The sequence below is a fragment of the Cryobacterium sp. TMT2-42-4 genome (assembly GCF_004402645.1).
Classification (GTDB): domain Bacteria; phylum Actinomycetota; class Actinomycetes; order Actinomycetales; family Microbacteriaceae; genus Cryobacterium; species Cryobacterium sandaracinum.
Genome location: NZ_SOFT01000002.1, coordinates 1 through 43,594, shown reverse-complemented (window position 1 = coordinate 43,594; position 43,594 = coordinate 1). Strand labels below are relative to the sequence as shown.

The following is a 43,594-nucleotide window of genomic DNA, read 5'->3' as shown; positions in this document are numbered from 1 at the left end:
CGGTCACCCCGGCCCAGGCGGCCCAGCCGGCAGCCCCGGCAGCCCCTGCGGCTCCGGCCCCAGCTGCCCCGGCAGCTCCTGCGGCTCCGGCCCCCGCGGCCCCTGCGGCTCCGGCCCCCGCGGCCCCGGCCCCGATAGCCGGAGCGGTCGACACGGCGCTGTCATTCGCCACCCAGCAGCTCGGCGACCGCTACGTGCTCGGCGGCTCCGGGCCGAACGTCTGGGACTGCTCGGGGCTGACCAAGGCCGCCTACGCGGCGGCGGGCATTTACATTGGCTCGCACTCGGCCACGAACCAGTACCGCACCATGGCCAACGAGGGTCGTCTGGTTCCCTTCAGTCAAGCTCAGCGCGGCGACCTCGTATTCTGGGGTGGGGGCGGCGACTACTACCATGTGGCTATCTACGTGGGCGGCGGCAAGATCCTCGAGGCCCCGAACCCGTCCTCGCCCGTGCGCATCCATGGCATCTGGTCTGCCGGCGACGTGGCTCCCTACGTGGGCCGACCCGGCTGACCGGCGAAACGATCACCGGGTTGTCTGGTGCGTGGGCATCTCGGGCGTGTCTGCGAATTCGTGCCACCACACCACGATCGCGCTCAGGACAGCTCCGTCCCGGTAGGTGAGGGCGGGTTTGTCATCGCACCATTCTGGGGCTGCCAGTGCGTGATTTCGTGGTGTCCGGATCTGGTGAGTGCACCGGCCGCAGCCTTGGATATCGGCTGCGATGGCCTGGGTTGGCGATCCGCAGAAGGTGCAGGGCAGGCCGTGTTCGACGTGGACGTGGCCAAACCCGGGCGCCCGGCAGGCCGGACACTCGGTTGAGAGACGCTGGGCCATTTTTTCTCACAGTGCCCGGATGGCTGCGGCGCGGGATGGTGCCTTGTGGGCGCGGTAGTCCGGACGTATCACAACGGATTGGTGCTGTTTCAGAAGGGCATCAGCGGTGTCGCCGAGGATCTCGAATTAGGTGATGTCTTTGTGGGTGACCGTGTCGTTCTTCTGTGTGCCGTGCAGGATCACGCCTTGGTCCGGGAAGCCGATAGCAGACGCGAACGTGATGGCTTCGCCGGCGCTGACGATGTGTCGTCTTCCGACAACTGGCGAGGTGCTGACGCAGCATGAGGAGCCCGAATTCGGAGGTGAAGGTGCCTTCGGAGGCGAGGCCGAGGGTGGTTCCGGCGATCTGCATGCCGAGTCGGGCTTTCGCACGGGCAGCGTCGCGCGGGCTGAGGGGTCGGGGGATGTCGCCGGCGAACGTTCCGAACTGGTCGGTGTCGAGGCCCTCCGCCGCGGTGACTGTCGCGCCAAGGGCGTTCTGGAACGCGTCGTGGGCGAGCAATGCTTTGCCGTACATCGTGGCGAAGGAAATCGGGCGTCCGGTGTAGGTCGTGCGGGGAAGAGTCATTGAAAGTAGTCGGGCCGGGAGACGTAGGTGTCGGAAACGAACATGACGCCACTGGATGCGCTGAGAAGTTCCTGGACGGCGTCGATCAACTCGTTGGCGTTGTCTCACTGCCGAGATCTCTTCTCGGTTGACTCGACTGCCACCGATCGATCGGGCAATGTGTTCGGCCCGGTGCACAAGGGTCGTCTGCGCCTCCTCGGCAAAGACGGGCCCGCGCGGCGCCGGGAGGGGTGTCACGTCGAGGACGGCTTGGAGGGTCAATCTCACGCCCAGGTAGGAGAGCAGGTCGATGTCACCGATCTTCTCGGCCCTCCACTTGATATGACCGACCCAGCCCGGTAGGAATTGGAGCTCGGTTCGAAGTGTCTCCGTGCGGGCCGTTCGGTGGAGTGACGGGTCCCGGCGGGCCAGAGTTCGCCACACCTGGTAGAAACCGTGCTGCCTGTGGGGCATCGCCCAGAGCGGGTCCGGGTTCAGGTAGGACGACACCCAGGTGGCCAGGTACTCGTCCAGCCAGGGTGCCGATGGCCGCGTTGCGACGGGAGAATTCCACTGCGCGATCTTCATGTCCCGGACCGCCACGCCCACCACGGACACGCTCTTCCCCGCGATCGTGAGCTGTTCGGCGAGTTCGGGAACACGGTGGGCGAGGGCGGCTTCGAGGTCGGCAGTGACGATGCGGCCGCGGTCGGCGTCGTTGAGGTAGGCGTCGCGGGATCGGGTGAGCGTCACGCCCGGGGTGGTGGTGGCGGTCTCGAATGGGCGGGGTTCGTGGCCCGCGAGAGGATTCACGGCGATGAAAGACTCCACAGGCCAGGACGGCACGATGTCATGGGCCGCCGTGGCCACCTGGACGCGCAGAATCAAATTCATGACAATACTCCTGAGGTCACTGGCGGGCGGGGGACAGCGGGCTGGCGGGGGAGGGTGGTCGTCACGGTCCTGGTGTAAATGAGATCACCGAGGTGGAGTAGCCGGTGTGGGTTACGGGAGAGCAGTTGGACCGCGATGAGGCCGAAGGCGGGCAGGGCCATAGCCAGGCGGGGGCGGCGTTGATGGTTGTCACGGGATCCAATGCCGCTGTAAACATCTGCAGGAGGACCACGTATCCGAAGGCCAGCACCACTATTGACGCGGCACCGGTGAGAAGCGTTCGAAGCGTGAAGTCGGTGCTCAAGGCTGTGCCCAAAGTGACGCTGGCGGTCACGGCAACGAACACGAGCAGAGCGGCACTGGCCGTTGACACGGTGGGGGAGAACACCCATTCGGCTGCAGTCAACGCCGCCAACGGCACCAGCACCGACAGCGTCATGGCTGCGGCGAGTGCGAAGGGCGACTGGATCTGTCGGGGTGGGAGGTCCCGGTCGACGGCGTGGTGGCGCACACCCATGCCGGCCCCGAGGGAGAGGGTGGATTTGAATAGGGAGTGGGCGACCAGGTGGAAGATTGCTGCCGCGAACACTCCCAAACCGCAGGCCATGATCATGAACCCCATCTGCGCCATCGTTGAGAACACCAACCGGCCCTTCACATCCGGCCGGACCAGGCGGACCGCCGATGCGTAGACCAGCGTCACGGCGCCGGCCACGAACACCCCGATCATGACGCTCTGGTGCGGCGCGATGGCCGGGGCGAATCGGATCAGCAGGATGGCGCCGGCGTTGACCACACCGGAGTGGGGGCCGCCAGCGTGAACGGTAACCAGCCCTGGAACGGAATCTGGCTTGAGCGGGCTAACGCCGAGACCACGAGCAGCGCAGCACAGCTCAGTTGGAGCGGCACCGGTAACGACTCCGTGACCACACCAAGATGATCCAGGGGAATGTCGCCTCCGGCGGTGACCAGCAGGATGGCGACAGGAACCAGGAAGGCAGCATCGGCGATCAGGAACCGGGATCCGGTGCGCCGGACGCCGTCCCGGGCCTGCGCAATCGGCCGATAGGTCGTCAGGAGAACAACGAGGGCCGCCCCGGCTCCGATCCAGGCCACGGTGAACAGGGCCACCGACCCGGCGCACACCATCAACACGGTGAACCCGGTGAGCAGATTGGCGGCGACGACAAACCAGACCTGTCGAAGGTCACCGCGCAGGTATCGAATCGCGAAGACCTGGATCAGTGCGCTGAGTCCCAGCACCAGCATCGACAAAATCAACGCCAGGGCATCCAGGTGCACGGAGGTAGACCCGAACACCACCTGCGCACTTTGGTGTGGTGCGGCAACGGATGCGATAGCGACCGCGACAGTCACAAGGAACCCGAACCCGACCACAGTCGCTGCAAGGCGGGCCACCCTGTCCCCGCTCACCCCCGGCCAGCCGAGGAGCGCAGCGCTCAGCCCCGCGATCCACGGCGTCAGGGTCACACCACCCACTACAAGCCAATCAACCATCGGCGCCTCTCAAAAGCACGCCTTACAAAACCGGAAAAACATAGCACATGTTGAGTGTCGGGATTTGAGTGTGTCAAGAGGCTCGTCGGGTGGGAGATAATCGAGAGATGTCGACCTGGACGTTTTTGACCAATCACGCCCACGTGTTGTTGTGCGTGGCGGATAACCCGAACGTACGGCTACGCGACGTCGCCGTTCAGGTCGGCATCACCGAGCGAGCGGCGCAACGAATCGTCACCGAGCTGGAGGAAGCTGGCTACCTGGACCGCGAACGCGAAGGTCGCCGCAACACCTACCGGCTCAACACGGCGATGCCGCTTCGGCACCCTCTGGATCGCGATCATCGCATCGGGGAGCTGCTTGCTACCTTCGCCAACACCCGTGACCAGTAACAGGTCCGCGGTCTATCTAGGATCGAGAGTGGGGTGTGTGTATCTCGTGAGCCGTGCGGGCTTGGCCACCACCACACCTGCCTTCATCGACATCCCTGCCAATTGAGGGCATGGTGTGGCGGGACATCGGCGGGATGATCTCCGGTCTGCGCGTGATCTAGGCCCGGGACGAGTCCCGGCGGCCCGCACTCACGCCCGCCCGCCCGCACGGCACCACGGGGCACGGGTCGAGTCTGCCGAAAACCCTCACCGGACTACAGGTGACGCGTCTTAGTGGCCCTCTTCCGCCAGTTTCGTGAGGCCGTCGCGCACGATCTGGTCGGCCTCCGCGGCGTCGCCCCAGCCCTCGGTCTTGACCCATTTGCCGGGTTCGAGGTCTTTGTAGTGCTCGAAAAAGTGCTCGATCTCCTTGCGGGTGTACTCCGGGATGTCGGTGACGTCCTGGATATAGTCCCAGCGCGGGTCGTCGGCGGGAACCGCGATGACCTTCGCGTCTGAGCCGCCATCATCCGTCATATTGAACACGCCGACCGGGCGAACCGACAGGCCGACCCCTGGGAACAGCGGAAACTCGATCAGGACCAGGACGTCGACCGGGTCGCCGTCGAGTCCCAGGGTGTTCTCGAAGAAGCCGTAGTCGGTCGGGTACACGAAGCTCGTGTAGAGAACCCGGTCCAGGTACACCCGCCCGGTCTCGTGATCGACTTCGTATTTGTTGCGGCTCCCGCGAGGGATTTCGATTACTGCGTCGTATGCGGCCATGGCCTGGTCTCTCCCTTGTTCACAGTCTGTCGATAACGTTACTGGATGGAGTCCCCACGCCGCCCGAGGCTCACCCCGGCGATCGCCGATGTGCGCCGCCATGTTCGCACCCTGCTCATCGAGGCCGGGCCGGCCCGCGGCGGCGGCCTGGTGCTGGTCGGCCTCAGCGGGGGAGCCGACTCGCTCGCCCTGGCCGCAGCCACGGCTTTCGAGGCGCCGCGCGCGGGCCTGCGCGCCGGGGCGGTCATCGTCGACCACGCACTGCAGGACGGTTCGGCCGGCGTCGCGGCGGCCGCGGCGGGGCAGGCGCGGGAACTCGGCCTCGACCCGGTTCTCGTTCTTCGGGTCACGGTCGACCACGGCACGGATGCCGGCGGTCCGGAGGCCTCCGCCCGCACCGCTCGGTACGCGGCCTTCGACCAGGCGCGGCGGGAGACCGGCGCGAGCCACATCCTCCTCGGGCACACTCTCGACGATCAGGCCGAGACCGTGCTACTCGGCCTTGCCCGGGGATCGGGCCCCACAAGCCTGCAGGGAATGAAGCCGGTCGGCGGGCCGATTCTGCGGCCGCTGCTGGGCATCCGTCGCGCCCGGACCCGGCAATTCTGCGTGGATGCCGGCCTGCACCCCTGGCAGGACCCGCACAACGACGACCCCCGCTTCCAGCGGGTGCGGGTACGCCAGACCGTGCTGCCCGTACTCGAGCGGGAGCTGGGGCCCGGCGTGGCCGAAGCGCTCGTGCGCACGGCCGGGCAGCTGCGCGAGGACTCGAGCGCGCTCGACGACCTGGCCCGTGGTCTCAGCGAGCAGCTGAGCGAACCGCTCAGCGACCCTGCCGACGGCGCCGGAATCCGGCTGGACGCGAGCCGGCTGGAGGCGAATCTGCCCGCGGTGCGCCAGCGGATCATCCGGTTCTCGGTCGAACGGGAGTTCGGGGTGTCCCTGGAACGCGTGCACACGCTGGCCGTGCTGCGCCTGGTCACCGACTGGCACGGGCAGAAGCCGCTAGACCTGCCAGGCATTAGAGTTATACGGCAGGACGGTTGGCTGATTTTCACCGCGCCTGGACACGCCCCGAGCAAAGGACCCTCCCGCTCCCATGGAACCCCGCGACATTGAAGGCGACCTCACCGAGATTCTGATCGAGGAGGAGCAGATCCGCACCCGGCTCGCAGAGCTGTGCCGCCTGATCGAGGCGGACTATGCCGGCAAAGATCTGTTGCTGGTCGGCGTGCTCAAGGGAGCGGTCATGGTCATGGCCGATCTGGCGCGCGAACTCGTGCACCCGATCACGATGGACTGGATGGCGGTCAGCTCCTACGGGTCCGGCACGCAGTCCAGCGGCGTCGTGCGCATCCTGAAGGACCTCGACACCGACCTGCACGGCCGCAACGTGCTCATCGTCGAGGACATCATCGACTCCGGTCTGACGCTCTCGTGGCTGCTGTCCAACCTGAAGTCTCGCGGTCCGGAATCCGTTGAAATCTGCGCCCTGCTACGTAAGCCGGATGCCGCTCGCGTCGACATCGACGTGAAATACCTCGGTTTCGACATCCCGAACCAGTTCGTCGTGGGCTACGGTCTCGACTTCGACGAACGCTACCGCAACCTGCGCTCGGTGGGCGTTCTCGCTCCGCACATTTACAGCTGAGCCTGGTAGCGCTTTGGGCGAACACACGGTCTTCGTCCAGCGCGGTCACGGTAGCCTGTGACCACGATGAACGTCAAGAAGCTACTGCGCGGGCCGCTCCTCTACATTCTCCTGGCGATTGTTGCTGTGTGGGTAGGGTCGAGTCTCATTACCATGTCGGGATTCAAAGAGATTCCGACCCAACAGGGACTGGAGTTCCTGAAAGACGGGAAGGTCTCCGAGGCCACGATCGTCGACGGTGAGCAGCGCGTCGATCTCACCCTGACCAAGGCGGATAAGGACCTCGGTAGCGAGGTCCAGTTCTACTACGTCGCCCCGCGCGGCGAAGAGGTCATCACGGCCGTCACCACTGCCAATCCGGCCGACGGCTTCACCGACGAGGTGCCGAAGTCCAGCTGGTTCCTGTCGCTGCTCGGCATCATGCTGCCCCTGCTCCTGATCGGCGCGTTCTTCTGGTTCATGCTCGCCGGCATGCAGGGCGGCGGCAACAAGGTGATGCAGTTCGGCAAGTCGAAGGCCAAGCTGGTATCCAAGGAGAGCCCCCAGGTGACGTTCGCGGATGTCGCGGGCGCCGACGAGGCCATCGAGGAGCTCGAGGAGATCAAGGAGTTCCTCAAGGAGCCGGCGAAGTTCCAGGCCGTCGGGGCACGCATCCCCAAGGGCGTTCTGCTCTACGGCCCTCCCGGAACCGGAAAGACGCTCCTCGCCCGGGCCGTCGCTGGCGAGGCCAGCGTGCCGTTCTACGCGATCTCGGGCTCCGACTTCGTGGAAATGTTCGTCGGCGTCGGCGCCAGCCGCGTGCGCGACCTGTTCCAGCAGGCCAAGGAAAACGCCCCGGCCATCATCTTCATCGATGAGATCGACGCCGTCGGCCGTCACCGCGGAGCCGGTATGGGCGGCGGGCACGACGAGCGCGAGCAGACCCTTAACCAGCTGCTGGTCGAGATGGACGGCTTCGACGTCAAGGCGAACGTCATTCTCATCGCGGCCACCAACCGGCCCGACATCCTCGACCCGGCGCTGCTGCGCCCCGGCCGCTTCGACCGTCAAATCGGCGTGGACGCGCCCGACATGCTCGGTCGTAAGCGCATCCTGGAGGTGCACTCCAAGGGCAAGCCGATGGCTCCCGGCGTCGACCTCGAGGTGCTGGCGCGCAAGACGCCCGGCTTCACCGGCGCCGATCTGGCCAACGTTCTCAACGAGGCCGCGCTGCTCACCGCGCGTTCCAACGCGCAGCTGATCGACAATCGCGCCCTCGACGAGGCCGTCGACCGCGTGATGGCCGGCCCGCAGCGCCGCAGCCGTGTCATGCGAGACAAAGAGAAGCTGATCACCGCGTACCACGAGGGCGGCCACGCGCTCGTGGCGACCGCGATGCGCAACACCGACCCGGTCACCAAGATCACGATCCTGCCCCGTGGCCGCGCCCTCGGCTACACGATGGTGATGCCGGTCGAAGACCGCTACTCCGTCACCCGCAACGAACTGCTCGACCAGCTCGCCTACGCCATGGGCGGGCGGGTGGCCGAGGAGATCATCTTCCACGACCCGACCACCGGCGCCTCGAACGACATTGAGAAGGCCACTTCCACCGCGCGCAAGATGGTCACCGAGTTCGGCATGAGTTCGGCCGTCGGCCCGCTCAAGCTCGGGCAGGGTTCCGGTGAGGTCTTCCTCGGCCGCGACATGGGCCACCAGCGGGACTACTCCGAGCGGGTCGCCGAAAGCGTCGACGCCGAAGTGCGCCAGCTGCTTGAAGACGCGCATGACGAGGCCTACCAGGTGCTGATCACGAACCGGGCCATCCTCGACGAACTGGCCGCCGAGCTGCTCGAGCACGAGACGCTCGACCAGCACGCGCTGGCCGCGCTCTTCACGGGCGTCGTCAAGCTGCCCCCGCGTCCGCAGTGGCTGTCCAGTGACAAGCGTCCGGTCTCCGACCTGCCGCCCATCGCGATGCCGACTCCCAAAGCCCTCATCGAGAGCGGTGTCGCCGATGGCAGTGCCGCTGGCGAGACCGCCGCGAGCACTCCGGCCCGCACTCCGGCCCGTACCCCTCGCCCCGCCACCGCGTAGGCCCCCGGGTGGCAGTGGACAGGGTGCGGATCGAAGCCGCGGTCGCCGAGATCCTCGCCGCAATCGGCGAAGATCCCGCCCGTCCGGGCCTCAGGGCGACCCCTCGCCGAGTGGCCGAGTCCTACGGTGAGTTCTTCGCCGGGATGGCGGTGGACCCGGTCGACCACTTGCGCGACACGATCCCGGTGGGCCCGCACACGGGTGAACTGGTGCTCCTGCGCGACATCGCCTTCCGCTCCGTCTGCGAACATCACCTGTTGCCCTTCCTCGGCATCGCCCACCTTGCCTACGTGCCGAACGAACGGGTCGTGGGTCTGGGCAAGCTGCCGGCCGTCGTCGACACGATCGCCGCCCGGCCCCAGATGCAGGAACGCCTGACCGAGGAGATCGCCGAGGCGCTCCAAATCGGGCTCGCACCGCTCGGCGTACTGGTCGTGCTCGACGCCGTGCACGGCTGCGTGACCGCACGCGGTTCGCGCCAGACCGCCAGCTCGACCGTCACGATGGCCAGCCGCGGGTCCCTCGCCGAACCCGTGAAACGCGCCGAGATCATGGCCCTGATCGGCTCCGGCCGGTGACCCGGCCGCGCACCCTGATCATGGGGGTGCTCAACGTCACACCGGATTCCTTCAGCGACGGCGGCCGGTGGGCGTCGACGGATGCCGCGATCATCCACGCCCTCGACCTGCAGTCCCAGGGAGCCGACCTGATCGACGTGGGCGGCGAGTCCACGCGCCCCGGCGCCGGCCGGGTCGCGCCCGCCGAGGAGCAGTCCCGGGTGCTCCCGGTGATCAGCGAACTCGCCCGGCAGGGGCTCTCGATCAGTGTCGACACTCTCAATTCGAGCACCGCGGCCGCCGCGGCCGCCGCCGGGGCGCAGATCATTAACGACGTCTCCGGCGGCCTGGCGGACCCGCTGATGGCATCCATCGCCGCACGCAGCGGGCTGACCTACGTCGCCATGCACTGGCGGGCGCACGCTCCGACGATGGACGACCTCGCTGTCTATGGCGACGTCGTAGCCGAGGTGCGGGCCGAGCTGGTCGCGCGGGTCGACGTGCTCACCGCGGCTGGCCTGCCGCCGGAGAAGATCGTTCTTGACCCGGGGCTCGGCTTCTCGAAGCTGCCCGAGCACAACTGGCGTTTGCTGGCCCACCTGGACGTCTTCGCCGACCTGGGGTTCCCGGTCATGGTCGGTGCCTCTCGCAAGCGGTTCCTCGCCGGGGTGCTCCCGGCCGACGCGGGCGTGCTGGAACGCGATCTGCCGACCGCCGTGGTCAGCGTGCTGGCCGCGCAGGCCGGCGCCTGGGCGGTGCGCGTACACGACGTCGCGGCGACGCGAACGGCGCTGAATGTGCTGGCACTGGCGGATTCCGCCAGAATGGGACAATGAGAAGCGACTCCATCACGCTCACCGGCCTGCGGGTCAACGCGCACCACGGCGTCTACGACTTCGAGCGGGAGAACGGACAGGACTTCGTCATCGACGTGACGGTTTGGCTCGACCTGCGGCGTGCCGCCGCGAGCGACGATGTGACGCAGACCATCCACTACGGCGAGCTCGCCGTGGAGGTGACGGATGCTGCCCGGCACAACCCGGTCGACCTGATCGAAACCGTCGCCGAGCGCATCGCCGCCGCGGTGCTGGCGCACGACGCCGCCGACACGGTGCAGGTGACGGTGCACAAACCACAGGCACCGATCGCCGTACCGTTCACGGATGTCGCGGTGCAGATCCTGCGGACGCGCGCATGACAGACGGGACCCCGGCGCTGCTCGCCCTGGGCAGCAATCTCGGCGACCGCATGGCCACCCTCACCGCGGCGATCGACGCGCTGGAGCGGGAGCCCGGGCTCGAGCTGACCGGCGTTTCCCCGGTCTACGAGTCCGCCGCGGTGAAGGTCGGCGGCGTCGACGACGAGGCACCGCGCTATCTGAACCTGGTGGTCGGCATCCGTTACACCGGGCACCCGCACACCCTGCTCGACGCAGTGAACGCCATCGAGAAGGACCACGGTCGGGTGCGGGTCGAACGTTGGGGCGACCGCACCCTCGACATCGACATCATCGTCTTCGGAACGGCCTCGCTGCACGACGAGCGCCTGACCATCCCGCACCAGCGGGCCGCCGAGCGCGACTTCGTGCTGGCCCCGTGGTTGGACCTCGACCCGGCCGCAGTGCTGCCGGGCCGCGGCCCGGTGCGCGCGCTGCTCGGCGCGATCAACACCACCGTGCAGCGGTACCCCGCACTGCCGTCCGCGGGCGGCAACCGGTGAAACGTACGCAGCCGTCGGCGCTGATCGCCCTGGGTCTGGCCGGCCTGGTCGTCGTGTTCCTGCTCGAGCTGGCCGCCGCGTCCGGCGGCTCGGCGATGTTCCTGCCCCCGGCCACCCTGCCGATCGCGCTGATCGCGATCGGGATCGGCGTCCTGGCGCTGGCCTGGCCGATCCGTCAGGCCATTCGCGGCTCGGTGCGGAAACACGTCAACCCGTTCCTGGCCATCCGGGTGGCACTGCTGGCGAAGGCGTCGGCGCTGAGCGGGGCGCTGCTTCTCGGCGGCGGACTGGGAATCGTGCTCTACATCCTGACCCGCTCGGTCGTGCCGGCGGTAACATCGTTATGGCCTGCAATCGGGACGGCGGTAGGCGCCGGGATCCTCCTGACCCTGGGGCTGGTGGCCGAGCACTTCTGCACGCTTCCCCCCGATGACGACGATCAAGAGCAGGGAGAAGTGCGTGCCTGACGCGGCTGTAGGACTGGACCTCCCCGACGTGGAGGAGTGGAAGCGCGTCTCCCCGCGTTATGTGGTGGTGGAGACGGTCGGCACGATCGTCTTCGGGCTGGTGCTCACGGCCATGGCCGCGGCGGTGTGGCTGCTCCTCGACGTGCAGTGGGCGCTCTACGTGATCGGCGCGATCGTGTTGATCACCGGGGCCAGTGTCGCCTTCGAACCGCGCCGGGTGCGGGCCATCGGCTATCAGCTGCGACGCGACGACCTGCTCTTCCGCCGGGGCATCATGTTCACCCGGTTCGTGTCCGTTCCTTACGGGCGGATGCAGCTGGTCGATATCACGCGCGGCCCGATCGCGCGCTGGCTGGGTCTGGCCGACCTCAAATTCGTGACCGCGGCGGCCTCGTCGGGGGTGCTCATCCCGGGGCTCGCCGAGGCTGACGCGGAGAGCCTGCGCGACCGGCTCGTGGAGCTGGCCGAGAGTCGCCGGGCCGGGCTGTGACCACGCTCGCCGACGGGGAATGGCACCGGCTGCATCCGGCCAGCCCACTGCTGCGCGGCGGCATCTTCATCGTCGCCGTTCTCGGCTTCATCATCGCCAACCTCCGCGAGCGGCTGATCGACGTCTTCTTCGGGGTGCCGAGATACGGCGGGGACCCGATTGACGCGATCCTCGAGCGCGGCGTCGTCGGCTGGGCGCTGATCGCGGTCGCGGTCGTGCTTGTGCTGATCCTGGTGGTCTTCTACCTGTCCTGGCGCATGCACACGTTCCGGGTCACCGGGGAGGTTGTCGAGGTGCGCAGCGGGATGCTCTTCCGCAGCAACCGCCGGGCCCGCCTCGACAGAATCCAGGGCGTCAACATCGTGCGCCCGTTCATCCCTCGCCTGATCGGCGCCGCGAAGCTCGAAGTCAGCGTGGCCGGTCAGGACGCCAATGTGCAACTGGCCTACCTGGGTTCGACCCTGGCGGACCAGCTGCGACGGGACATCCTTCGCCTCGCGTCCGGACTGCGGCAGCAGCCCATTTCCGCCCCGGATGCCGCACTGGCCCAGGCCTCCCGTCCCGGTCTCGCTCCCGCGTCACCCCACTCTCCCGCGACCGCCGTCGCCGACCGGGCCCGGGACCTCTTCGCGCCCGAGCTGGACCCCGACGCCGCCCCGCCGGAATCGGTGGTGCGGATTCCGCCCGGGCGGCTGATCGGATCCGTCGTGTTCAGCGGCTTCACGGTCTTCGTCGTGCTCTCCGGAATCGCCCTGATCGTCAGCGTGACCGCCGGCGGCAGCGACTGGCTGCTCGTAGCCTTCATCCCTACCCTGATCGGCAGCGTCAGCTTCTATTTCACCCGGGTCACCAAGTCGCTGCGCTACAGCATCGCCGGCACCCCCGACGGCGTGCGGGTCGGCTTCGGGCTGCTCACCACGAGCAACGAGACCCTGCCGCCGGGCCGGATCCACGCGATCGGTGTCTCGCAGCCGTTGCTCTGGCGCCCGTTCGGCTGGTGGCAGGTGCGCATCAACACGGCCGGTCACTCCAGCACCCAGGGTGCCGCCGGCGAGGCCAACACCACAACCCTCCCGGTGGGCACGCTCGCCGACGTCGCCCGGGTGCTCGAATTGATCCTGCCCGGGTTCGACTCGGCGGAGCAGCAGGCCCTGATCGAACGGGGCCTCCGCTCGAAGGGCGGTGACGACGGCTTCACGAACGCGCCGCGCCGGGCGGCCTGGCTGCATCCGTTCTCGTGGCGCCGCACCGGCTACACCGTCGTGGGCGGCATCGCCCTGCTCCGGCGCGGCGTGATCTCGCGGGAGCTGGTGTTGGTGCCGCTGGCCCGGTTGCAGAGCGTCGCCATCTCGCAGGGCCCTGTGACCCGGATGCTGCGCCTCGCCTCCGCCCGGCTGCACACCGTCGCCGGGCCGGTGTCCGCCTACCTCGGAGTGGTGGCCGCCGCAGAGGCCCTGGTTTTCTTCGACCGGATCGCCTCCGGGGCCATCGTGTCGGCCCAGTCCGACACCAGCCACCACTGGAACCAGCCGATCCAGGGCCAGCCGATCCAGGGCCAGCCGATCCAGGGCGAGCCGATCCACGGCCAGCCGACCGCGGCCCAACCCACCTGGAAAAAACCGAACGGAGTCACCGAATGACGCCGCGTCCCGGACGGCTCGGAATCGGCATCATCGGTGCTGGCCGGGTCGGCCCCATCCTCGGCGCCGCCCTCGCCGGCGCGGGCCACGCGATCGTCGGGATCTCCGCCATCTCGCAGTCCAGCCGCGACCGGGCCGAGGCGATTCTTCCGGGCGCGCCCATCCTCACCGTTCCCGAGATCGTCGAGCGCAGCGAACTGGTCATCATCGCCGTCCCCGACGCCCAGCTCGAGAGCCTCATCAGCGGGCTCGCGGCCACCGGAACCTGGCAGGCCGGCCAGCTTGTGTTGCACACCTCGGCCCGGTTCGGCACCGCGGTGCTGGCCCCGGCGCTGGCCGGTGGCGCGATCCCGCTGGCCATCCACCCGGCCATGAGCTTCACCGGCACCAGCATCGACCTGGCCCGCCTCGCCGACAGCTACTTCGCGGTGACGGCGCCCACACCGGTGCTGCCGATCGGGCAGGCGCTGGTCGTGGAGATGGGCGGCGAGCCCGTGATCGTCGCGGAGGCCGACCGGGCTGCCTATGCCGAGGCCGTTGCCACCGCCACGGCGTTCTCCACCTCGATCGTGGAGCAGGCCACCGGGCTGCTGGCCGGCATCGGTATCGAGCATCCGGGAGCGGTGATCGCGCCGCTGATGCGCTCCGCCATGGAGAACGCGCTGGCCCGCACCAGCCCCGACCGCCTCGACCTTTCCCAGCTCGACGAACTGGAGTCGCTCGACACCCGCGCCCAGGACGATTTCGACGAATGACACAACCGCAACACACCGGAGGACGAGTGAACGTGCTCACCAAACCAGAAGTCATCGGCACCATCGAGGAACTGCGGAGCCGCCTGACCGACGCGCAGAGCCGCATCGAGAGCGAGCGCGCCGAGCGTGGCGAGGCCGGCGGCACCCCCCGCGTCGTGTTGGTCCCGACCATGGGGGCCCTGCACGCCGGGCACCTGGCCCTGGTGCGCCGGGCCCGCAGCCTCGGCGACATCGTCGTGGTGTCGATCTTCGTCAACCCGCTGCAGTTCGGCGTCGGGGAAGACCTCGGCAGCTACCCGCGCATGCTCGAGGCCGATGTCGCGGCTCTCGCCGCGGAGGGTGTGCCGTTCGTATTCGCGCCAACCAGCCAGCTGATGTACCCGGACGGCGCCGCTTCCACCCGGGTTGTCGCCGGCGCGGTCGGCAGCCTCTTCGAGGGCGCTGCGCGCCCCGGGCATTTCGACGGCATGCTGACGGTGGTCGCGAAGCTGTTCAACATCGTCGGCCCAGACGTGGCCGTGTTCGGGCAGAAGGACGCGCAGCAGGTCTTCCTCGTTGAACGGATGCTGGCCGACCTCGACTTCCGCACCCGCATCGAGATCGTCCCGATCGTGCGCGAAGACGGCGGCCTCGCCCTCTCCAGCCGCAACCGCGCTCTCGAACCGGCTCAGCGCGCCGCAGCCCGGGCGCTGTCCGCGGGGCTCGAGGCCGGCGCATCCGTCGCCGCCCAGGGTGTCGGCGCCGCTCTACAGGCCGCCCACGCGCGGATCGACGCCCAGACGCTGGTTAAACTGGACTATCTCGTTGTCGTCGACCCCCAGACCTTCCTTCCGGTCGGGGGTGAGCATCACGGCCCGGCCCGCATGCTGGTCGCCGCGCTGGTCGGTCGCACCCGGCTGATCGACAACGTGGCCCTGGACCTTCCCTAGGTCGCAGCACCCGCCCGAGCGTCACCAGCCCAACCTTTCATCAACACGTCGTCACATCAATGAGCACGCGCGGGAGCGCCGGGCATCGCCCGGCCGCCACCTGCCACGGAGAACCGCATGAGCGAGCAGAACCCAGCACCGACCGAGGCCGAAATCGTGGCCGCCGCAGCGGCGGAGGCCGAGTCCAACGAGCAGAAGGTCGTGCGCCTGGCCAAGCGTGACCGGTTGAACGCCGCCGCGACCAGTCCCGCCGGCGGCGCCTATCCGGTGTCCGTGCCCGTCACCGACACGATTCCCGCCGTGCGCGCGCAGTTCGGCGACCTCGAAGCGGATGCCATCACCGGCGTTACCGTCGGCCTCGCCGGCCGCGTCGTGCACCTGCGCAACACCGGCAAGCTCTGCTTCGCCAGCCTGCAGTCCGGGGACGGCAGCCGCATTCAGGCCATGATCTCCCTGGGGGCGGTGGGTGAGGAATCCCTCGCCGATTGGAAAGACCTCGTCGACCTCGGCGACCACCTCTTCGTCTCCGGTGAGGTCATCTCCTCCCGCCGCGGCGAGCTCTCCGTCATGGCGTCGGAGTGGAAGGTCGCCGCCAAGGCGCTGCTGCCACTGCCGAACCTGCACACCGCGCTCAGCGAGGAGACCCGCGTGCGCAGCCGGTACCTCGATTTGATCATTCGCGAGCAGGCCCGCCGCAGCGTGATCCAGCGCTCGCAGACCGTCGCTAGCCTGCGCCGCACCTTCACGGAGCTGGGCTTCATCGAGATTGAGACGCCGATGTTGCAGGTCATGCACGGTGGCGCATCCGCTCGCCCGTTCACGACCCACAGCAACGCGTTCGACACCGACCTCTACCTGCGGATCGCGCCGGAGCTGTTCCTCAAGCGCGCCGTGGTCGGCGGCATCGACCGGGTTTACGAGATCAACCGCAACTTCCGCAACGAGGGCGCTGACTCCACCCACTCGCCGGAGTTCGCGATGCTGGAGGCCTACGAGGCTTACGGCGACTACAACTCGATCGCCGACCTCACCCAGAAACTGATTCAGGATGCCGCGTTCGCCATCGCCGGCTCGCACGTGGTGACCTGGGCCGACGGCACCGAATTCGACCTGGGCGGCGACTGGGACCGCATCGGCATGTACGACAGCCTGTCCGCGGCCGTCGGCTACGCGATCTCGCCGGCCACCCCGCTCGCCGACTTGAAGGTGCTCGCCGACACGGAGGGGCTCGATATCGACCACCCCATCCACGGCAAGTACGTCGAGGAGCTGTGGGAGCACTTCGTGAAAGGCGGCCTGACCCGCCCCACGTTCGTTATGGACTTCCCGATCGACACCAGCCCGCTCGTGCGCGGCCACCGGAGTGTTGCCGGGGTGGTCGAGAAGTGGGACCTGTACGTGCGCGGCTTCGAGCTGGCCACCGGCTACTCCGAGCTCGTCGACCCGGTCGTGCAGCGTGAGCGCTTCGTCGAACAGGCGCGCCTCGCCGCCGGCGGCGACCCCGAGGCCATGCGCCTCGACGAGGAATTCCTGCGGGCCCTCGAACACGGGATGCCGCCCACCGGCGGCATGGGCATGGGCATCGACCGTTTGCTGATGGCGCTGTCCGGGCTGGGAATTCGGGAAACCATCCTGTTCCCGCTGGTGAAATGATCATCCGATGAGGTCGAAGCCGCCTCGCGAGCCTGTGCCCGGCGAGCCGGTGCCCGGCCAACCGATCCCGCGCGTCCGTCGTCGTCCGTCCCTGCTCGAAGTCTCGATCTGGGTCGGCGTCGCAGGAACCGGGATCTACGCAATCGGCACCGGTATCGCAGGGCTGCTGAATACGTAAACGTCGCGCGCCTGCCCGCCGTTTTCCCGTATCGTTGGAGACATCATGGACAACTTCTGGGTCAGCGCTTTCTGGGCGCTCCTGCCCACCGTCGCCGTCGGGCTGATCTTTTGGATCGTGATGCGTTCCATCGTGCGGGCAGACCGCACGGAGCGTAAGGTCTACGCCCGGATCGAGGCGGAAGAGCGCGCCAAGCTCGGGCTCGATAAACCGGTTACCTAGCACCGAATGTTCGGCATCGACATCTCGACCATCATCCTCGTGATCGCCCTGGTGGTCGATTTCTCCATTCGCGTGGTAGCAATCGTCGTCGTTCCTCGCAACCGTCGGCCGACATCGGGCATGGCGTGGCTGCTCACGATCTTCTTCCTGCCGTACATCGGCGCCCTCCTTTTTCTACTCATCGGCTACCGGACCCTGCCGAAAAAGCGGCTGGAGATGCAGGAGGAGATCAACCAGTTCATCCTCGACAGCACCGAGGGCATTGATCAGGTGCGTCGCGACCACCCCTGGCCACAGTGGCTCGAGTCGGTCGTCGAACTCAACCGCAACTTGGGGTCGATGCCGCTGGTCGGCGGAAATGAGGCGCGGCTACTCGGCGACTATGAGGGCACGTTCGCGGAGATGGTGACCGACATCGACAGGGCCCGCAAATTCGTGCACGTCGAGTTCTACATCCTCTCGCTGGATCCGACCACCGCATCGTTCTTCGACGCCCTCGAGAGTGCCGTCAAGCGGGGCGTCACCGTGCGCGTGTTGATGGATCATATCCAGTCGATGCGCAAGCCCGGCTACCGTCGGACGCTGCGCCGGCTCACGGAATCCGGCGTGAAGTGGGAGCTCCTGTTGCCGCTGCAACCGCTCAAGGGAAAGTGGCAGCGGCCGGACCTGCGCAACCACCGCAAGGTTCTCGTCATCGACGGCCTGGTCGGTTACATGGGGTCGCAGAACGTCATCGACCGCACGTACAACGTGCCGGGAAACATCCGTCGCGGCCTGAAGTGGAAAGACCTGATGACGCGGGTCGAGGGGCCGATCGTGTCGGGTCTCAACGCGATTTTCATCACCGACTGGTACAGCGAGACCGATGACCTGCTCACCCGGGACATCCAGCCGGTGCAGACCGAGGTCGTGCCGCACTCCCTCGACTGCCAGATCGTGCCGAGCGGACCCGGGTTCGAGGGCGAGAACAACCTGCGCCTGTTCCTCGCGCTGCTCTACTATGCCCAGGAGCGCATCATCATCACGAGCCCGTACTTCGTTCCGGACGAGTCGATCATGTACGCCATCACGACGGCCACTCAGCGCGGGCTGCGGGTGGAGCTGTTCGTTTCCGAGGTCGGCGACCAGGCCCTCGTCTACCACGCGCAGCGCTCCTACTATGAGGAGCTGCTTCGGGCGGGCGTGAAGATCTACCTGTACAAGGCTCCCTACGTGCTGCACGCCAAGCATTTCACGATCGACGACGAGGTGGCCGTGATCGGGTCGAGCAACATGGACATGCGATCGTTCAGCCTCAACTTCGAGGTATCGATGATGGTGCGCGGACGCTCCTTCGTGCAGCAGTTGAGGGCGGTGGAGGACGGCTACCGGGAGGACAGCCGTGAACTCACCCTGGAGGAATGGATGAAGCAGCCGCTGCGCTCCACGGTGCTCGACAATCTCGCCCGGCTGACCTCCGCGGTGCAGTAGCGGCGTGCGGCTCGGCTCCGAGCCCCGGCACCTCGATCCACCCAGGTCGGCGGTGGTCGTGGAGGCTCTCTCTCGCGAGGTCCGAACGCGCCGTCTCCGGGTTCCTGCTGGACATTATCGCCACGGCTGACTGTGCGGCCGTCGCCGGACTCGCTGAAGCTCGAGCCGAGACACAACGCCACGCCACGCCCGATCTCAATACCTTGCGTGCAATCACTGAGGCCGAGTTCGTGGAGCCGGTCTCAGTCGTCCTCAGCCGGTGGCCGAGTGCAGGCTCGACGCAGCGACCCCCGCCCCCCGGGGAAGGGGCGCGATCTCCCCGGATACAATGCTGCGGATCACGGCGATCGGCAGTTTGGGCTTCCGGTTCGCGTCGGTCAGACCGTTGGTCTCCTGCATCGTGTCCGTCAGCTGGGTGTAACAAAAGCCCGAGAGGATCGGGTTGTCCCGAAGGCTCCCGACGAGGCCTGATACACGATTTTCGAAGTCCTCATAGCTCGTCGCTGTCGTGTAGCCCCACGAGTCATCGGCGGCGTCGGGCGCGAAGCTGACCCCGCCGAATTCAGTGACCATGATCGACTGGCCATCGACCTCGCGGGGGATGAGCTGCAGGCGACGGCCTGCCGGCCCCATACCCGCAACGAGGGATCGGATGGCGTCGATGTCCTTGTAATTGGCATCGAGCTGCTCGGCCGTGCCGGCATAGTCGTGGATTGTGAGGATGTCGGATATGGCGTGTTCCCAGCCGTCATTGGAGATGACCGGGCGGCTCGGATCGAGCGCTCGAGTCAGGTGGTAGAGCGACTGGGCGAAGCTCAACTGGGCGTCGTCGTGTGCGATATGTTGAACACCCCAACTCTCGTTGAGGGGAACCCAGGTGACGATGGACGGATGCGATCGGTCGCGGCGCACTACTTCGGTCCATTCGCGGGTGACTCGCGATACTGCCTCCGAAGAGAACTCGTAGGTGCTGCCCATTTCACCCCAAATCAGCAAGCCGAGCCGGTCCGCCCAATAGAGGAATCGGGGGTCCTCGACCTTTTCATGGATTCTCGCGGCGTTGAACCCCAGGGCCCTGATGAGTTCCACTTCGGCTCGCAGAGCTTCGGCCGAGGGCGCAGCGAGGTGCGACTGCGGCCAGTAGCCCTGCTCCAGCACCGATCGTACGAAGTACGGCCGGTCATTGAGCAGGAACCTGCCGCCCGCGACACCGACGCTACGAAGCCCGAAATAGGAGAAGGACTCGTCGAGAATGCTTCCGTCGTCAGCAATGATCGAGACATGCGCGTCAATCAGTCGCGGGTTTTCCGGTGACCAGAGGAGAGCTTCATAGGCCTGACCGTTCGCCTGCCGAGAAATTTGAATGGTTGCCTGTGATCGCGGCTCAACGGTCATGAAAGACTGCCGGGCGAGAATTTCGCCCGCGATGGACAGTTCCACCTGAACAGTAACGCTCACCGCCGGGCGCCGTGTCAGGTCCACCTCGATCGCGACGTCCCCAGCCGGCACGTTCGGAATCCAACGCAGTGCCGTGATGCGCTGATCCGGCACAGACTCGAGCCAGACCGGTTGCCAGATCCCCGTGGTGCGGTGGTACCAAATGACGTGCGCATCCTCGAGCCAATCCTGTTTGCCCCGCGGCTGAGCTACGTCGTGGGGGTCGTCCTCGGCACGAACCACGAGCACGCAGTCCTCTTGGGGCGACAGCGCTTCGGTGATGTCAAAGGAGAACGGCGTCTGGCCGCCCTCGTGAGACCCGATGAACTGGCCATCGATCCACACAGAGGCGCGGTAGTCGACCGCCCCAAAATGCAACACCACTCGGTCACGTGCGCGGGACAGGCCGCTCGCGGCCACGTCTTCGGGGCTGATGATGCGGGAATACCAGACAACGGGATGGAAGCCCGGCTCGGCGATTCCCGACATCTCCGACTCAGGCGGAAACGGAACAGTGATGACCCGGCCAAGGTGTGCAGGGTTTGCGAACCACTTCTCACGTCTGCCGATGTCGTGATCGTCGTGATCGAATGCCCACTCGCCGGCGAGATCGTGCCAATTCGGGCGGACAAGTTGCGGGCGGGGATACACGCCACCCTGGGCACTGGCAGAAAGCGGGAGAGAACGCGACATACCGCAATCATGCCGACAAATTACAGCGCTGTAAAGTCCAAGTTTTGGTCGAGGCGGCGAGGAGTGGATGGAGCGCTCTCGCGCACTTCGAGTGAATGCCCCACGATCCTGTGGCGGCCAACCCCCCGGTATCCAGCGATTCGTTCCTCGAGGAGATTGAAAGCAGCCGCGGCGATAGCGGTCTTCCTCGGCGCCACGGAGGTGAGTGTCGGGGACGTGTACGCGGCCAAGAAGGTGTTGTCCCAACCGACCACGGCCACATCTGCGGGTACCGATCGCCCGGAATTATGGAGGGCTTTCAATGCTCCGATCGCAAACCGGTCGTCGCGGCAGACCACGCCGTCAAAACGCACCCCGCGCTCAATCGCCTCGGCAACCGCACGAAGGCCTGCTTCAGCCGTGAATTCCAACGCCGTGAATACCAACTCAGGATCCAGTTGGACCCCAGCCTCCAGAAGACCCTGTTGGTAGCCGAGAAGGCGCTGATTCGTCGAACCAGTGATGTCCGCCGCTATGACACCGAGAAAAGCGACGCGTCGACATCCTCTCGCTAAGAGGTGCCGCGTGGCATCGAGAGCGGCCGAGACGTTGTCGATCATCACGTGGTCCGTCATGACAGGCATGGCCGCCTCGCCGAGCAAGACCAGCGGAGTGCCAGGATCGAGCTTCGCAATGTCGAGCGATTCCATGCGGACGGGGTGAAAGATTACGCCGTCGACCAGCCCAGCCTCTCGATCGCTGAGTACCGCCCGTTCCGCGATGGGATCGCTCAAGGTCTGCTCGATAATGACTCGGTATCCTCGACGAGTTGCTTCTTCGGCAATATGACGGGAGAGTTCCGAAAAGTACGGATGGTCGATTTCGGGGATCGCCAGGGCGATCATTCCGGTTCTTCCGGTAGCCAGACGCCGCGCCGTAAGGTTGGGTCGGTAGCCGAGCTGGTCAATTGCCGCTTGCACCTTCTCGCGGAGCGCCGGGGCCACGTGAGGATAGTTGTGAACGACGTTTGAGACGGTCTTCATGGACACGCCCGCGAGCTCCGCGACGTCTATGAGTCGAACCCTTGCCATGTTTGTCCTGTCCAGTCCGGTCCGGTCCATCCTAAGGCGACTGTGGCCAGGCGCTGGAAACGGCTTTTGTCGCGAATCATCGCGGACTAGACAAATATCTTTCCAGCGCTGTACATTGACGGAAGGCGTTCGTCTGCCGCTCCGATTGGTGCGGGGAATGGGCGGCCCGCTTCGCGCATGGGTCGCGGAGCGATGTTTTCGATGAGGAGGACGAACGATCATGAAGCAGAAAGACTTCCTGGGGCGGCGAATGATTGGGGCCACTGCCCTCGGTGCCGCACTCATGCTGGTACTGGCCGGATGCTCTGCGGGCGGAACCGGGCAGGCGGCGAGTGAGCCTTTCACCGGTGAATACACCGGACCTGAGGTGGAGCTGTCCTATTGGAACGGCTTCACCGGCGGGGACGGTCCGTTCATGGAGAAGATGGTGTCCGACTTCAATGCTCAGCATGACACCATCAAGGTCGTCTCGAACACGATGCAGTGGACAGACTTCTACCAGCGACTGCCCGCAGCGGTGACCGCCGGCGAGGGTCCCGACGTCGGCGTGATGCACCTGGACCAGCTCGCGTCGAACGCCGCGCGAAACGTCATCGTACCGATCGACGATCTCACCGAGGACTTGGGTCTGACGTCAGACGACTTCACCGACGAAGTCTGGAATGCCGGCGTCTACAAGGACGCCCGATACGGCATTCCGCTCGATGTGCATTCCCTGGCCACGTACTATAACACCGAACATTTCGCCGCCGCTGGGATCGAAGAGGCCCCGACCGACGCGGCTTCCTTCCAGGATGCGCTCGACAAGCTCAAAGCAGCTGGGTACGAAACTCCATTCTGGATGCCGACGCGGTGGCCGAGCCACCTCATGAACCTCTCCGTGCTGTGGCAGAACGACGGTGAACCCTATGGTGACGACGGGGCAACGTTTGATTCAGCAGCCGGGGTAAAGGCACTGGAGTGGCAGCGCTCCATCGTGGACGACGGTTACAGCCCGAGTGACGTCGCCATCGACTCTCAGTACGTCGCCTTCAAGAATGGTGAAACCTCGATCACCTGGGACGGCATCTGGCAGATCAACGATCTCGCCGAGTCCGGTCTGCCTTACGCGGTCGCCCCGGTCCCCACAATTGGTGACACAGATGCCGTCTGGGCCAACTCCCATAACTTCTTCCTCCCCCGCCAGGCAAACGCGGACCAGAACAAGGTCAACGCGTCGAAGGTGTTCATCGCTTGGATGAGCGAGCAGTCCGCCGAGTGGGCAGGATCGGGCATGATCCCCGCCCGTCAGTCGGTGCGCGATGCGGGCGCCCTCGACGGCCTGCCGCAAGAAGCAATCGCGGCGACGATCGATTCGATGCGTTTCTTGCCGCCCATTCCCGGAATCGGTGGGGTGCAGGCCGAGACCCTCGAAATCGCAGTCGCCGACGGGGTTCAGGGAACGACGACGCCGAGTGACGCGCTCAAAAAAGCCGCCGGAACGGCGACGAAACTCATGGCCGACAACAAAGCCTCGTTCGGGGACTGACCAATGTCGACGAAGGTCGGTGAACGCGTCCTCCCCACGGGGAGGGCGCGCCGCCCCTCGGCTTCCGACCCGGAGTCGCAGAAAAATCGTGGAATGCGAGCGGGCACCCGGCAGCAGGGGATAGCCACACCTTGGCTGTTCCTTGCCCCCTACCTGCTTCTGTTTAGCAGCTTCGTCATCCTCCCCGCAGTTCTAGGGGTGTGGATCAGTCTTCATTCCTGGGACTACACGTTGCCGAACAAACCCTTTGTCGGCCTCGACAACTACGTCGCCTTGTTCTCACCCGGATCGACGGTTTTCGGTCCGTTCTGGGGGTCCATGCGGGCCACCGGCATCTTCACGGTACTCAGCGTGCCACTGCTCCTGATCGTCCCGCTTGCCGTCGCCCTACTCATGAGCAAGAAGTTTCCCGGACGTGACTTTCTCCGAGCAATCTACTTCGCCCCCTACGTCCTCGGCGTCGCCGTCATCTCGGTGCTGTGGCGATACCTGCTCGACAACAACATCGGGCTGGTGAACCACTATTTGGGACTCCTCGGACTTCCGGATGACACCGCGTGGACAACGACGACGCCCGCGGCCTGGGTCGCGCTCGTGGGAGTGACCGTCTGGTGGACGCTCGGATTCAACGCCGTCATCTACCTTGCCGGCCTTCAGGACATCCCGATCGAACTCTACGAAGCCGCACGTGTTGATGGGGCCGGACCGTGGATGCAGTTCCTGCACGTGACGATCCCCGGGCTCAAGCCCATCCTCTCGTTCATCACCATCATCACCCTCCTGGCATCCGCCAACATGTTTGGCCAGTCCTATCTGATGACTCAGGGCGGCCCCGGACGTGAAACGCGCACGGCCATCTATCAGATCGCCGACGCGGGTCTGCGCAACTTTCAGATGGGCAGCGCCGCAGCGATGAGTTATGTACTGACCGTATTCCTCATGGCGATCAGTGCCTTTGTCTTCTTTATCTTTCGCGAGAAACAGCCCAAGAAGCTCAAGAAGGAGGTGCGCTCGTGAACGCTCTCACGACCAGGATCAGTGCCGGTTCCCGTGCACGCAGTGCACGTCGACGGAGTGGCATAATCACTCGGGTCGTCATTCTCGGCGCGATCGCAATCGCGTTCATCAGCCCGATCATCTTCATGATCGTGACCAGCTTCAAGACCCGGGCGGACGCAACGGCTATTCCACCGACGTGGATTCCCAATCCGATTTCCGTGCAAGCTTTCGCGTCTATCCTCGCTCCCGGGACTGCGACTCCGGTGCTGCAATGGTTCGCAAACAGCATGGTCGCAGCCGCCCTCAATGCCACGCTCGTCGTCGTCACGGCGTCACTGGCGGCGTATCCGCTCGCACGAATGCAGTTTCGCGGCAAGAATTTCGTCTTCGTCATCATCGTCGCGACATTGCTGGTGCCGCCGGTGATCCTGGTGATTCCCAACTACCTCATCGTGAGCGAACTGGGGTGGCTCAACTCGCTCGTCGCGATCATCATTCCCACGGCGGCGTCCGCATTCGGAGTGTTCTTCATGCGACAGTTCTTCGTCGGCCTGCCGATCGAGTTGGAGGAGGCCGCCCGGCTCGATGGGGCGAACCGATTCGTCATCTTCATGCAAGTGGTCCTACCGCTCGCCAAACCCGCACTTGCAACACTCGCGTTGCTCGCCTTCCTCGGCAACTGGAATGACTTCCTCTGGCCCGTCTACGTCTTGTTCAGCCCGGAGATACAAACACTGCCAGCTGGACTGTCCACGCTTCAGTCCGCAAATGCCGTGCGCTACGACCTTTTGATGGCCGGCGCGGTTGTCGCGAGCGTGCCCGTGCTGGCGCTGTTCATCTTCCTCCAGCGCTTCATCATCGAGGGCGTCTCTCGCTCCGGAGTGAAGGGGTAGCACGTGTGGACCTCTGCTCGCCGCGCAGCGGTAGCGTGTGTGGCTGGAGCCATGACCGCCTTCGCGGTGAGTGGCTGCACGGCGGCTCCGGAGCACTCGGCACTTTCGGAGCCCGCCGCAGCAGATGCTGCGGTACTCAACACGAATTTTGCAGACCCCGACCTGGTGGAGGTCGACGGCACGTACTTCGCGTATGCCACGAACGACAACAACCGCAACGTGCAGGTCGCCTCCTCCACCGATCTCCTCGATTGGGAGGTGTTACCGGACGCGTTGCCGGATCTCCCAAGCTGGATCATTCCGGGAAAGACCTGGGCGCCGGAGGTCACGAGACTCACCGATGATTCATTCGTCATGTACTTCACGGCGACGAATTTTGCGCCAACGCTGCAGTGCATCGGTGTAGCCACTGCCAGCAACCCGGCCGGACCGTTCATCGTTCAGAGCGACGCCATGATCATCTGTCCAGAAGACGAAGGCGGCGCGATCGATGCAAGCACCGTGCTCATCGACGACGTCCTGTACCTCGTCTGGAAAAATGACGGAAACTGTTGCGACCTCGACACCTGGATTCAGGCGGCCACGCTCTCTCCCGACGGGCTCAGCATCACGGGCGATCCCATCAGGATCCTGAAGCAAACCGAGGATTGGGAGGGCAACCTTATCGAGGCGCCCACCATCGTGGTCCGAGGTACAGGACTCCTGATGCTCTACTCCGCGAACTCTTACGGAGACGACCGATATGCGGTCGGTGCTGCAACCGCTGCCTCAATCGATGGCCCGTGGACGAAGGAAACGGGTCCGATCCTCTCGACCGAAGGGTCCGGGGGGTTATATCGCGGCCCTGGTGGCCAAGACCTGATCTTTGGTCTGAATGGTAAGGACTATCTCGTCTTCCACGGATGGGACAAGGACTACACGTACCGCGCACTTCACGTTGCGGAGACCGAATGGGACGCCGACATTCCTCGGGTCCTGATCCCCGAGTAGCCCAATTGCGCGTGAACTTCCCTGTATCTCCACTGATTGGTGTCCCATGTCACTCACTCCGCTGTCGGGAACCCAATTCGTTCTCGAGGCTTACGGCTACACCGCTGCGATCGCGAGCATCGGCGCGAGCGTTCGATCGCTCCGATATCGCGGACGGAACCTCATCGTGCCGTTCGATGCCAACCAGGTGCGACCTTTCTTCCGGGGTGCCATCCTGGCACCGTGGCCGAACCGAGTCGTGGATGGAAGGTACACATTCGGTGGCGTCGAGCAACAGCTCAGCATCACCGAGCCGTCGAGGGGCCACGCACTCCACGGACTCGCGTCCTGGTTGAACTTTGCAGTGGTCAGGCAGGCGGCCGATCGGCTCGTCCTCGCGGCAACCGTCGAAGCGCAGCCGGGATATCCCCACCGGGTGGCGCTGGAGGTGGATTTTGCGCTTGACGCCGGTGGCCTTCGAACGGCAGTCACGGCAGTGAATGCCGGTCCAAATGCCGCCCCTTTTGGCGTCGCTCCGCACCCGTACCTTGTTGCCGGCGATGGCCGCGTCAACGACTGGACCCTGGAGCTCGCAGCCCAGCGAATCCTGACCGTGACTCCTGACCGCCTCATTCCCCTTCACCTCCGTGATCTCGATGCGGGTGATCTTGCCTTGTTTGACTTCCGCACGCCGCGGACTATCGATGACACCTTCATCGACCATGCATTCACCGGCTTCGACCGGGGCGATGAAGGTACGGCGACACTTCGATTGACGACGACCGCGGGCAGTGGAGTGGAAATGATCTGGGGTCTCGAATGCCCGTGGGTTCAAGTGCATACGGCTGATCAACCAGTACCCTCGATCGACAGAATCGGACTCGCCGTCGAACCAATGACCTGTCCGCCAGATGCGTTCAACTCTGGAATGAACCTGAACGTCCTTGAGCCATCCGGCTCAACGCGCGCCTCCTGGACGGTTCGTGCAATCGATTAGCTCTGCAGCCCGCTCCAGAATTGACGCGACTCGCGTCGCCGAATGACCAAACCGGCACGATAGCGCCTGACGTGCCTACCTCGGGGTGCCGACGAGGCACCCCTGGCGCTGACAGGGGGCAACGCGCAACCCGAATTCAGTCGCATCCACGCAGTGGCGGGTCATGTGCGATCGTGATAGATCTGAGATATGCACATTTTCCGCGCAGCCTGAGACTCTGCCCGGACATTCACCGTAAATGCACCTCCGAAAGTGAGGGCGGATCTTCCGTCTTTCACGGTCAAAATTTAGGGAGTGAAAGAAATGAAAGCAGTCGTCTATAAAGGCCCCAACGCGGTCAACGTTGAAGACGTTCCGGATGCCAAGATCGAACGCCCCACTGACGTTCTTGTTCGCATCACAGCGACGAATATTTGCGGTTCCGATTTGCACATGTACGAGGGACGCACCGATTTCGAGGTCGGGCGCACCTTTGGCCACGAAAACATGGGTGAGGTCATCGAGATCGGAAACGGCGTCGACGCCGTCAAGGTCGGCGATCGGGTCGTGCTGCCATTCAATATTTCCTGCGGGTTTTGCAAGAATTGCGAACGCGGTTTCACGAACTACTGCATGACCACTCAACCGAACCCGGTCGGCGCGGGCGCCGCCTACGGCTTCGCTGGCATGGGTCCGTATCCCGGCGGACAGGCCCAAATGCTGCGTGTGCCCTACGGCGATAACAACTGTCTGCGCCTGGGTGAAGACGCGGTAGAAAAGCAAAACGATTACGTGATGCTGTCGGACATTTTCCCTACCGGTTACCACGCTACCGAGATGGCCGGCGTGATCCCCGGTGACACGGTCGTGATTTACGGTGCGGGTCCAGTCGGACTGATGGCCGCCCTGTCCGCCACGATCAAGGGCGCGAGTAAAGTTTGGGTTGTAGACCGACGCCCTGACCGGCTGGCCCTCGCCGAGCAGATCGGTGCGATCGCCATTGATGACTCGAAGACGGACCCGGTTAAGTTCGTTTTGGACCAAACCAAGGGTATCGGCGCGGACCGGGGATGTGAATGCGTGGGTTATCAGGCCCACGACCCCCAAGGCACCGAAGATCCCGCCATGACTCTGAATCGGCTGATCCAGTCCGTGCGCATCACCGGGGGAATCGGCGTCGTCGGTGTCTTCCTTCCGGCAGATCCCGGCGGCGTCGACGATAATGCCAAGCAGGGCAAACTTTCCATAGACTATGGCCTGCAGTGGCTCAAGGGTCAAAGCATAGGCAGCGGACAATGCCCGGTGAAGAAGTACAATCGGCAGTTGCGTGACCTGATCGCCGCGGGCAAGGCCAAGCCATCCTGGATCGTTTCCCACGAGATCCCCCTCAGCAAGGCCGCGGATGCCTACAAGAACTTTGGCGAGCGCACCGACGGTTGGACCAAAGTCATCCTCAAGCCCGAGTAGGCCAACCGATCCTTCGTCGGGTATCCGCGCGTGCGCCGTCGCACGGCTACCCGGGATGAGGCAGTAGCACGTTCCGCGATGGCGACGACGGTGGCATCCGTGTTGCCGGACACTGCCGAGGGCATAATCGAGGCGTCTGCGACACGCCGTCCGTCGATTTGCGCGCCCGCACTTCCCGGGGCAGGGGCCCGACCGGCATCGGACCGCCGGTGCCCAGGATCACGGGATCACGGCGCCGTCGCCTCACCGACCCGGGAGTCGAAGTTGCCCTCTAAGGGCGCGATGTGTTCGTCCCTCGACCCAGGCAGGCCCAGCCTGGTGACAAGCGACGACGAGGTGACGCCTCCAGCGCGGCGACGACCTGCGTCTGGCGGAGCCGCAGCGCCTCGTCCCAGACGGTGGCGAACGCATCTGAGGACACCACCTGTTCGGCCGACGAGGTCGCCACGTGCGGCCGAGATCGCCCGCCACACCTGCCGAAATCGGCCGAAAGTGACGAGGTCGGAGCCGGTGCGTGACGACATCCGTCACGCCTGCGGCGAACAGAGGCACTCATTTCAGGGTTCGCTCGTTACTCTCGATGTATCGGCGCCACAACTGCCCTGGCGCCAAGGGAGCGATCACATGTTTGAGAGATTTACCGACCGAGCTCGTCGCGTCGTCGTTTTGGCCCAGGAAGAGGCCAAAATGCTCAACCACAACTACATCGGTACTGAGCACATCCTGCTCGGCCTGATCCACGAAGGCGAGGGAGTTGCGGCCAAGGCCCTCGAGAGCCTGGGTATTTCCCTCGACGCCGTGCGCGAGCAGGTGCAGGACATCATCGGCCAGGGCCAGCAGCAGCCGACGGGGCACATCCCATTCACGCCGCGCGCCAAGAAGGTTCTCGAACTGAGCTTGCGCGAAGCACTGCAGCTCGGCCACAACTACATCGGAACCGAGCACATTCTGCTCGGCCTCATCCGCGAGGGTGAAGGCGTTGCCGCCCAGGTGCTCGTCAAGCTCGGCGCCGACCTCAACCGGGTGCGCCAGCAGGTCATCCAGCTCCTCTCTGGTTACCAGGGCAAGGAGCAGGTGCAGGTCGGCGCGAACGAGCAGGCGAGCGGTCCGGCGGGCAGCCAGATTCTCGACCAGTTCGGGCGCAACCTCACGCAGGCCGCCCGCGACAACAAGCTCGACCCGGTCATCGGGCGCGAGAAGGAGATCGAGCGGGTCATGCAGATCCTGTCGCGCCGGTCCAAGAACAACCCGGTTCTGATCGGTGAACCCGGAGTCGGCAAGACCGCCGTCGTCGAGGGTCTCGCCCAGGCCATCGTCAAGGGTGATGTGCCCGAGACGCTGAAAGACAAACAGCTCTACTCGCTCGACCTCGGCTCGCTCATCGCCGGAAGCCGTTACCGCGGTGACTTCGAGGAGCGCCTGAAGAAGGTCACCAAGGAGATCCGCACCCGCGGCGACATCATCATCTTCATCGACGAGATCCACACCCTCGTCGGTGCCGGTGCCGCTGAGGGCGCCATCGACGCGGCCAGCATCCTGAAACCGCTCCTCGCCCGAGGCGAGCTGCAGACCATCGGTGCCACCACGATCGACGAGTACCGCAAGCACTTCGAGAAGGATGCCGCGCTCGAGCGACGCTTCCAGCCGATCCAGGTGGCCGAGCCGTCTCTGCCCCACACCATCAATATCCTCAAGGGGCTGCGCGACCGGTACGAGGCGCACCACAAGGTCTCGATCACCGACGGCGCTCTCGTGGCCGCGGCGAACCTGGCCGACCGCTACGTCTCCGACCGGTTCCTGCCGGACAAGGCCATCGACCTGATCGACGAGGCCGGCGCCCGCCTGCGCCTGTCGATCCTGTCCAGCCCGCCCGAGCTGCGCGAATTCGACGAGAAGATCGCCGTGGTGCGCGCTGCCAAGGAGACCGCCATCGAGGAGCAGGACTTCGAGAAGGCCGCCGGCCTGCGCGACGAGGAGAAGAACCTCCTCGGCGAGCGTTTGCGCCTCGAGAAGAAGTGGAAGTCGGGCGACGTCAAGACGACCGCCGTCGTCGACGAGGGTCTGATCGCCGAGGTTCTGGCCCAGGCCACCGGCATCCCCGTCTTCAAACTCACCGAGGAGGAGTCCTCGCGGCTCGTCTTCATGGAGAAGGCGCTGCACCAGCGCGTCATCGGTCAGGAAGAGGCCATCTCGGCGCTCGCCAAGACCATCCGTCGCACCCGTGCCGGACTGAAGGACCCGAAACGCCCGAGCGGTTCGTTCATCTTCGCGGGCCCCACCGGCGTCGGAAAGACCGAGCTGGCCAAGGCGCTCGCCGAGTTCCTCTTCGACGACGAGGCCGCCATGATCTCCCTCGACATGAGTGAGTACGGCGAGAAGCACACCGTGTCCCGACTGTTCGGCGCCCCTCCCGGATTCGTCGGCTTCGAAGAGGGCGGCCAGCTCACCGAGAAGGTGCGCCGCAAGCCGTTCTCCGTGGTGCTGTTCGACGAGATCGAGAAGGCCCACCCTGACATCTTCAACTCGCTCCTGCAGATTCTTGAAGAGGGCCGGTTGACGGATGGCCAGGGCCGCGTCGTCGACTTCAAGAACACCGTGATCATCATGACCACGAACCTCGGTACCAAGGACATCAGCGGTGCGCCCGTCGGTTTCCAACTCGAGGGTGACACGTCCACCGGTTACGACCGGATGAGCGGCAAGGTGAAGGATGAGCTGAAGAAGCACTTCAAGCCCGAGTTCCTCAACCGCGTGGACGAGATCATCGTCTTCCCGCAGCTGACCAAGCCGGAACTACTCCAGATCGTGGACCTGTTCATCAAGCGCTTGGGCGAGCGCCTGCTCGACCGCGACATGACCGTGGACCTGACCCTCGCCGTGAAGGAGCACTTGATCGAGGTCGGCTTCGACCCCGCACTCGGTGCCCGTCCGTTGCGCCGTGCCATCCAGCGCGAGGTGGAGGACCGCCTGTCGGAAAAGATCCTGCAGGGCGAGCTCAACGCCGGCGACCACGTGCACGTGGATTACGTGGGAGGGGAGTACATCTTCACCACGACGGTGCGCGCTTCCGCCGTCGCCGTCGGCGTCAACACCACGGCCGCAATCGGCACGGGGCCGGGCTCGCCCGACCTCGCGGTGACCAGCGAGTAGCGGTAACCCGGTAGAAGGGGCCCGGCGGAGACATCCGCCGGGCCCCTTCTCGTTCTTGCGGCTGCCTAGACTGGTGGCTTGGATGTTCCGAATGAGTGAACCGAGAGAGATCGGTGGGCAGCGAATGCAGGAGTTTTTGGTGCGCCGGGCACGCACCACCGATGTGCCTCGAATCCAGGCGCTCGTGGCGCCACTGGTGCAGGAGCGTATTCTGCTCGGCAAGGAAAGCGTCGTCTTCTATGAGGCGGTGCAGGAATTCCGGGTGGTCGAGGATGCCGACGGCACTCTGATCGGCTGCGGCGCCCTGCACGTGATGTGGGAGGACCTGGGCGAGGTGCGCACCCTCGCCGTAACCGCCGACCGGCTCGGCCATGGCGTCGGCCACGCGCTGATGGACCGGCTCGAAGCGGATGCTCGCGAGCTCGGCCTCAGCCGCCTCTTCTGCCTGACCTTCGAGGTGCCATTTTTCGCCCGGCACGGCTTCACCGACATGGGCTCCGAAACCGTCGGCCCGCAGGTGTACGCCGAGCTCGTGCGCTCGCACGATGAGGGTGTCGCCGAGTTCCTCGACCTGGCCCGAGTCAAGCCGAACACGCTCGGCAACACCCGGATGGTCAAGCGGCTCGACTGACCGTCTGGAAGCTGGCCGCAGTGGGCAGAAGACAGCGAGAGATTACCCGTTCAGGTGCCGCTCAGGTGAGGGTAGTTATGGAGATTTCTGCTCATCCGAGCGAAACGCCCGAATTCACTGATTGTTACTTCGCAGGTAGCGCACTGGCAACACCGCCTCCGTAGCATGGCGATCACTGTCGATCGTTAATAGCTGAGGAAAACTATGTCGCCTGCACCGAACAGCCGTTTGAAACTGGCTTTTTCTGCTCTACTCGGAGTGGGGCTGGTCGCCAGCCCCCTGGTGGCCCTGCCCGCCTTCGCCAACGTCGGCGGCACCGGGGTCGTGATCAACGAGGCCTACCTGAACGGCGGCAGCACGGGAGCGACCTACCTCAACAAGTTCGTCGAGCTCTACAACCCCACGGACGCTGCCGTCTCCCTCGCCGGCACCTCGCTGCAGTATCGGTCGGCCACAGGCGCGGCTAACCCGTCCGGCACGCTTGCACTGAGCGGCTCGATCCCCGCCAAGGGGTACTACCTGGTGCAGGGAACGGCCAACTCGACCAGTGGCGCGGCGCTGCCCACCCCCAACGCCACCCTCGGCTTCTCTTTCAGCGGCGGAGGCGGGACCCTCTTCCTCGCCAGCCAGGTTACGCAGCTGACGGCCCCGGCCACGGGATCCCTCCTCAACGCCCCGGGCGTCATCGACCTACTCGGCTACGGCACGTCGCTGACGTTTGAGACCACGGTGGCGTCTGCCGCCTCCGTCACCACCGCGCTCACCCGCGCCACGGGCCTCGACACCGACGTCAACTCGGCCGACTTCATCGTCGCGGCTCCCACCCCGACGAACGCCGCAGGCGAGACCGCAGCGACCCCGGTCGACCCGACCGCGACGCCGACCGCGACGCCGACCACGACGCCCACCGCGACAACTCCGCCCGTGCCTGCCACCGCCCTTGCGATCAACGAGATCCAGGGATCCACAGATGCGGGCGCCCAGACCGGCAAGGTCGTCACCACGACCGGCGTCGTCACCGCCACATATCCCACGGGCGGTTTCAAAGGATTTTACCTGCAGACCCCCGGCACCGGCGGCGCGGTCGACCTGACCACGCACACCGCGTCCGACGCCCTCTTCGTTTACACGAACGCACTGGCCGCCCCGGTCACGGCCGGCGACTACGTCTCCGTCACCGGCACCGCGAGCGAGTTCTTCGGCCTCACCCAGATCACGATCGCCGCGCTCAGCGATGTGACCGCGTTGGACAAGGCCGGGATCGTCGGCCCGGTGCCCGCCACGGTCGGCCTCCCGTCAACGGATGTCGCACGTGAGTCTCTCGAGGGCATGCTCGTCTCCCCGCAGGGCGACTTCACCGTCACCAACAACTATGCGACCAACCAGTACGGCGAGATCGGCCTCGCGGCCGGAACCACCCCGCTCGTCGGCCCGACCGTCACCGCTCGCCCGGGAACGGACGCGTACACCGCGGCCGTCGCCGGCAACAAGGCGCGCGCGGTCACCCTCGACGACGGTGCCACCACCAACTTCTTGTCCAGCATCAACAAGGACAAGCCCGTCCCCTACCTTTCGACGACCAGCCCGGTGCGCATCGGCGCCGCCGTCACGTTCGCGACGCCGGTCATCTTCGACTTCCGCAACAGTGCCTGGAAGTTCCAGCCGACCACCGAACTGGTGCCTGCGACCGCCGCAGCCGTGCAGCCCGCCACCTTTGCCGACACCCGCACCGCGGCACCTCGGTCGGTAGGCGGCGACATCCGTCTGGCCACCTTCAACGTGCTCAACTACTTCGCCACCACCGGTGACTCGATCTCCGGCTGCAGCTACTACACCGACCGGGCCGGCACGCCGATCACGGTCAACAGCGGATGCGACGCCCGCGGCGCGGCCACCCAGGTCAGCTTCGAGCGCCAGCAGGCAAAGATCGTCTCGGCGATCAACGCCCTCGACGCCCACGTCATCACGCTGGAGGAGATCGAGAACTCGGCCCGTTTCGGCAAGGACCGCGACTTCGCCCTCGCCAACCTCGTCACCGCCCTGAACACCGACGCGGGCAGCCCGGTTTGGGCGTTCGTACCCTCACCGGCCGCCCTCCCCGCTAGCGAAGATGTCATCCGCACCGCATTCATCTACAAGACCGCCGCGGTCGAAACCGTCGGCGGATCGACCATCTTCGACGACGCCGCGTTCGCGAACGCCCGCCAGCCGCTCGCCCAGGCGTTCCAGTTGGTCGGCGATGCCGGCAGCAGCTTCCTCGCGATCGTCAACCACTTCAAGTCGAAGGGTTCCGGAACCGGCGCCGACGCCAACACCGGCGACGGCCAGGGAGCCTCGAACCTGTCCCGCGTGAACCAGGCGACCGCGCTCGTCAAGTTCGCCGACACCTTGAAGGCCAGTACCGGCATCGCGCGCGTCTTCCTCACCGGTGACTTCAACGCCTACGACCAGGAAGACCCGATCAAGGTCATCACCGACGCGGGCTACCTCAGCCAGGAGGCCAAGAGCGGCGAGTACACCTACGCCTTCGGCGGTACCGTCGGCTCGCTCGACCACGTGTTCGCGTCGCCCGAGGCGAATGCCGCGGTCACCGATGTGGACGTCTGGAACATCAACTCGGTCGAGTCCGTTGCGCTCGAGTACAGCCGCTACAACAACAACGTCACCGACTTCTACGTGGCCGACGCGTTCCGCTCGTCGGACCACGACCCGGCGATCGTCGGGTTGGCCCTCGCCAGCCCCACCGACGTCGACATCAACCTGCTCAACATCAACGACTTCCACGGGCGCATCGACGGCAACACGGTGAAGTTCGCCGGAACGATCGAGCAGCTCCGCGCGGAATACGGAGACGCGTCCACTTTGTTCCTCTCCGACGGTGACAACATCGGCGCTTCCCTGTTCGCCTCGGCGTCGCAGGGCGACAAGCCCACCATCGACGTGCTGAACGCGCTCGGACTCAAGACCTCGGCCGTGGGCAACCACGAGTTCGACCAGGGCTTCGCCGACCTCACCGGGCGCGTCGCCGAAGCCGCCGACTTCGAGTACCTCGGCGCGAACGTCTACCTGCTCGGAACGACGACCCCGGCGATGCAGGAATATGCGATCTTCGATGTCGACGGTGTCTCGGTCGGTGTGATCGGCTCCGTTACCAAGGAGACCCCGGCGCTGGTGTCGCCGAACGGGATCGCCAGCCTGAGCTTCGGTGACCCGGTCGCCGCGGTCAACCGGGTCTCGGCCCAGCTCACCGACGGAGACCCGGCCAACGGCGAAGCCGACGTGCTGATCGCCGAGTACCACGAGGGTGCCAGCGCCGGAACGCCGGACAACGCGACCCTCGAGCAGGAACTCGCCCTCACCGACAGTGTGTTCGCAGCGATCGTCACGCAGACGTCAGCCGAAGTCGACGCGATCTTCACCGGCCACACGCACAAGCAATACGCGTGGAACGCACAGCTGCCCGGTGCGCCCGCCGGCGTCACCCGCCCGGTGCTTCAGACCGGCAACTACGGTGAGAACATCGGTCAGGTCGTGCTGAACTACGACATTGCCTCCGGTGACACCACGACCGTGAAGAACCAGAACGTCAAGCGCTCGGTCACCGCCGACGCCACCCTGGTTGCCGCCTACCCGAGGGTCGCCTTGGTGAAGACAATCACGGATGCCGCGCTCGCCCAGGCGGCCGTCATCGGCAACCAGCCGATCGGCTCCGTCACCGCCGACATCACTCGCGCCTGCCTCGGTGGCACCGCACCGTGCGCGGAGAACCGGGCCGCACCATCGGCGATGGGCACCCTGGTGGCCAACTCGCTGCGCGAATCGCTGGCTGACCCGCTCAAGGGCGGCGCCGAAATCGGCGTGGTCAACCCCGGCGGCATGCGCGCCGAGCTGCTACTCGCACCGGACGGCGTCGTCACCTACGCCGAGGCCAACGCGGTGCTGCCGTTCCTGAACAACCTGTGGACGACCAGCCTCACCGGGGCCCAGTTCAAGACGGTACTGGAGCAGCAGTGGCAGCGTGACGCGGCCGGCAACATTCCGAGCCGTCCGTACCTGCAGCTAGGCCTCTCCGACAACGTCAACTACACGTTCGACGCGAGCCGGACCGAGGGTGACCGCATCACGGGCATCTGGATCGACGGCTCGGCAATCGATCCGGCGCGCTCCTACCGGGTCGGCTCGTTCAACTTCTTGCTCACCGGAGGCGACAACTTTCGGGAGTTCAAGAATGGAACGGGCACCCGCGACTCCGGTCTCGTCGACCGGGACGCGTGGATTTCCTACATCACGGCCAAGAGCCCGCTGACGCCGTCGTTCGCCACCCGCCAGGCCAGTGTCACGGGTGTCCCGACCGTGGCGGTCGAGCGCGGCGCCTCGGTCACGTTCACCGTGGGCAACCTGAACCTGAGCTCGCTCGGCGCGCCGAAGAACACGGCGCTGTCGTTGGTCTGGGCCGGCAGCAGTGCCAGCCTGGGCGCGGCCGCCGTTGATGCAACGGGTGCGGCGACGGTCACCGTCACGGTGCCGCAGGATGCCGCGGCGAACAGCGTGCTCGAACTCACCACCACGGAGTCCGGCACGATCGTGCGGGTGCCGATCACCGTCGTTGTGCCGGTTCCGCCGACGAGTGAACCGGTCGCCGCCAGCCCGAAAGCGCTGACCAAGGCGCTCAAGAACGCGATCGTCACGGACGCGGCCACGTATGCCGTGGGTGCCCCGGTTACGGTCGACGTCGGGGCGGCGCGTGCCGGTGAGTTCGTCTCCGTGTCGCTGCAGTCCAAGCCAGTGGAGAACCTGGGCGGCTGGCTGCTGGTGAACGCGCAGGGTGAGGTCAGGACGACCCTGCCGGCCGACACCCGTGCGGGCAAGTACAAGCTGGTCGTGCAGGACGAGAACGATAACGTGCTCGGCTGGACCGAGATCAGGGTCGACAAGGCGCCGCGCGGCCGGTAGCCCGGGGCAAACCGGACCGGCGCGAAACCGAGCCTCTCGAGGTCGGCCGCGCCGGTTCGGCGTTTCCTGCCCGACACGCGCACGACACGCACAGCATTGCCGGCGGCGCCGGTATACCTCGTTAGCCTTGGGTAATGTCGACGATCAAACATCCGGTCGGCCCCCAGTCCAGCAAGGTGTACTGGCGCCGTCGTCTCGTGGTGGGCCTCGGCCTGCTCATCGTGCTCGCCCTCCTCATCCTGATCATCTCGTCTATCGTGCGCCCGGCCGCCGGCACCGGTGTGCCCGACAGCACTCCGACGCCCGCGGCCGAGGCGGCCGGGTCGGAGGTCTCCGCCTCCGGCCCGGCGGCCGACCCGGCCGCGTGCGCCCCCGCATCCGTGCAGATCGAAGCGACCACCGACGCGGTCAGCTACGAACCGGGGGCAGAGCCGATGCTCTCGCTCAGCGTCACCAACATCGGCGACGTGCCGTGCGTGCTGAACGCGGGCACGGCGACGCAGGTGTTCACGGTGTCGAGCGGCACGGATGTCTACTGGACGTCGACCGACTGCCAGCAGGAGCCAGGCGACGCCGACGTCACCCTGCAGCCGGGTGAACCCGTGAGTTCCGGCGAAGCGATCGCCTGGGACCGCACCCGTTCGAACCCGGACACCTGCGGCGAAGCCAGCCGCGATGCCGCGCCGGCCGGCGGAGCGGCCTACAACCTGACCGTGAGTGTCGACGGCATCGAGTCGGCGAACCCGAAGCAGTTCTTCCTCTCCTGAACCGGCCCGGCCGCCGTTCGCTCGTGGCATGCCCCCCAAGGGTCGGATTCGTCGTGTCACTACCGCGCCAACTGGTTGAATGGAAGCCGTGACTGACGCTACTCCACCGACGCATTCCCCTGCCCTCGCTGCCGCTCTGGCCGCCCAGGATGTGGTCGCCGTGGCCTATGCCCTGCGCAACGACGTGATGATCGTGCCGCAGCTGGTCGTCAACGGGCAGGCGGAACAGGTGCGGGTCTTCGGCCGTGAAGGCACCGACCGACGGATGCTGCTGCTCTTCTCCTCCGCCGAGAACTACGCCCGCATGGTTCCCGACGAGATCGATCCGCAGATCATGGTCGGCGACGCACAGTGGCTTCGCGAATTCCTCACCGTGCACCAGCAGGTGCTCGAGATGGTGTTCTTCGACGTCGCCGGTCCCCATGTCATGCAGGCCGCACCGGCGGACCTGATGCGCGCCCTCGGCCCGCTGCCCGGCGAGGAAGAAACCGGCACGAGCGAACCCGGCCGGTAGCGCCCGACTGACCCCCTCAGGCTGGGGGTCCCCAGAGCCCCGGCCGCGTAGCCGGCCCGCGCTAGGCTGGCGCTAGACAGTGTTCGGCCCGCTCCCGAAGCGGAATCCGACGGACTTTTCACGGTCAGCATTCAGCCTGTCAGGGAGCAGGTCAGAGTAGTGGGGACCGAACAGGATCCGACCGATGCCCGCCTCGCGGGCATCGAGCGACAGTACTGGATCGACCGCAATATCGCCCTCCAGGACGCCGAGGCCTGGCTCGCCGAGTTCGGCGACGGGGAGCACGGAGCGACCGCGCGACGGCTGCAGGTTGTCGTCGCGGCCGTGCGCATCCGTCGCGGCGACCCGAGTCAGAGCGCCGTTGACGTGCAACAGATTCTGAGCTGGGCGGAGCAGCACGGCGAGCTCGCCCTGCAGTCGCGCTGTCACGACGTGCTCGGTTCCGTGTTCGAGATGGTGGGCGACCGCGCCCTGGCCTTGGAACACGCCGTCGCCGCGAACGACCTGCTCGAGGAGTCGGAGGTTCCACTCATGCGTGCAGCCGCCCGCAAGTGCCTGGCCGACGCGCTGGGCTCGGCCGGGTCCCTGGACGAGGCGCGCCGCCGCTACGACGATGCCCTCCGCCTCGTGATCGATGACCCCGAGACCATCATCCGCTACAACATCCTGAACAATCTCGCCTACACCGAGTACCTGGCCCACAATCAGGTTGAGGCCCTCGCGGCAGTGGAACAGCTGATCGGCCTGTCCGAGGTGGGCGACCGGCAGATCGGCATGTACGCCCTCGACACGGTCGCGCGCGTCTACCTGACGGCGGGGAGGCTGGACGAGGCGGAAGCGAAGCTGCTGCCGGCGATGGACCCGGCCGTGGGCGACCTGCATCCCGACGGGTCCGCAGTGGCTCTGGTCACGCTGGCCGAGATCTATCGCACGCAGGGCAAGCTGGCCCGGGCGCAGACCGTCCTCGACCGGTGCCGCGAGCTGTCCCAGCGGTTCGGGCTCACCCGCTGGTCGACGGAAGCGGCCAGGGAGCAGGCCGAGATCCATGCGGCCAACGGCGCCTTCCGCGCCGCGTTCGAGGCGTACCGGCACTTCCACGAACAGTCCGAGGCGCTCGGTGCGAGCGAGAACGAGTCGCGCGGGCGCATTCTCGATGCCATGTTCCAGACCGCCGAGTCCCGCCGAGAGAGCGAGCGGTATCGAGAGTTGGCTGAGCGCGATCCGCTCACCGGGCTGCACAACCGCCGGTTCGTCGATGAACATCTCAGCGCCGCGCTGATGCGTCTGCGCGAGGGTGGGCCGAGCGTGGCCATCGCCATGGTCGACCTCGATCACTTCAAGCGCATCAATGACACGCTGTCGCACGAGGTCGGCGACACTGTGCTGCGCGAGGTGGGCAGCATCCTGATCGCTGCGGCGGCATCCGCGGCCGACGGCATCGCCGCACGCCTGGGCGGCGAGGAATTCCTGCTGATCATGCCAGGCATCGACGCCATCGAGGCGTACCGGCGTTTCGAGGCGGTCTGCCGCTCGATCGCTGATCACGACTGGTCGCCGATCACCGGCGCCCTGCCGGTGACCGCGAGTCTCGGGATTGCCCTGGCGCCTGCCGACGGCCAGCAGAGCTCGGACCTGCTGCGCGCCGCCGATGTGCGCCTGTACGTGGCCAAACGTGACGGTCGCAACCGGGTCGTTCACGCCGCCATCGTCTCCACGTCGACCCCGGAGGCGGAACTGCTCGCGGCCCGATGACCGCGGTGGGTCGGGCTTTGCGGGGGTCGAGCGCCGGGCGCTCGAGCTCGGCGAGACCCCGGTGACCCGAACCTGCCGCTCGCCCGGGACATCCGTGGCGGCCCGCGCCGGATGCTCCCGTCTAGAACGCGCGGTCGAGCTCGGCGTCCCGTGCGGACTGGCCGGTCGCGATGGCCGCGGCGACCGCGGTGCCGATCGCGCCGGCCTCGGCATCGAGGCGGATGGTGAAGCCGAGCCGGGCAGCCTCGGCTGCGCGCAGCTTGGCCGCCGACACCGGTCGCACCTCGCCGGCGAGGCTGATCTCGCCGAACGCCACGGCCCCCTGAGCGATCGGCTTGTCCTTGAACGCGGATGCGATGGCGAGGGCGATGGCGAGGTCGGCGGCCGGTTCGGTGAGACGGATGCCGCCTACGGTCGACACGTAGACATCCATGCTGCCCAGCCCCGACAGGCTCGCCCGGCGCTCGAGCACAGCGAGGAGCATCGCCACCCGTGAAGAGTCCACCCCGTTGGTGACGCGGCGGGGGTTCGGAGCCTGGGTCTTGATCACCAGAGCCTGCACTTCGACCGGCATCGCCCGGCGGCCCTCGAGCGCCACCGTGACGCAGGTGCCGGACACGGGGGTGGAGCCGCGGCTGAGGAACAGCGCGCTCGGGTCGGGCACCTCGGCGATGCCGTCGCCGGTCATCTCGAAGCAGCCCACCTCGTCGGTCGAGCCGAACCGGTTCTTGAGCGCCCGCACGAAGCGCAGCGCGCTCTGCCGGTCACCCTCGAACTGGCACACCACGTCGACGAGGTGTTCGAGCAGGCGGGGCCCGGCGATCGAGCCGTCTTTGGTGACGTGCCCGACGAGCAGGATGGGCAGGTTGCGGTCTTTGGCCACCCGGATCAGAGTGGAGGCCACCTCCCTCACCTGGCTGGGCATGCCCGCAAGGCCGTCGGAGAGCGAGCTGGCCACCGTCTGCACCGAGTCGACGATGACGAGGTTGGGCTGAACGGCGTCGATCTGGCCGAGGATGGTGGCCAGGTCGGTCTCGGCGGCGATGTACAGCTCGGGTTGCAGCGCCCCGGTGCGCTCGGCCCGCAACCGCACCTGGCTGACCGATTCCTCGGCGCTGACGTAGAGCACGCGGGATTTGGCGGCCGCTGCCTTGGAGGCCACCTCGAGAAGCAGTGTCGACTTGCCGACGCCGGGCTCGCCGCTGAGCAGGATGACCGAGCCCGGCACGATGCCGCCGCCCAGCACCCGGTCGAACTCGGCGATGCCGGTAGGCCAGTGCGAGACGGCCGTGGTGTCGACGTGGGTGATCGGGCGGGCGACGCCCGCGCCGGTGACGCTGGCCGGCTTGAGCGCGCGGGCCAGGCTCGCCTTCTCGGTGGTGTCCACCACGGTGCCCCACTGCTGGCATTCGCCGCAGCGGCCTGCCCACTTCAGGGTGGTCCAGCCACACTCGGTGCAACGGAAGGAGGAAACGGGTCTGGCCATTCTGCGAGCCTAGCTCGGGCCGCTGACACCACCCGATTCCGAAGTGTTCGCCACCGGAGTCGACGTGGGATCCGGCGCGGGGGAGGGCAGGCCGACCGACACGGTCGAGGGCAGGCCGGCAGGCGCGTGTGCGGATGAGGGCAGGTCGACAGCCGCGTTGGGGGCATCCGGCCCGGCTAGGGCGGCAGGCCGGATGCCCCGCACCAGATGAGCGCTCAGCGCCGGAACGAACGCCTCGGCCCAGGCCCGGTAGCCGCGGTTATTGGGGTGGAACAGGTCGCCCGCGACATGCGTGGCGACGCTGCGCAGCCCGAGCCGCTTCGTCGTGGCGTGGAGCGGCACCACGCGTAGCTGGTGCTCCGCGGCCACCTGGCGGATGATGCGGTTGGCGACGGCGACCATCCGTTCGTTGCGGGGCAGGTGGAAGCAGGGTAGGTCGGCGACCAGGGCGTGCGGGGGCAGCGCCGCGAAGACCTGCCGGATGCCGGCCTCGAAGACGGCGGCGTCCCAGAGGGCGATGTCGTTGGCGCCGATCGCGACCGTGACGATGTCCGGGGTGAGCTTCACGAACGTGGGCAGCTGGTCGCGCACAGCCAGTTCGACCGTGGCCCCCGACACGCTCAGGTTCACCACGCGCACCGAGCGGCCGGTGGAGAGACGGATGTGGTCGGTCAGGATTCCGACATAGCCGCGGTGCGGGGAACTCGCCCCGATCCCCTGCGCAGCACTGTCTCCGATGACGGCGTAGATCAGCTCGCCCTTGTCTTTCGCGCGGGCGCGCCACCAGAGAGAGTGCACCGGCAGGGTCTCATTGAGAATCACCGAGCTCTCGGCGATGCGACGCTGGAAGCCCCGGTAATTGATCACGGCGGCGGCGCCGAGGCCGGCCGCTGTGGCCAGGGTTCCGGCAGTGAGGGCAAGGGAACGGAGCCTGTGGTTCGCGGTGATCACCCGGTGAGAATACCGCTTCGTGCTGGGTTCTCGTCGTTCAGGTCGTTCAGGGTCGTTCGGGGCCGTTCAGACACGGATGTCCGCCGCCGCGATTCGCGCAAGGCCCCCGATTTCAACTAAACTCTCCCCCGGTACCGTGTCCGAGCGGCCGAAGGTGCAACTCTCGAAAAGTTGTGTGGGGGAGACTCCACCGTGGGTTCAAATCCCACCGGTACCGCCACAGAAAACCCCCTGCAGCCCAGTGTTTCATTGGGAAGCAGGGGGTTTTTTCTTGTCCGGAATGACCCAGCGGTAACGCAGCGGTAACGGAACATTTGGGAGCGGGTGTGAGCAAGTGTGAGTTGAGGCGCGCGGAGTGTGGTGACCCACGCGACTGCCGGGGAGCCCGCACCTTCCTGGCGACCATCTTCATGGTGCGCTGTGGCGGCTGGAGAGCAGCCGTTTCAATGTCCTCGCATCGATCACTGCGAGGCCCTACGTGTCAGGGTGAGTTGAGGCCAGTAGCTCAGAGCAAGTCCGCCGTTTGACGTAGGGCGAGAATCAGGAAGTCCCACCATGTCCAGCCCATCGTTGATCGCCGTGCGCGACGATAGTTCCAT

The 43,594-nt window shown here is 66.1% G+C and carries 35 protein-coding genes, 1 tRNA gene and 1 pseudogene; 30 read left to right on the top strand and 7 right to left on the bottom strand.

From position 1 onward, the window contains the following. Positions 1-515 (top strand): NlpC/P60 family protein (locus E3O18_RS00275; RefSeq protein ID WP_166784858.1); only part of this gene is annotated, 515 nt, incomplete at its 5' end. Positions 516-939: 424 nt separating this feature from the next. Here the strand turns inward: E3O18_RS00275 and E3O18_RS00270 are convergent. Beyond that, positions 940-2,280 (bottom strand): putative inorganic carbon transporter subunit DabA, encoded by a 1,341-nt coding sequence (locus tag E3O18_RS00270; protein WP_134395389.1) that lies wholly within the window; start codon positions 2,278-2,280, stop codon positions 940-942. A 61-nt stretch (positions 2,281-2,341) separates the two neighbouring features. After that, positions 2,342-3,798 (bottom strand): annotated as a pseudogene (locus E3O18_RS00265) (proton-conducting transporter membrane subunit). 107 nt (positions 3,799-3,905) lie between these two features. Between E3O18_RS00265 and E3O18_RS00255 the strand changes: the two are divergent. Further along, positions 3,906-4,190: a MarR family transcriptional regulator gene (locus E3O18_RS00255; protein WP_134395386.1), complete on the top strand. Its 285-nt coding sequence runs from the start codon at positions 3,906-3,908 to the stop codon at positions 4,188-4,190. A 270-nt stretch (positions 4,191-4,460) separates the two neighbouring features. On the opposite strand, the gene E3O18_RS00250 is transcribed toward E3O18_RS00255, so the two are convergent. Further along, positions 4,461-4,952: an inorganic diphosphatase gene (locus E3O18_RS00250; protein ID WP_134417194.1), complete on the bottom strand. Its 492-nt coding sequence runs from the start codon at positions 4,950-4,952 to the stop codon at positions 4,461-4,463. Between the two features lie 45 nt (positions 4,953-4,997). Between E3O18_RS00250 and tilS the strand changes: the two genes are divergently transcribed. The 15 genes from tilS to cls all read left to right on the top strand — a co-directional run bounded on the left by tilS (position 4,998) and on the right by cls (position 18,759). After that, a complete protein-coding gene (tilS, locus tag E3O18_RS00245; protein WP_134395385.1) occupies positions 4,998-6,071 on the top strand; it encodes a tRNA lysidine(34) synthetase TilS in 1,074 nt (357 codons plus the stop codon). Beyond that, a complete protein-coding gene (hpt, locus tag E3O18_RS00240) occupies positions 6,052-6,603 on the top strand; it encodes a hypoxanthine phosphoribosyltransferase (protein WP_104169606.1) in 552 nt (183 codons plus the stop codon). Before tilS ends, hpt begins: the two co-directional genes overlap by 20 nt. 66 nt (positions 6,604-6,669) lie before the next feature. Then, on the top strand, positions 6,670-8,679 hold the full coding sequence (gene ftsH / locus E3O18_RS00235) for an ATP-dependent zinc metalloprotease FtsH (protein WP_134395384.1): 2,010 nt from the start codon (positions 6,670-6,672) through the stop codon (positions 8,677-8,679). Between the two features lie 8 nt (positions 8,680-8,687). Next, entirely contained in the window at positions 8,688-9,257 is a 570-nt protein-coding gene (folE, locus tag E3O18_RS00230; protein ID WP_134395383.1) for a GTP cyclohydrolase I FolE, read from the top strand. Positions 9,258-9,277: 20 nt separating this feature from the next. Next, the gene (folP, locus tag E3O18_RS00225; RefSeq protein ID WP_134395401.1) at positions 9,278-10,072 is read left to right on the top strand and encodes a dihydropteroate synthase; all 795 of its coding nucleotides are present in this window, start codon (positions 9,278-9,280) and stop codon (positions 10,070-10,072) included. Beyond that, on the top strand, positions 10,069-10,434 hold the full coding sequence (gene folB, locus E3O18_RS00220; RefSeq protein WP_134395382.1) for a dihydroneopterin aldolase: 366 nt from the start codon (positions 10,069-10,071) through the stop codon (positions 10,432-10,434). The genes folP and folB overlap by 4 nt, the downstream gene beginning before the upstream one ends. Further along, a complete protein-coding gene (folK, locus tag E3O18_RS00215) occupies positions 10,431-10,955 on the top strand; it encodes a 2-amino-4-hydroxy-6-hydroxymethyldihydropteridine diphosphokinase (RefSeq protein ID WP_134395381.1) in 525 nt (174 codons plus the stop codon). Before folB ends, folK begins: the two co-directional genes overlap by 4 nt. Further along, positions 10,952-11,422 (top strand): DUF3180 domain-containing protein, encoded by a 471-nt coding sequence (locus tag E3O18_RS00210; RefSeq protein ID WP_134395380.1) that lies wholly within the window; start codon positions 10,952-10,954, stop codon positions 11,420-11,422. Before folK ends, E3O18_RS00210 begins: the two co-directional genes overlap by 4 nt. After that, positions 11,415-11,912: a PH domain-containing protein gene (locus E3O18_RS00205; RefSeq protein WP_233191491.1), complete on the top strand. Its 498-nt coding sequence runs from the start codon at positions 11,415-11,417 to the stop codon at positions 11,910-11,912. The genes E3O18_RS00210 and E3O18_RS00205 overlap by 8 nt, the downstream gene beginning before the upstream one ends. Next, entirely contained in the window at positions 11,909-13,552 is a 1,644-nt protein-coding gene (locus tag E3O18_RS00200; protein WP_134417192.1) for a PH domain-containing protein, read from the top strand. Before E3O18_RS00205 ends, E3O18_RS00200 begins: the two co-directional genes overlap by 4 nt. Further along, complete coding sequence (locus E3O18_RS00195; RefSeq protein WP_134397142.1) at positions 13,549-14,307, top strand: DUF2520 domain-containing protein; 759 nt, start codon at positions 13,549-13,551, stop codon at positions 14,305-14,307. Before E3O18_RS00200 ends, E3O18_RS00195 begins: the two co-directional genes overlap by 4 nt. Positions 14,308-14,339: 32 nt before the next feature. Further along, the gene (gene panC, locus E3O18_RS00190) at positions 14,340-15,236 is read left to right on the top strand and encodes a pantoate--beta-alanine ligase (RefSeq protein ID WP_241978088.1); all 897 of its coding nucleotides are present in this window, start codon (positions 14,340-14,342) and stop codon (positions 15,234-15,236) included. A 117-nt stretch (positions 15,237-15,353) separates the two neighbouring features. Then, the gene (lysS, locus tag E3O18_RS00185) at positions 15,354-16,889 is read left to right on the top strand and encodes a lysine--tRNA ligase (RefSeq protein WP_134417188.1); all 1,536 of its coding nucleotides are present in this window, start codon (positions 15,354-15,356) and stop codon (positions 16,887-16,889) included. Between the two features lie 223 nt (positions 16,890-17,112). Continuing rightward, complete coding sequence (locus E3O18_RS15955; protein ID WP_166784554.1) at positions 17,113-17,289, top strand: hypothetical protein; 177 nt, start codon at positions 17,113-17,115, stop codon at positions 17,287-17,289. 6 nt (positions 17,290-17,295) lie between these two features. Continuing rightward, positions 17,296-18,759, top strand: coding sequence for a cardiolipin synthase (cls, locus tag E3O18_RS00180; RefSeq protein WP_134397145.1), 1,464 nt, complete (start codon positions 17,296-17,298; stop codon positions 18,757-18,759). Between the two features lie 252 nt (positions 18,760-19,011). On the opposite strand, the gene E3O18_RS00175 is transcribed toward cls, so the two are convergent. Beyond that, entirely contained in the window at positions 19,012-20,889 is a 1,878-nt protein-coding gene (locus tag E3O18_RS00175; RefSeq protein WP_134417186.1) for a sugar-binding domain-containing protein, read from the bottom strand. A gap of 20 nt (positions 20,890-20,909) precedes the next feature. Next, positions 20,910-21,959, bottom strand: a complete 1,050-nt coding sequence (locus E3O18_RS00170) for a LacI family DNA-binding transcriptional regulator (RefSeq protein WP_134395400.1) — start codon at positions 21,957-21,959, stop codon at positions 20,910-20,912. A 220-nt stretch (positions 21,960-22,179) separates the two neighbouring features. On the opposite strand from E3O18_RS00170, the gene E3O18_RS00165 reads away from it, so the two are divergent. The 12 genes from E3O18_RS00165 (at position 22,180) to E3O18_RS00105 (ending at position 40,558) form a co-directional block, all read left to right on the top strand. Then, positions 22,180-23,487 carry an ABC transporter substrate-binding protein gene (locus tag E3O18_RS00165; RefSeq protein ID WP_134417184.1) on the top strand — a complete coding sequence of 436 codons (1,308 nt, stop codon included), beginning with the start codon at positions 22,180-22,182 and terminating at the stop codon, positions 23,485-23,487. Between the two features lie 93 nt (positions 23,488-23,580). Next, entirely contained in the window at positions 23,581-24,504 is a 924-nt protein-coding gene (locus tag E3O18_RS00160; RefSeq protein WP_134417182.1) for a sugar ABC transporter permease, read from the top strand. Positions 24,505-24,629: 125 nt separating this feature from the next. Further along, entirely contained in the window at positions 24,630-25,379 is a 750-nt protein-coding gene (locus tag E3O18_RS00155; RefSeq protein ID WP_134395371.1) for a carbohydrate ABC transporter permease, read from the top strand. Between the two features lie 51 nt (positions 25,380-25,430). Then, entirely contained in the window at positions 25,431-26,369 is a 939-nt protein-coding gene (locus E3O18_RS00150) for a glycoside hydrolase family 43 protein (protein ID WP_134417180.1), read from the top strand. 46 nt (positions 26,370-26,415) lie between these two features. Continuing rightward, entirely contained in the window at positions 26,416-27,345 is a 930-nt protein-coding gene (locus E3O18_RS00145; protein ID WP_134417178.1) for an aldose 1-epimerase family protein, read from the top strand. Positions 27,346-27,648: 303 nt separating this feature from the next. Then, complete coding sequence (locus E3O18_RS00140; RefSeq protein WP_134397159.1) at positions 27,649-28,791, top strand: glutathione-independent formaldehyde dehydrogenase; 1,143 nt, start codon at positions 27,649-27,651, stop codon at positions 28,789-28,791. Between the two features lie 624 nt (positions 28,792-29,415). Continuing rightward, positions 29,416-31,941 (top strand): ATP-dependent Clp protease ATP-binding subunit, encoded by a 2,526-nt coding sequence (locus E3O18_RS00130; RefSeq protein ID WP_134395367.1) that lies wholly within the window; start codon positions 29,416-29,418, stop codon positions 31,939-31,941. A 124-nt stretch (positions 31,942-32,065) separates the two neighbouring features. Next, entirely contained in the window at positions 32,066-32,572 is a 507-nt protein-coding gene (locus tag E3O18_RS00125; RefSeq protein WP_134397160.1) for an amino-acid N-acetyltransferase, read from the top strand. 204 nt (positions 32,573-32,776) lie between these two features. Next, complete coding sequence (locus tag E3O18_RS00120; RefSeq protein ID WP_134417176.1) at positions 32,777-37,525, top strand: ExeM/NucH family extracellular endonuclease; 4,749 nt, start codon at positions 32,777-32,779, stop codon at positions 37,523-37,525. Between the two features lie 134 nt (positions 37,526-37,659). Then, complete coding sequence (locus E3O18_RS00115; RefSeq protein ID WP_134417174.1) at positions 37,660-38,292, top strand: hypothetical protein; 633 nt, start codon at positions 37,660-37,662, stop codon at positions 38,290-38,292. 88 nt (positions 38,293-38,380) lie between these two features. Then, a complete protein-coding gene (locus E3O18_RS00110; protein ID WP_233191481.1) occupies positions 38,381-38,806 on the top strand; it encodes a dehydrogenase in 426 nt (141 codons plus the stop codon). Between the two features lie 159 nt (positions 38,807-38,965). After that, complete coding sequence (locus E3O18_RS00105; RefSeq protein ID WP_134395364.1) at positions 38,966-40,558, top strand: diguanylate cyclase; 1,593 nt, start codon at positions 38,966-38,968, stop codon at positions 40,556-40,558. A 121-nt stretch (positions 40,559-40,679) separates the two neighbouring features. On the opposite strand, the gene radA is transcribed toward E3O18_RS00105, so the two are convergent. Together radA and E3O18_RS00095 are read right to left on the bottom strand one after the other, a co-directional pair. After that, positions 40,680-42,044, bottom strand: coding sequence for a DNA repair protein RadA (gene radA, locus E3O18_RS00100; protein WP_134395363.1), 1,365 nt, complete (start codon positions 42,042-42,044; stop codon positions 40,680-40,682). Positions 42,045-42,053: 9 nt separating this feature from the next. After that, the gene (locus E3O18_RS00095; protein WP_241973218.1) at positions 42,054-42,995 is read right to left on the bottom strand and encodes an SGNH/GDSL hydrolase family protein; all 942 of its coding nucleotides are present in this window, start codon (positions 42,993-42,995) and stop codon (positions 42,054-42,056) included. 130 nt (positions 42,996-43,125) lie between these two features. On the opposite strand from E3O18_RS00095, the gene E3O18_RS00090 reads away from it, so the two are divergent. After that, positions 43,126-43,215, top strand: a tRNA-Ser gene (locus tag E3O18_RS00090). Positions 43,216-43,594: the final 379 nt, after the last annotated feature.

What these genes read in the sequence shown, in the direction of transcription:
- tilS (WP_134395385.1), top strand. Translation starts at nt 4,998, where the DNA reads ATGGAGTCCCCACGCCGCCCGAGGCTCACCCCGGCGATCGCCGATGTG.
- E3O18_RS00195 (WP_134397142.1), top strand. Translation starts at nt 13,549, where the DNA reads ATGACGCCGCGTCCCGGACGGCTCGGAATCGGCATCATCGGTGCTGGC.
- E3O18_RS00145 (WP_134417178.1), top strand. Translation starts at nt 26,416, where the DNA reads ATGTCACTCACTCCGCTGTCGGGAACCCAATTCGTTCTCGAGGCTTAC.
- E3O18_RS00155 (WP_134395371.1), top strand. Translation starts at nt 24,630, where the DNA reads ATGATCGTGACCAGCTTCAAGACCCGGGCGGACGCAACGGCTATTCCA.
- E3O18_RS00150 (WP_134417180.1), top strand. Translation starts at nt 25,431, where the DNA reads ATGACCGCCTTCGCGGTGAGTGGCTGCACGGCGGCTCCGGAGCACTCG.
- E3O18_RS00125 (WP_134397160.1), top strand. Translation starts at nt 32,066, where the DNA reads ATGCAGGAGTTTTTGGTGCGCCGGGCACGCACCACCGATGTGCCTCGA.
- radA (WP_134395363.1), bottom strand. Translation starts at nt 42,044, where the DNA reads ATGGCCAGACCCGTTTCCTCCTTCCGTTGCACCGAGTGTGGCTGGACC.
- cls (WP_134397145.1), top strand. Translation starts at nt 17,296, where the DNA reads ATGTTCGGCATCGACATCTCGACCATCATCCTCGTGATCGCCCTGGTG.
- ftsH (WP_134395384.1), top strand. Translation starts at nt 6,670, where the DNA reads ATGAACGTCAAGAAGCTACTGCGCGGGCCGCTCCTCTACATTCTCCTG.
- folP (WP_134395401.1), top strand. Translation starts at nt 9,278, where the DNA reads ATGGGGGTGCTCAACGTCACACCGGATTCCTTCAGCGACGGCGGCCGG.
- E3O18_RS00270 (WP_134395389.1), bottom strand. Translation starts at nt 2,280, where the DNA reads ATGAATTTGATTCTGCGCGTCCAGGTGGCCACGGCGGCCCATGACATC.
- E3O18_RS00250 (WP_134417194.1), bottom strand. Translation starts at nt 4,952, where the DNA reads ATGGCCGCATACGACGCAGTAATCGAAATCCCTCGCGGGAGCCGCAAC.
- lysS (WP_134417188.1), top strand. Translation starts at nt 15,354, where the DNA reads ATGAGCGAGCAGAACCCAGCACCGACCGAGGCCGAAATCGTGGCCGCC.
- folK (WP_134395381.1), top strand. Translation starts at nt 10,431, where the DNA reads ATGACAGACGGGACCCCGGCGCTGCTCGCCCTGGGCAGCAATCTCGGC.
- E3O18_RS00175 (WP_134417186.1), bottom strand. Translation starts at nt 20,889, where the DNA reads ATGTCGCGTTCTCTCCCGCTTTCTGCCAGTGCCCAGGGTGGCGTGTAT.
- folB (WP_134395382.1), top strand. Translation starts at nt 10,069, where the DNA reads ATGAGAAGCGACTCCATCACGCTCACCGGCCTGCGGGTCAACGCGCAC.
- E3O18_RS00120 (WP_134417176.1), top strand. Translation starts at nt 32,777, where the DNA reads ATGTCGCCTGCACCGAACAGCCGTTTGAAACTGGCTTTTTCTGCTCTA.
- E3O18_RS00140 (WP_134397159.1), top strand. Translation starts at nt 27,649, where the DNA reads ATGAAAGCAGTCGTCTATAAAGGCCCCAACGCGGTCAACGTTGAAGAC.
- E3O18_RS15955 (WP_166784554.1), top strand. Translation starts at nt 17,113, where the DNA reads ATGGACAACTTCTGGGTCAGCGCTTTCTGGGCGCTCCTGCCCACCGTC.
- E3O18_RS00115 (WP_134417174.1), top strand. Translation starts at nt 37,660, where the DNA reads ATGTCGACGATCAAACATCCGGTCGGCCCCCAGTCCAGCAAGGTGTAC.
- E3O18_RS00165 (WP_134417184.1), top strand. Translation starts at nt 22,180, where the DNA reads ATGAAGCAGAAAGACTTCCTGGGGCGGCGAATGATTGGGGCCACTGCC.
- E3O18_RS00130 (WP_134395367.1), top strand. Translation starts at nt 29,416, where the DNA reads ATGTTTGAGAGATTTACCGACCGAGCTCGTCGCGTCGTCGTTTTGGCC.
- hpt (WP_104169606.1), top strand. Translation starts at nt 6,052, where the DNA reads ATGGAACCCCGCGACATTGAAGGCGACCTCACCGAGATTCTGATCGAG.
- E3O18_RS00170 (WP_134395400.1), bottom strand. Translation starts at nt 21,959, where the DNA reads ATGGCAAGGGTTCGACTCATAGACGTCGCGGAGCTCGCGGGCGTGTCC.
- E3O18_RS00160 (WP_134417182.1), top strand. Translation starts at nt 23,581, where the DNA reads ATGCGAGCGGGCACCCGGCAGCAGGGGATAGCCACACCTTGGCTGTTC.
- E3O18_RS00255 (WP_134395386.1), top strand. Translation starts at nt 3,906, where the DNA reads ATGTCGACCTGGACGTTTTTGACCAATCACGCCCACGTGTTGTTGTGC.